The sequence below is a fragment of the Staphylococcus sp. HMSC06C11 genome (genome assembly GCF_001808345.1).
GTDB classification, from domain to species: Bacteria; Bacillota; Bacilli; order Staphylococcales; family Staphylococcaceae; genus Staphylococcus; species Staphylococcus capitis.
This window is the reverse complement of record NZ_KV793046.1, coordinates 1-57,671: the sequence shown is the minus strand read 5'-3', so window position 1 is coordinate 57,671 and position 57,671 is coordinate 1. Positions and strand designations below refer to the sequence as shown.

General features: G+C 34.1%; 49 protein-coding genes and 2 pseudogenes (1 of these 51 running past the window's edge). 34 read left to right on the top strand and 17 right to left on the bottom strand.

The window, feature by feature from the left end; all coding sequences use genetic code 11:
- The 4 genes from secA2 to HMPREF3154_RS08350 all read left to right on the top strand — a co-directional run.
- A protein-coding gene (secA2, locus tag HMPREF3154_RS08365) for an accessory Sec system translocase SecA2 (RefSeq protein ID WP_070474636.1) crosses the window boundary here: on the top strand, window positions 1–2,150 show its 3' portion. 259 nt of this gene lie to the left of the window's left edge; 2,150 of the gene's 2,409 nt are visible here — the last part of the coding sequence; its start codon lies off the left edge, out of view; the stop codon is at window positions 2,148–2,150.
- A gap of 18 nt (window positions 2,151–2,168) precedes the next feature.
- Window positions 2,169–3,677 carry an accessory Sec system glycosyltransferase GtfA gene (gene gtfA / locus HMPREF3154_RS08360; protein WP_030062699.1) on the top strand — a complete coding sequence of 503 codons (1,509 nt, stop codon included), beginning with the start codon at window positions 2,169–2,171 and terminating at the stop codon, window positions 3,675–3,677.
- A complete protein-coding gene (gene gtfB / locus HMPREF3154_RS08355; protein WP_037550693.1) occupies window positions 3,670–5,007 on the top strand; it encodes an accessory Sec system glycosylation chaperone GtfB in 1,338 nt (445 codons plus the stop codon). The genes gtfA and gtfB overlap by 8 nt, the downstream gene beginning before the upstream one ends.
- Before the next feature lie 103 nt (window positions 5,008–5,110).
- A complete protein-coding gene (locus HMPREF3154_RS08350; protein WP_002436374.1) occupies window positions 5,111–5,470 on the top strand; it encodes a hypothetical protein in 360 nt (119 codons plus the stop codon).
- Window positions 5,471–5,577: 107 nt separating this feature from the next.
- Here HMPREF3154_RS08350 and HMPREF3154_RS08345 read toward each other — a convergent pair whose 3' ends face one another.
- A complete protein-coding gene (locus tag HMPREF3154_RS08345) occupies window positions 5,578–5,865 on the bottom strand; it encodes an LPXTG cell wall anchor domain-containing protein (RefSeq protein WP_227959528.1) in 288 nt (95 codons plus the stop codon).
- A 476-nt stretch (window positions 5,866–6,341) separates the two neighbouring features.
- Here HMPREF3154_RS08345 and HMPREF3154_RS08340 point away from each other — a divergent pair, with 476 nt between their 5' ends.
- Both HMPREF3154_RS08340 and HMPREF3154_RS08335 read left to right on the top strand, forming a co-directional pair.
- A complete protein-coding gene (locus tag HMPREF3154_RS08340) occupies window positions 6,342–6,689 on the top strand; it encodes a DUF4064 domain-containing protein (RefSeq protein WP_002454198.1) in 348 nt (115 codons plus the stop codon).
- A gap of 288 nt (window positions 6,690–6,977) precedes the next feature.
- Window positions 6,978–7,457, top strand: coding sequence for a peptide-methionine (S)-S-oxide reductase (locus HMPREF3154_RS08335; RefSeq protein ID WP_023350966.1), 480 nt, complete (start codon window positions 6,978–6,980; stop codon window positions 7,455–7,457).
- Window positions 7,458–7,570: 113 nt separating this feature from the next.
- On the opposite strand, the gene HMPREF3154_RS08330 is transcribed toward HMPREF3154_RS08335, so the two are convergent.
- On the bottom strand, window positions 7,571–7,927 hold the full coding sequence (locus HMPREF3154_RS08330) for a hypothetical protein (RefSeq protein WP_002436380.1): 357 nt from the start codon (window positions 7,925–7,927) through the stop codon (window positions 7,571–7,573).
- A 13-nt stretch (window positions 7,928–7,940) separates the two neighbouring features.
- Window positions 7,941–8,993 (bottom strand): LLM class flavin-dependent oxidoreductase, encoded by a 1,053-nt coding sequence (locus HMPREF3154_RS08325; RefSeq protein WP_070474633.1) that lies wholly within the window; start codon window positions 8,991–8,993, stop codon window positions 7,941–7,943.
- A gap of 244 nt (window positions 8,994–9,237) precedes the next feature.
- On the opposite strand from HMPREF3154_RS08325, the gene HMPREF3154_RS08320 reads away from it, so the two are divergent.
- From HMPREF3154_RS08320 to HMPREF3154_RS08305, 4 genes are all read left to right on the top strand, one after another.
- Window positions 9,238–10,413 carry an MFS transporter gene (locus HMPREF3154_RS08320; protein ID WP_030062695.1) on the top strand — a complete coding sequence of 392 codons (1,176 nt, stop codon included), beginning with the start codon at window positions 9,238–9,240 and terminating at the stop codon, window positions 10,411–10,413.
- Window positions 10,414–10,575: 162 nt separating this feature from the next.
- Window positions 10,576–11,262, top strand: a complete 687-nt coding sequence (locus HMPREF3154_RS08315) for a flavin reductase family protein (protein WP_002436367.1) — start codon at window positions 10,576–10,578, stop codon at window positions 11,260–11,262.
- A gap of 156 nt (window positions 11,263–11,418) precedes the next feature.
- Window positions 11,419–12,435, top strand: coding sequence for an NADP-dependent oxidoreductase (locus HMPREF3154_RS08310; protein WP_037550690.1), 1,017 nt, complete (start codon window positions 11,419–11,421; stop codon window positions 12,433–12,435).
- Between the two features lie 14 nt (window positions 12,436–12,449).
- Window positions 12,450–13,142, top strand: a complete 693-nt coding sequence (locus tag HMPREF3154_RS08305) for a type 1 glutamine amidotransferase domain-containing protein (protein WP_002454192.1) — start codon at window positions 12,450–12,452, stop codon at window positions 13,140–13,142.
- A gap of 72 nt (window positions 13,143–13,214) precedes the next feature.
- Here HMPREF3154_RS08305 and HMPREF3154_RS08300 read toward each other — a convergent pair whose 3' ends face one another.
- From HMPREF3154_RS08300 to HMPREF3154_RS11550, 4 genes are all read right to left on the bottom strand, one after another.
- Window positions 13,215–13,790: a TetR/AcrR family transcriptional regulator gene (locus HMPREF3154_RS08300; protein WP_049326528.1), complete on the bottom strand. Its 576-nt coding sequence runs from the start codon at window positions 13,788–13,790 to the stop codon at window positions 13,215–13,217.
- A 188-nt stretch (window positions 13,791–13,978) separates the two neighbouring features.
- Window positions 13,979–14,953, bottom strand: coding sequence for a glycine betaine ABC transporter substrate-binding protein (locus HMPREF3154_RS08295; RefSeq protein WP_002454190.1), 975 nt, complete (start codon window positions 14,951–14,953; stop codon window positions 13,979–13,981).
- Between the two features lie 23 nt (window positions 14,954–14,976).
- Window positions 14,977–17,826 (bottom strand): MMPL family transporter, encoded by a 2,850-nt coding sequence (locus HMPREF3154_RS08290; RefSeq protein ID WP_070474629.1) that lies wholly within the window; start codon window positions 17,824–17,826, stop codon window positions 14,977–14,979.
- A 225-nt stretch (window positions 17,827–18,051) separates the two neighbouring features.
- Window positions 18,052–18,228 (bottom strand): hypothetical protein, encoded by a 177-nt coding sequence (locus tag HMPREF3154_RS11550; protein ID WP_162837220.1) that lies wholly within the window; start codon window positions 18,226–18,228, stop codon window positions 18,052–18,054.
- Window positions 18,229–18,500: 272 nt separating this feature from the next.
- Here HMPREF3154_RS11550 and HMPREF3154_RS08285 point away from each other — a divergent pair, with 272 nt between their 5' ends.
- Complete coding sequence (locus tag HMPREF3154_RS08285) at window positions 18,501–19,298, top strand: hypothetical protein (RefSeq protein WP_030062691.1); 798 nt, start codon at window positions 18,501–18,503, stop codon at window positions 19,296–19,298.
- Window positions 19,299–19,403: 105 nt separating this feature from the next.
- Here the strand turns inward: HMPREF3154_RS08285 and HMPREF3154_RS08280 are convergent, their stop codons facing one another.
- The gene (locus HMPREF3154_RS08280) at window positions 19,404–20,303 is read right to left on the bottom strand and encodes a LysR family transcriptional regulator (RefSeq protein WP_002436383.1); all 900 of its coding nucleotides are present in this window, start codon (window positions 20,301–20,303) and stop codon (window positions 19,404–19,406) included.
- Between the two features lie 137 nt (window positions 20,304–20,440).
- Between HMPREF3154_RS08280 and HMPREF3154_RS08275 the strand changes: the two genes are divergently transcribed.
- The 4 genes from HMPREF3154_RS08275 to HMPREF3154_RS08260 are packed head-to-tail and all read left to right on the top strand — an operon-like array spanning window position 20,441 to window position 24,833.
- Window positions 20,441–21,505: an ABC transporter ATP-binding protein gene (locus tag HMPREF3154_RS08275; RefSeq protein ID WP_030062690.1), complete on the top strand. Its 1,065-nt coding sequence runs from the start codon at window positions 20,441–20,443 to the stop codon at window positions 21,503–21,505.
- On the top strand, window positions 21,489–22,529 hold the full coding sequence (locus tag HMPREF3154_RS08270) for an ABC transporter substrate-binding protein (protein ID WP_030062689.1): 1,041 nt from the start codon (window positions 21,489–21,491) through the stop codon (window positions 22,527–22,529). Before HMPREF3154_RS08275 ends, HMPREF3154_RS08270 begins: the two co-directional genes overlap by 17 nt.
- A gap of 1 nt (window position 22,530) precedes the next feature.
- On the top strand, window positions 22,531–24,180 hold the full coding sequence (locus HMPREF3154_RS08265) for an ABC transporter permease (protein WP_030062688.1): 1,650 nt from the start codon (window positions 22,531–22,533) through the stop codon (window positions 24,178–24,180).
- A 35-nt stretch (window positions 24,181–24,215) separates the two neighbouring features.
- Window positions 24,216–24,833: a metallophosphoesterase gene (locus tag HMPREF3154_RS08260; protein WP_030062687.1), complete on the top strand. Its 618-nt coding sequence runs from the start codon at window positions 24,216–24,218 to the stop codon at window positions 24,831–24,833.
- A gap of 98 nt (window positions 24,834–24,931) precedes the next feature.
- Here the strand turns inward: HMPREF3154_RS08260 and HMPREF3154_RS08255 are convergent, their stop codons facing one another.
- Window positions 24,932–25,360, bottom strand: coding sequence for an organic hydroperoxide resistance protein (locus HMPREF3154_RS08255; protein WP_030062686.1), 429 nt, complete (start codon window positions 25,358–25,360; stop codon window positions 24,932–24,934).
- Between the two features lie 251 nt (window positions 25,361–25,611).
- Between HMPREF3154_RS08255 and HMPREF3154_RS08250 the strand changes: the two genes are divergently transcribed.
- Together HMPREF3154_RS08250 and HMPREF3154_RS08245 are read left to right on the top strand one after the other, a co-directional pair.
- On the top strand, window positions 25,612–27,576 hold the full coding sequence (locus HMPREF3154_RS08250; RefSeq protein WP_030062685.1) for a Rad2 family DNA repair protein: 1,965 nt from the start codon (window positions 25,612–25,614) through the stop codon (window positions 27,574–27,576).
- Window positions 27,577–27,727: 151 nt separating this feature from the next.
- Window positions 27,728–28,288, top strand: a complete 561-nt coding sequence (locus tag HMPREF3154_RS08245; RefSeq protein ID WP_030062684.1) for a cysteine hydrolase family protein — start codon at window positions 27,728–27,730, stop codon at window positions 28,286–28,288.
- 165 nt (window positions 28,289–28,453) lie between these two features.
- On the opposite strand, the gene HMPREF3154_RS08240 is transcribed toward HMPREF3154_RS08245, so the two are convergent.
- Window positions 28,454–30,550 (bottom strand): amidase domain-containing protein, encoded by a 2,097-nt coding sequence (locus HMPREF3154_RS08240; RefSeq protein ID WP_030062683.1) that lies wholly within the window; start codon window positions 30,548–30,550, stop codon window positions 28,454–28,456.
- Between the two features lie 292 nt (window positions 30,551–30,842).
- Between HMPREF3154_RS08240 and HMPREF3154_RS08235 the strand changes: the two genes are divergently transcribed.
- Window positions 30,843–33,695 (top strand): YhgE/Pip domain-containing protein, encoded by a 2,853-nt coding sequence (locus tag HMPREF3154_RS08235; RefSeq protein ID WP_070474624.1) that lies wholly within the window; start codon window positions 30,843–30,845, stop codon window positions 33,693–33,695.
- 67 nt (window positions 33,696–33,762) lie between these two features.
- On the opposite strand, the gene manA is transcribed toward HMPREF3154_RS08235, so the two are convergent.
- The 3 genes from manA to HMPREF3154_RS08220 all read right to left on the bottom strand — a co-directional run bounded on the left by manA (window position 33,763) and on the right by HMPREF3154_RS08220 (window position 38,645).
- Entirely contained in the window at window positions 33,763–34,698 is a 936-nt protein-coding gene (gene manA, locus HMPREF3154_RS08230; protein ID WP_030062681.1) for a mannose-6-phosphate isomerase, class I, read from the bottom strand.
- 13 nt (window positions 34,699–34,711) lie between these two features.
- A complete protein-coding gene (locus tag HMPREF3154_RS08225; protein WP_070474621.1) occupies window positions 34,712–36,688 on the bottom strand; it encodes a fructose-specific PTS transporter subunit EIIC in 1,977 nt (658 codons plus the stop codon).
- Window positions 36,689–36,767: 79 nt separating this feature from the next.
- On the bottom strand, window positions 36,768–38,645 hold the full coding sequence (locus HMPREF3154_RS08220; protein WP_030062679.1) for a BglG family transcription antiterminator: 1,878 nt from the start codon (window positions 38,643–38,645) through the stop codon (window positions 36,768–36,770).
- A 348-nt stretch (window positions 38,646–38,993) separates the two neighbouring features.
- Here HMPREF3154_RS08220 and HMPREF3154_RS08215 point away from each other — a divergent pair.
- Window positions 38,994–39,713: pseudogene (locus HMPREF3154_RS08215) on the top strand (MFS transporter); the annotation flags it as partial.
- Window positions 39,714–39,755: 42 nt separating this feature from the next.
- Here the strand turns inward: HMPREF3154_RS08215 and HMPREF3154_RS11675 are convergent.
- The 3 genes and pseudogenes from HMPREF3154_RS11675 to HMPREF3154_RS08210 form a co-directional block, all read right to left on the bottom strand.
- Window positions 39,756–39,842: pseudogene (locus HMPREF3154_RS11675) on the bottom strand (recombinase family protein); the annotation flags it as partial.
- Window positions 39,843–39,957: 115 nt separating this feature from the next.
- Entirely contained in the window at window positions 39,958–40,056 is a 99-nt protein-coding gene (locus HMPREF3154_RS11435) for a type I toxin-antitoxin system Fst family toxin (protein ID WP_121909925.1), read from the bottom strand.
- Window positions 40,057–40,218: 162 nt separating this feature from the next.
- Window positions 40,219–40,578 carry a hypothetical protein gene (locus HMPREF3154_RS08210; protein ID WP_030062677.1) on the bottom strand — a complete coding sequence of 120 codons (360 nt, stop codon included), beginning with the start codon at window positions 40,576–40,578 and terminating at the stop codon, window positions 40,219–40,221.
- 167 nt (window positions 40,579–40,745) lie between these two features.
- Between HMPREF3154_RS08210 and HMPREF3154_RS08205 the strand changes: the two genes are divergently transcribed.
- Complete coding sequence (locus HMPREF3154_RS08205; protein ID WP_030062676.1) at window positions 40,746–41,525, top strand: (S)-acetoin forming diacetyl reductase; 780 nt, start codon at window positions 40,746–40,748, stop codon at window positions 41,523–41,525.
- Window positions 41,526–41,576: 51 nt separating this feature from the next.
- Here the strand turns inward: HMPREF3154_RS08205 and HMPREF3154_RS08200 are convergent, their stop codons facing one another.
- Complete coding sequence (locus tag HMPREF3154_RS08200; protein ID WP_030062675.1) at window positions 41,577–42,137, bottom strand: hypothetical protein; 561 nt, start codon at window positions 42,135–42,137, stop codon at window positions 41,577–41,579.
- Window positions 42,138–42,404: 267 nt separating this feature from the next.
- Here HMPREF3154_RS08200 and HMPREF3154_RS08195 point away from each other — a divergent pair, with 267 nt between their 5' ends.
- The 14 genes from HMPREF3154_RS08195 to HMPREF3154_RS08120 all read left to right on the top strand — a co-directional run.
- Window positions 42,405–42,947, top strand: a complete 543-nt coding sequence (locus HMPREF3154_RS08195; protein ID WP_023351002.1) for an immunodominant staphylococcal antigen IsaB family protein — start codon at window positions 42,405–42,407, stop codon at window positions 42,945–42,947.
- 62 nt (window positions 42,948–43,009) lie between these two features.
- The gene (locus HMPREF3154_RS08190) at window positions 43,010–43,531 is read left to right on the top strand and encodes an immunodominant staphylococcal antigen IsaB family protein (protein WP_002436274.1); all 522 of its coding nucleotides are present in this window, start codon (window positions 43,010–43,012) and stop codon (window positions 43,529–43,531) included.
- A gap of 443 nt (window positions 43,532–43,974) precedes the next feature.
- On the top strand, window positions 43,975–45,213 hold the full coding sequence (locus tag HMPREF3154_RS08185; protein ID WP_030062674.1) for an ArgE/DapE family deacylase: 1,239 nt from the start codon (window positions 43,975–43,977) through the stop codon (window positions 45,211–45,213).
- A 204-nt stretch (window positions 45,214–45,417) separates the two neighbouring features.
- Window positions 45,418–46,257 carry a M23 family metallopeptidase gene (locus HMPREF3154_RS08180; protein WP_037550672.1) on the top strand — a complete coding sequence of 280 codons (840 nt, stop codon included), beginning with the start codon at window positions 45,418–45,420 and terminating at the stop codon, window positions 46,255–46,257.
- A gap of 332 nt (window positions 46,258–46,589) precedes the next feature.
- Window positions 46,590–48,110 carry a M4 family metallopeptidase gene (locus tag HMPREF3154_RS08175; protein ID WP_030062672.1) on the top strand — a complete coding sequence of 507 codons (1,521 nt, stop codon included), beginning with the start codon at window positions 46,590–46,592 and terminating at the stop codon, window positions 48,108–48,110.
- A 745-nt stretch (window positions 48,111–48,855) separates the two neighbouring features.
- Window positions 48,856–49,059, top strand: a complete 204-nt coding sequence (locus HMPREF3154_RS08160) for a hypothetical protein (RefSeq protein WP_030062669.1) — start codon at window positions 48,856–48,858, stop codon at window positions 49,057–49,059.
- A 26-nt stretch (window positions 49,060–49,085) separates the two neighbouring features.
- Entirely contained in the window at window positions 49,086–49,301 is a 216-nt protein-coding gene (locus tag HMPREF3154_RS08155) for a hypothetical protein (protein ID WP_070474618.1), read from the top strand.
- A 186-nt stretch (window positions 49,302–49,487) separates the two neighbouring features.
- Entirely contained in the window at window positions 49,488–49,949 is a 462-nt protein-coding gene (locus HMPREF3154_RS08150; RefSeq protein ID WP_002436164.1) for an arginine repressor, read from the top strand.
- A 337-nt stretch (window positions 49,950–50,286) separates the two neighbouring features.
- A complete protein-coding gene (arcA, locus tag HMPREF3154_RS08145; RefSeq protein ID WP_037550668.1) occupies window positions 50,287–51,522 on the top strand; it encodes an arginine deiminase in 1,236 nt (411 codons plus the stop codon).
- Window positions 51,523–51,646: 124 nt separating this feature from the next.
- A complete protein-coding gene (gene argF, locus HMPREF3154_RS08140; RefSeq protein WP_030059225.1) occupies window positions 51,647–52,654 on the top strand; it encodes an ornithine carbamoyltransferase in 1,008 nt (335 codons plus the stop codon).
- A gap of 375 nt (window positions 52,655–53,029) precedes the next feature.
- On the top strand, window positions 53,030–54,460 hold the full coding sequence (arcD, locus tag HMPREF3154_RS08135) for an arginine-ornithine antiporter (protein ID WP_023351012.1): 1,431 nt from the start codon (window positions 53,030–53,032) through the stop codon (window positions 54,458–54,460).
- 18 nt (window positions 54,461–54,478) lie between these two features.
- Window positions 54,479–55,423 carry a carbamate kinase gene (arcC, locus tag HMPREF3154_RS08130; protein WP_037550664.1) on the top strand — a complete coding sequence of 315 codons (945 nt, stop codon included), beginning with the start codon at window positions 54,479–54,481 and terminating at the stop codon, window positions 55,421–55,423.
- Window positions 55,424–55,584: 161 nt separating this feature from the next.
- The gene (locus HMPREF3154_RS08125; protein ID WP_023351014.1) at window positions 55,585–56,271 is read left to right on the top strand and encodes a Crp/Fnr family transcriptional regulator; all 687 of its coding nucleotides are present in this window, start codon (window positions 55,585–55,587) and stop codon (window positions 56,269–56,271) included.
- Window positions 56,272–56,575: 304 nt separating this feature from the next.
- On the top strand, window positions 56,576–57,671 hold a 1,096-nt coding region (locus HMPREF3154_RS08120; protein ID WP_141741646.1), incomplete at its 3' end, for a YSIRK-type signal peptide-containing protein.

Below are 57,671 nucleotides of genomic sequence, written 5' to 3'. Positions count from 1 at the left end.
AGGATGTTCAAGTACTTGGAGCAATTGTCATGCACCAAGGTAATATTGCTGAGATGCAAACGGGTGAAGGTAAAACTTTAACGGCTACGATGCCACTGTATTTAAACGGGCTCGCAGGAAAAGGTGCCTACCTTATTACTACTAATGAATATCTTGCGAAACGTGATTATCAAGAGATGAAACCATTATATGAATGGCTTGGCCTTAGCGCATCTCTTGGCTTCGTCGATATACCAAACTATGAATATGAAGAAAATGAGAAGTATCATCTATATCATCATGATATCGTCTATACGACGAACGGTCGTCTTGGCTTCGACTATTTAATTGATAATTTGGCTGACGATATACAAGCTAAATTTCTACCAGACTTAAATTTTGCAATTATTGATGAGGTCGACTCAATTATTTTAGATGCAGCTCAAACACCACTCGTTATTTCAGGTGCACCACGTGTACAATCTAATTTATTTCATATTGTTAAATCATTTGTAGAAACACTTGAAGAGGATGTTCATTTTCAAGTGAAATTTAATAAAAAGGAAGTTTGGTTAACTGAAGAAGGGATAGAAGCGGCGAATCATTACTTTAAAGTAAATAATATGTACGAGAATCAACATTTTGATTTAGTCAGAATTATCAACTTATCGCTTCGTGCAAAGTATTTATTTAAGTATAATTTGGATTATTTTATCTTTGATGGTGAAATCGTGTTAATTGATAGGATAACAGGGCGCATGTTGCAGGGTACTAAACTGCAGTCAGGTTTACATCAAGCGATTGAAGCGATTGAAGATGTTGAGATTTCTAGGGATATGAGTGTGATGGCGACGATTACATTCCAAAACTTGTTTAAACAATTTAATCAATTTTCCGGAATGACAGGGACCGGTAAACTAGGGGAAAAAGAATTCTTCGATTTATATTCCAAAATAGTGGTAGAAATCCCAACTAATAGTCCAATTAAACGTGACGATCGTCCAGATAGAGTCTTTGCGAATGGAAATATTAAGAATGAAGCGATTTTAAAAAGTGTCGTTGATATTCATCGCACACAGCAACCAGTACTTCTTATTACTAGAACAGCTGAAGCTGCAGAATATTTCTCACAGCAATTATTCAAAAAAGACATACCTAACAACTTGCTTATCGCACAAAATGTTGCGAAAGAAGCACAAATGATAGCAGAAGCTGGGCAATTATCAGCGGTAACAGTGGCGACAAGTATGGCTGGACGAGGTACTGATATTAAATTAGCTAAAGATGTCTTCGAAATTGGTGGATTAGCAGTCATAATTAATGAGCACATGGAAAATAGCCGAGTAGACCGTCAATTGAGAGGGCGTTCAGGACGTCAAGGAGACCCAGGGTATTCTCAAATTTTCGTATCATTAGATGATTATTTAGTAAAACGTTGGAGTAATTCTAATTTAGTGGGAAATGAAAAACTACTATCGTTGGAATCTTCAAAATTAGAAAATAGTACACTATTCCAAAGACGAGTGAAGTCAATCGTTAATAAAGCGCAACGGGTTTCTGAAGAAACTGCCATGGTTAATAGAGAAATGGCTAATGAATTTGAAAAAAGTATTAGTATTCAGCGAGAAAAAATTTATGACTTAAGAGATCAAATTCTTGAGAGAGAACACTTTGAGGACTTTAACTTTGAACAATTAGCGCGAGACGTCTTTGCGAATGATATTAAATACAAAAAGTTAATCAACGAAGAAGCACTGATTAATTACATTTATAAAAATTTAAGTTTTGTTTTTAATGAAACTGTTTCAAATATAGACATTAAAAATCGTGAAGAGGTTATACAGTTTTTAATAAAACAGTTTAAGCAACAACTTAATCATAATCTGAAAGAAGTATCTGACCCATACTTAAAACGCCGTTTTTTACAAAAGTCCTTTATAAAAGCAATTGATAGTGAGTGGATAGAACAAGTGGATAACTTGCAACAACTTAAAGCAAGTGTCAATAATCGACAAAATGGTCAACGAAACATCATTTATGAATATCACAAAGTTGCTTTAGAAACGTATGAATTAATGGCGAAGGACATCAAAAGAAAAATCATTCGAAATTTATGCTTAAGTATTCTAACATTCGATAAATCTGATGATATGGTCATCCATTTTCCATAAATAAAGAGGTGTAAAGGCATGACGATTTATAATATAAATTTTGGTATTGGGTGGGCAAGTAGTGGGGTTGAATATGCGCAAGCTTATCGAGCTCAACTGCTTCGTCAACTCAACTATCCAATCAAGTTTGTGTTTTTAGATTTTATTCAATCTGAAAATATTCAAACTCTAACGAGTAATATTGGGTTCAAAGATGATGAAATTATCTGGTTATATCAATACTTCACAGATATTAATATCGCTCCCACTACATATACAGTTAATGATTTAATATCTGAACTTGGTAACGAGGTCTCAAGTTATGAGCGAAATGGGAAAGTATTGAGACTGTATTTAGACAATAATGAGACTTTCGTTACATGCTATTTAAAAAATCCTGAAGAAAACTATGTCGATCGTGCAGAATTTGTAGTGAATGGCATGTTAATTCGTAAAGATTTTTATAGTTATGTGCGTACATTTTCTGAGTATTATGCGCCGTATGATAAGAGAGCTAAACTATATATGCGTCAATTCTATAATGAGGACGGATCAATTGTTTATAAAGAATACATAGATGATGATGCACATGTATATGTATTTGATGATGCACGTTTATATAGTAAAGAAGAATTTATCGCGTATTTTATTCGCAAACTTCACTTAGAAAGCGACGATATTGTCATTATTGATCGCGCTACAGATGTAGGTCAGGCTATTTTACAAAATAAGGGCGACAGCAAAGTGGGTGTAGTTGTCCATGCCGAGCATTATAGTATGAACTCAACTGATGATACACATATTTTATGGAATAATTATTATGAATATCAATTTGAGAATGCAAAATACATTGATTTCTTTATTACAGCAACAGATTTACAAAATAAAATATTAAACGAACAGTTTAAAAATTATACGCATGATTCTCCTAGAATCAGAACGATACCAGTGGGGAGTCTACATCAATTAAGTTATCCGCAAGAACCTAGAATGCCTTTCTCTATAATCACTGCTTCGCGCTTAGCTAGTGAAAAACATGTGGATTGGATAGCTCTAGCGGTAATTAAAGCGAGAAAAGCGCTACCTGAATTAACATTTGATATTTACGGCCATGGTCCTGAACAAGAAAGAATCGAGAAGATAATCCAAGAACATCATGCCCAAGACTATATTCGGTTAAAAGGGCACGTGAACCTTCAAGATGTCTATCGTCATTATCAACTATTTGTTGCTGCTTCTCAAAGCGAAGGCTTCGGTTTGACACTGATGGAAGCAGTAGGTTCAGGGCTAGGCATGATAGGATTTGATGTCAATTATGGTAGTCCGACATTTATTAAAGATGCTCGTAATGGTTACCTTATTCCTATTAACTTGGATAGAGAATCCATCAACGACGTCACAGATCATATGGCGACTAAGATCATCCAATATTTTGAAAATGGCCCCTCACACCCGCACGATGTATCATACGAAATTGCTGAGGAGTTTAAGACAACTCATATAGTTGAAAAATGGGAACAATTAATTAAAGAGGTGCTACATGATTAATTTATTCGAGAATTATGATAGTAATACCCGTGAGTTACATGAATCACTTAAAATAGCTGGCTATCATCCTTTTACAATTGTATTAAATGATGATGGTTTCTTACCAGATGAAGTGACTTCACCTTATCAATACTTTGCAAATTATCAAATCTATGATGATGACAAACCAGCATTTTTTAATGATGTAACTACACCGCCCTTTTGGGAAATAAAAGGAAACGGTACGATGGCTCAAGTCATAGACATGGGCGAGTTGCGAGGTAAAATATTCTATAAAGAATATTATAAAACGAGAGTCGTAAGTTATGTAGAATGGTTAGATAAACACCAACGACTTCGTTCGGTCGATTACTACACAAAAGAAGGATTCAAATACGCTGAAAAGGTCTATGATTTGTCCGGTACACCCATATTAAAAAAATATATGGATAGAAATGGTAAAGAAGTTATATACGAAAACTATGTGACTCAAAATATAGTTTTGGATTACAGAGGGAAGTCTTATTTCTTTGAAACGACGAAAGAATTTATAGCATTTTATTTAAATGAACTAAATATTGATTATAAACAAGTCGTTATTAATTCCCTTTCAACACCGTTTATTACGCTTTATCATCAATCTATTGCACAACAAGTCGTGTTATTTTGGCAAGAACAGTCTCAAGGGCATGTCCCGGGAAATATGAAATTAATGTTTGAGCCAAATAATTTCAGCCAGTTTTCAGTAATTATTCCTGAAAGAGAAGAGTATCAAATGATTACTAATCAACTGAATTCAACTGAAAATCAATTCGTATATCCCTCTGGGTACTTATATAGTAAAAAGAAAGAAAATCAATTATCAAAAAATATTTTAATTCTAACTAATTCCGATCAAATTCCGCATTTAGAGGCATTAATACAACGTCATGATGATTTTAACTTTCACATTGGTGCAGTGACAGAAATGTCTACTGTACTTACAAGCCTAGAACATTATCCGAATGCGAAACTTTATCCGACAATTAAAAGAGATATGGTAGAGGAACTTTATCAACGATGCGATATTTATCTAGATATTAATGAAGGTGGGGAAATATTGAATGCTGTTAGAACAGCATTTGATTATAATTTACTCATACTTGGGTATAAAGAGACTGCACACCATTTAACTATAACTTCACCATCACACTTATTTTCAGCTGAAAATGTTGCAGAATTGAGCCGAGTACTTACTGAGGTAGGTTCTAATAAAGATATATTTAAAGATAAACTTGATCAACAGTCGTCTCACGCGAATGAAATCTCGGTTTCAACATTTAAGACGGCACTCAATCAAGCATTGAATTAAAAATGCTAAGTATTACGTTGTTAAACTTACAGAGTTGTAATTTTAAGCATTATATCTTAAATTGTGTGCAATGATATGTTTAGATATAACTGAGGTGAAAAAAATGAACAATTTTGATGAAAGATATGATGAAAGACATAATGAAAAAGCTAATAATGTATTAGGCGCTTTAAGTTATCTTAGTGTGTTTTTTGCACCTGTGTTATTCCCACTCGTTGTATGGATTATAGCGAAACCCCCAGGTTCTACTCATTCTAGAAATGCTTTATTTAATCATATTTTCACTTGGGTATTTGTAGCTATTGGATTGTTAAGCCTTATGATTATTCCAGCGTTATTTGATAGCGCGCATTCTGGAATAGGAATAACAATTGCATTTATCGTTGCAGCAATTTTCTTTATATGGGCAATTGTCCTATTCTTTACAAATATAATTAGAGGTATTAAATTACTCATTATTTAATGTATGTAAGAAGAGTTGGAGCGTTTAGTTCCAACTCTTTTTTTATGTAATTTAAAAGAGCTTGTCGATGATCAATCGAAAAGCCCATTTTTTAAATAAAATAGTTATTATTTTCTAGCAGAAATCTTTTTATGAATCAAAATAACTAACCCCAAAACGAGCGCTATAATTCCTGCCATAACAGGAGAATGAGATATAGATTTACCTGTTTCAGGAAGTGTGGATTTTGATGTCGTTTGATAAATAGGATGTTTATGTTCTACTGCGTTGGATTTAAAAAAATATGGCTCTGAACTGGCATCTTTTGAATCATCTTTTAATGAATGTAGTTGTAATTGATTCATTGTTTGATTCTCATTAGGAGTTGCAGCAGATACTGGTTGATTGCATACCACAAGAAAAGCGAGAGTAATTAAGACACTACCAATAGTGCAAGCGACAAATTTTTGAGTCAAAATAATCTCTCCTTTAAAATTTAAAATCTATACATTAGAGAAATATAATAAAAGTCTCCCAAGAAGCATTGTTTAAAGTACAACAAATTTACAAATCATTCACGTTCTCTATGTATAATAAATAAGATATCACAAGCTATTTATGAACTCCTGTGTATGAGATATCAAATCTATGACAAAATTGTCACTTTGATATTTATAGTAATATTTAAGATTTTTGAAATTATACAAAATATACAAAAATGTAGATTAGAAGAAAACAATATTGATTTTACAAGATAATATAATAAAATAAAAAGGTGGGCATACTTTAATGTATTGCAACGCATATGTTAATAAGTATCGCATAAAGAATTTAGTCTTATATATAATCCTTATTAACTATTTTTAATTTAATTAATAAAGGAGGGAAAATTATGAATGAAATGCAAAAAGTTAAACCTACAAATCGAGTTGCTGAAATGGTGTTAGGGATCATGGGTAGTATATTTGGTATATTAGGTGGTTTGTTCGCTATTATGCTCCAAGGTGTTAGTTCTCAACTTGATACTGATGGTGGCAATGTAGGTGGATTAGGCGTAGCTGTAATTATTACTTGCATTATAACTCTTATTTTAAGTTGTATTATTAACAAAAAAAGAGTTTTAATTGGTGTGCTTTTAATCATTGGTGGGATCCTAAACTTTATTTTTATTAGTTTTTTTGGAATTCTTTCAGGAATCTTGATTTTAGTAGCAGGTATACTAGCGTTGGTAAGAAAATAAATCGGTTAATAAAAATTGACTTTAATTTCTTAATAACATAACAAGTGCATTATTTTACAAGGATTCGCGATATAAATTTGTGAGTAATTGAAATAATGATAATTAAATTTTACTAAATAATAACCTCTATATTGTTAACAACGATATGGAGGTTTATTTTATTTATATATTAATATAGCAATGGCAAGTCACTTTGGAGTATGCAGTCAATCAAATGGCAACACATTTTTTTATATCATTTGTTATTTAATCTTAGTTAAATGCTACAATGTATACGAGGTGATAGAGTTGGACATCGTATATCTTGCAGGCGGATGTTTATGGGGTACAGAAGCCTTTTTTAAAACGATACCTGGCGTGATTAATACTGAGGCAGGAAGAGTTAATGGAACTACAAATAACTTAGATGGCCCGTACGACGGGTATGCAGAATGTGTAAAAGTTGAATTTAACTCAAATCAAGTAACCATTAAAGAGTTAATGAGTTATCTCTTTGAAATGATAGATCCATATAGCTTGAATAAACAAGGACAAGATGTAGGTGAAAAATATCGTACCGGTATATATAGTGATGATTCTAATCACTTAAATGAAGCTCGCGATTTTATTGATAGTAGATCAGACGCACAACGAATTATGGTGGAAGTTAAACCATTATTAAACTATGTGAAAAGTGCTGAAGAACATCAAGATCATCTTGATAGGCATCCTGAAGATCAATATCTTTGTCATGTTCCTGAATCACTTTTAAATAAATATAAAAAGTAAATTTATTAACTAAAGTATCAAGAAGATACGTAAAATGCATTTAGAGTTATGAAGAAGTATTTAAATAATAAATAAGACTCCCCGCCGATGCGGAGAGTCTTAATTTTTAACTCTTATCTTTTAGAAGTGAAAGTATCTAATAAGCTTAAAGTAGCTAAACCTAGTAAATCAAGGGCATGTTGAGCACCTTTTTTACCGTGGCCAGCTTCAAAGTGTTTATAAGTTGCAACACCTAATACTGAAATAGTAGCAAGTGAACCTAGACGTGAGATGTTTTTGTTTAAGAAACTTGCAGCGAATAATGCAGCTGCAGTAGCTTCAACACCACCCGCTACTTTAACTGAACTAGCTGGTAAACCGAATGTGTTAGTGAAAGTATCTACCATACCTTGGTCACCTTGTAATTTTGGTTTGCTTGCATTGTATAATTCTTTAGCAAGTTTTAAATTTGTAGCATAACGTAAAATCATAAAATATTTCCTCCTATTTATCTTCAAAATATTTATCTACTATAGGTTTAACCCTTTCCCCAAAAAGACGAATTGAATTCATCACATACTCATGTGGCATAGAACCTACAGGCGTATGAATCATAAAGCGATTAATACCTAGAGTTTCAATTGTATCAATAATCTTTTGTGCAACTGTTTCAGGGCTACCTAAGTAGATAGCACCATGACTGCCTATTTCTCTTTCGAATGCATTCTCATCGAAAGCTGGCCAACCTCTTTCTTTACCTATAATATCTTGATGTGCTTTAAGTGAAGGGAAGAATTCTCGTTTAGCTTGCTCATCTGTTTCAGCTACATAACCCCATGAGTGTACACCAATAGGTAATTTTGAAGGATCATGTCCGTAAGATAACGCAATTGATTTGTATATTTCAATATTACGTGCAAATCGTCTAGGATTTCCCCCAATGATAGCATACGTAATAGGTAAGCCAAACGCACCAGCTCTGAGTGATGATTCAGGCGTACCACCTGTAGCAATCCATATAGGTAATTCGCCATTTTCTACTCGTGGGTAAATGCCAGTGTATTCTAAACTTGGTCTTAATTTACCTTCCCAACTTATGATTTCATGTTTGTTGATTTTAAGCAACATTTGAAGTTTTTCATTAAATAGATCTTCATAGTCATTTAAATTATAACCGAATAGAGGGAAAGATTCGATAAATGAACCTCGACCAATCATGATTTCAGCTCGGCCATTAGATACAGCATCTAAAGTCGAAAATCTCTCATATACTCTAACCGGATCATCAGAAGATAAGACCGTAACAGCAGATGATAATTTAATGTGCTGTGTTCTTGCAGCTGCAGCGCCTAAAACTGTTACGGGATCAGAAACTGCATAGTCTTTTCTGTGATGTTCGCCTAAACCATAGATATCTAAACCAAGTTGATCGGCGAGTTCAATTTCTTCGACAATATTTCGAATTCGTTGTGCATGACTAATAGATTCATGCTTGCCATCAGGCATAACAATATCGCTAATCTCAGCAAAAGATGTTAATCCCAATTCTATTTTCATCACTCACACCTCCTAGTATATTTTTTATACTAGGTATATATTAAGCTTACACTTTTACTATGTCAATATAAAAGTTTCCTTATTATAAAAAATAATATTGAGCATCATATGCATCATTATAGACTTCAGCTAATTTATCTTTAATATAGGTAATATTCACCAATTAAATCTCCCCTTTAGAATTTAAAATCAAACTGGCATAATAGTAACGTTGACTAAAAATTTGAAAGGAGTATGAAGATGAATGGAAGACAGTAGAAACTATAATCTCATCACGACAATTATGTTTATTTCAGGAATTATCGTGATGGGTAGTTTATACACAGCATTGCCTTTAACCGCAGCTTTTGCAGAAGACTTTCATGTTCCTCAATCAGTAGCAACATTGAATGGTGTTGTTTTCTCACTCACTTATTCAATAAGTTGTCTTTTCTACGGCACCATCTCTGAAAAGTTCGGCAGAATAAAAACGATACTGATGGGTATTAGCGCGCTAGTCATCATTTGCTTAATCATAGGATTCGTACATTCATTTATGCTTTTACTTATCATGCGCGCATTGCAAGGTATCTTCGCTGCAGCATTCTCTCCAGTAGCGATTACGTACACAACTGAAACATATCCTCCAGTCAAACGAATTACAGCAATCAGCTTTATTAGTACAAGTTTTATGTTATCAGGTGTACTCGGTCAAAATATGAGTGAAATAGTAGTCAGTTATCTCAATTGGCATTGGGTTTATTTTATCTTAACGATATTATATTTAACACTGACATTTATTATTTATAAACATGTGCCAGAAAGCCCTAATAAAAAGCCAGATCTAAAACTACTTAATTTCTTCAATAACTTTAAAGACTTTGGTCAAAATCTTAAAGTATTGTATTGCTTATTTATTTCTCTTACGCTACTCATTATGTTTATTAGTATGTATAGTATCTTGAATTCATATATAACCTCTAATAAAGTTGGTGGGGATATGTCAGTTGCATCAGTCGTAAAATTATTTGGTGTGATAGGAATGTTTTTATCATTATTAGCAGGACGTTTGAGTGGTCGATTAGGTACGAAACGTGTCCTAACTTTAGCGCTCTCTACATGCGTGGTATCACTTATACTCATGGGAACTTTCACGAACATTGTACTCATCACTATTTTTAGTGTGACATTTGTAGCAGGTATTGCATTTGCTATACCTACAGTGATTTCTAAAGTGGGGGTTGTGGTGAACAGTAATCAAGGTTTCTTTTTATCAGTTAATACAGTGATTTTATTCTTAGGAACGGCTATTGCACCAATTTTAATGATTTATGTTAAGCAAATTCCTAATTTCTTCTTAGAGTTTGTAACTATTGCAATAATAGGTGTTCTAGCAGTTATCGTTTCTATATTTATGCCGAATGACCATTATGTGAATTAATTTTGTAGGAAAATGACTCAACATTTCATAGTTATAGAGTATAAGAAAATGATTTGTTTATAGTATGAAGCTATAGATAAATCATTTTTTAATATTAGACGTTAAGCGACAATGTCATGTAGTCTGAATATAACAACATTAAAACAATTGGGGTGGAGTCAATTGAATTATTCTCCAAAGCAAGGCACGAGAAGTCACGGGTTACCGCATGACCCATTTAAAAGTAGTACCGTACCAAGACCTATCGGTTGGATTTCGACAGTATCTAAAGATGGTGAAGATAATTTAGCACCTTATAGTCAATATCAAAATTTAACATGGGATCCACCGATGGTTATGTTCGCAGCTAATCAATCTGTATTAGGTAATCATGAACGGAAAGATACAGTAAAGAACGCTGAAGAAACAGGTTGGTTTGTATGGAATATGGCTACATATGACTTACGTGAAGCGGTTAATCTTTCTTCGAAGGCTTTACCACCTGAAGAAGATGAATTTGAATTCGCCGGAGTTACAAAAGAAGAATGTATTGAAGCGCCTGGATATAGAGTTAAAGAATCACCAATACACTTTGAATGTGAATATGTTCAGACAGTACGTATACCAACAGGTGATCCTGTATCAACTGTGGATATTGTTATAGGACGTGTGGCACAAGTCCATATCGATGACAAAGTCATTCTCGATAATGGTAAATTAGACATTCAATCCATTCGACCTATCGCACGTTTAGGATATTATGACTATACAGTAGTGGACGAAATCTTTGAGATGAAAGCACCAGCTGCTACTAAAGAAGAATTAGCTGGATTAGAAGGCCGAAATTTTGATAATAAAACGGAAGAGTAAATTTAAAATATTAGGATGCATGACGCTCTCAGGAGTGGCATGCATTTTTCTTGTAATGAATACAAATGCACTTTACACTTGATGAAACTTAAATTTATCAGACGCACAATCTTTTAGGAATTAAATGAAATTTACATTTAAAGAGGGGCGAAAAAGATGAAAACAGATATGCAAGCAATGGTCATCCATCATTATGGTAAAGGACCTGTATCACTTGAAAGAATGCCATTACCAAGTATGAGTCCTTACGAAGTTCGTGTAAAAATTAAAGCAGCAAGCATTAATCCCATCGATTTTAAAATTCGTGATGGTGGGCTTAAAATGTTATTAACATATCAATTTCCACTCATTTTAGGCAATGACTTTGCTGGTGAAGTGTATGAAGTAGGAGACAAAGTCACTCAATTTAAGGTAGGGGACAAAGTTTATGGTCGTCCACGAAAATCTAAAATTGGTACATTTGCTGAATATATTTCAGTTAATGCAGAAGAAATCGCGCCAATGCCTAAAGGATTATCGTATGAAGAAGCGGCGAGTATACCTTTAGTGGGCTTAACAGCGTATCAGGCAATCAATGAAGTTATTCAAGCGCAACCAGGGGACAAAGTACTTATTCAAGCTGGATCTGGCGGTGTTGGAAGTTTTGCAATCCAATACGCGAAAGCTAAAGGACTCTATGTTGCAACAACGGGAAGCGATAGTGGTAAAGAACTCATTGAGTCACTCAATCCAGATGAATTTATTAATTATAAAGAACAAGACTTCTCAGAGGTACTCAAAGACTTCGACGGTGTATTTGATACGCTTGGAGGAGAGAACCTCGAGAAATCGTTCCAAATTCTTAAGCCACAAGGCATCATCGCGTCCATTTCAGGACTGCCAACTGAACGTAATGCACGAAAATTAGATAAAAGTATCTTTAAACGTGGCATACTCAAAGCAGCTTCATATAAATATCAACGTTTAGCTAAAAAATACGATGTTCAATATGAATTCCTGTTTATGCATCCAAGTGGTCAACAATTAAGAGAAATCACAGAACTCATTGAAGTTGGAAAAATTAAACCTATTATTGGTAAAGTATATGACTTTAAAGAAACACAAAAAGCTTTAGAATACTCTGAGAGCGGCAGAGCTAAAGGTAAAATTATTGTGAAGATGGAAGATGAATAAAAGAGGTGAAACAAATGAAGAAAATAATGATTGTTAATACAAGTACAGAGTACTTCGGTAATACGGAAACGCCCACGGGTCTTTGGCTAAGTGAACTTGTTCATTTCTATGATGCTTTCAAAGATACGAATGTAGATATTGATTTATTCAACATCACAGGAGGCAATACACCTATTGACCCAGTGAGCCTTAGTCCATTTATGTTAGACAATACTACAAAGGCATATTATAACAATGAGCATTTCATGGATATGTTGAAATATTCTCAACCTATCAGCGAAGCTCAACCTGATAAATATGATGCTGTATATTTCACTGGGGGTCACGGTGTCATGTATGATTTCCCGGAAAATAAATTTATACAAAGTGCAGTGAACACGATATATGAGCAAGGTGGTATTGTGTCAGCAGTCTGTCATGGTGTTGCTGCGTTGCTAAACGTTAAAGATGCAGGAGGCACATTTCTCCTACAGAATAAAAATGTGACTGGTTTTTCAAATGTTGAAGAAGTACTAGCTAAACGAGATACAATGATTCCATTTCATTTACAAAATGAAATCAAACACCGTGGTGCCAGCTATCATTTCGGACGTGTGCCTTTTACATCTACACTTGAAGTCGACGATCGAATCATTACAGGACAAAACCCTCAGTCTCCATCACAAGTTGCTGAAGCAGTTAAAAAAACAACTCTTATCCTAAATTAAATCAAAAGCACGTATCTTTTACTTTTGTGAGCAGGTAAGTAGGAGATACGTGCTTTTTTAAAATTTATTCATTTATGAATTTTTACAACCGTTTAGAGAACTTTCTAGTGTTGCATTTAATGTTTCAAAGATTTCATCAACAGAATAATTGTAATCATTTTCAACCCAGCGTCTTAAAACTTCTATGACGCCACTACTATAGAAGTCAGCTAAAATTTCAGGGTGCTTACTTTCTCGAATTTTAAGTGCTAGTGGATCGTTGTGATTATTTTTTGAACCATACAACATCATTTCGCGACTTGCATGTGTCAGACTTCTAAATACATCTACTTGCCTTGAAGATACGAGCAAGTGTTTGAAAACAGTTTTATGTTGTTCTATATAATAAATAAACGCTTTAAATGACTCAGCGGTATCAATAGAGTGCTCTGTATTTGGATCACCCATGATTTCGCCTGTCATATACGGAGGTAATGAATAGAGTAGGTCATATTTATCTTGAAAATAACGATAAAAGGTACTGCGATTAATTTCAGCTACTTCACATATCTTTTGTACAGTAATTTCATCAAAGTGATAATCATATAACAGTTCAAAAAAAGTTTTATTGATATGTCGAATCATACGTTTTTGCGTTGATGTAGGCATACACATTTCTCCTCTATATTTCTTCTCAAAGGATACTTCATGACTTAGAATATACGTTAATTTATCATAAGTAGCGTGTTTTTACCAAATATAACTCCTGATGATTATCATTTTAAGATAAGTGAACAAAGAAAAACCCCTTCACTGTCATTCAATGTGAAGGGGTTAATGATACTATCGATTTTTAGTTAGTGATCAATACCTTTTAACCATTTATCGACTTTAGTATCATGATTATCTACATAATCTTTAGCAACGTCTTCAGGGTTTTTATTATCTTTGAAGATTTTTTTCGCTAATTTTTCTTCATCATCTTTGCTCCAATTATCGGAAATACGTGTTGCAATCGTATATGCAGCAGGATGATCATCTTTGAAATTTTTATTAAACACTAGGTTAATATGTTCATCATCTTTACCGTAAATCTTCTCAGGATCTTTCAACATTTTAATATCAAGTTCCTTAGAGAACCAACTTGGTTCCATAGCAGTAAAGACGATAGGTTTTTGTTGTTTATAAGCTTTTTGAATCGTTTTAAATTGATCTTGGTCAGATGACTCTTTAAGACTATATTTGTCTAATTGACCATCATCTAATTCACTTTTAGTTTGTTTCATAACACCATTTCTAGCATCTGTACCTTGTATTGTCCAATCGACAGATTTACCAAAGCTGTTACTACTATTGCCAGTATTACTACTAGTAGTAGATTTCTTGCTATTTAAGTCTGAAATTGAATCAATATCCTGTTCATACTTAGGAACAGCTAAGCCAACTTTAACATTATCAACTAAATTCTTCTTATCATAAACAGTTAAATTACTTTTAAATTTATTGTAAAAGCTTTTATCTGTTGAAGGGAAGATACCTGATGCGTGGAATGAGTCAGAGTCTTGAGATACTGACGCATATAATGGACCACTCGCTTGTACTGGCGTAGTAGTAACATTGTATCCAGCTTTTTTAAGGACTTCCGCAATAACTAATGAACGTGGTGTAGAATTATCGCTTGCAATATAAGGGATATTAACATCTTTCTTACCTAGTGACGTATTTCCGCCACTCGATGATCCATTGCCACCATTACCACACGCACTTAGCACAATTGCTAAGGCGAGTGTGGCAAGTAGTCCTAAAACTTTGAAACTACTTTTCTTGAACATTCGGCGTTTCCTCCTTTGTGATTTTACTCTCTCTCATCTTCATTATCATGTCTGCGAGGTGCACGACGCGCATAGTCATCATATAAATCTTTGTTATTTTCACGTGCATATAACATTAATGCGTTAAATAACATATCTTGATCGTTAGTTTCGCGAGACAATTGTTTAAATAAATCAGTTGTACGAGACTCACTATCAGAACGTTGCGCATGATCTCTATAATGACGTTCTTCGTATCGGCCATCCTCGTATCGAGATTGAGGGTCATCATATCTTTCCTCACGATGAGGTTGACGTTTATATCTGTTTCTTTCGCCTTCACTACGGTAATGATTACCTTGTTGTGTGTAGAGAGATTCATAATCTACATGCTCACGTCGTTGACGAGATGGTTCATCTACATTTGATTCTCTCTCATCTTGTCTATATTGTGATCTACGATATTGTGAGTCATTTTCCGGAAAATGATCTTCCCCATAGCCACGACGGTCATCATCTAGACGAACGTAGCGAGGATAGTCCTCTTTATCATTATTGCCATAGCGATCACGATTGAAATAGCGCTCGCGGTCATCATAACGTCTATGTCTCTCATCATGTGCATCACGTTTGTCATAAGCCTGACCATGACGACGTGTATATTCTTGGTCATCATAATAAATGTCTTCATCACGATTACGACGGTTATAGCGATGTGCTTCATTCGTAGAAGTATTCGTGTTTGAATGACCTTCTTCTAAAGCTTTACCTTCGATATCAATCTTAGGTAAGATACCGCCTAACCATTTAGGGATATACCAAGAACCTTTACCAAATAATTTAGTAAGTGCTGGAATTAAAGTCATGCGTACAACGAATGCATCGAAAAGAACGCCGAATGCGAGTGAAATACCCATGGATTTAATCGCTGAATCTTCTTGGAAGACAAAGGCGATAAACACACTGAACATAATGAGTGCTGCTGCAACGATGACTGGACCACTTTCTTTGATACCTACACGGATAGAATGATCGTTGTCACCCGTTTTACTATACTCTTCATGTACACGTGTCATTAAGAAGAGTTCATAGTCAATGGCAAGTCCGAAGAGTAAGCCAATGGTGATGACTGGTAGGAATGCTAATAAAGGACCCGTATTTTCTACACCGAATAGGCTACCTAAGAAGCCATCTTGCATCACGAGTGTCGTAAATCCAAGTGTTGCTAGTAGTGATAATACGAAGCCGAGTACAGCTTTTAATGGTACTAGGATTGAACGGAATACAAATACTAGTAGCACAAATGCTAAGAGTACAATAACGCCAGCAAATACTGGGATAGCTTCATTAAGTTTTTCTGACATATCAATGTTAATTACACTTTGTCCTGAAATCTCTGTATTAAAGTCATATTTCTCTTTAGCAGTTTTATTATAATCACGTAAATCATAAACTAAATTATTTGTAGACTGTGCATTTGGACCATCTTCAGGAATGATAGAAATCAATGCATAGTGATTATTATCATTCAATTGTGGTGATGCCACTTTATCTACATTATCCATATCCTTAATATCATCTCTAATATTATTTAGATCTTGTTGAATATCTTTCTTGCTTCCGCCGTCTTTCGTGTTTACTAACATAACGATTTGACCATTATAACCGGCACCAAAGTTATCAGTAATTAAGTTATAAGCTTTGTGTGCTGATGTATTGTTAGCTTTAAGACTATCGTCAGGGATACCTAAACGCATACCACTCACTGGAAGGGCAGCTGCAATTAAGATAAGTAAACTAATAATAATAGCAATAATTGGTTTACCTACAACAAATTTAGCCCATGGATGATTTTTAGGATCTTTATTCTTTTCAGGTTTATCTTTAATCTTAATACGTTTATGGAACACGCTAATAAGTGCAGGTAAGAGTGTTAACGCAGCAAGGACAGCGAATAATACACTAATTGCTGATGCGAATCCCATAATAGCTAAGAAATCAATGCCAACTAGTGATAAACCACAAACTGCAATCATTACGGTCACACCGGCGAAGATAACGGCACTACCTGCAGTACCAACTGCTGTCGCAATAGCTTCGACAGGCTCTAGACCGCGTTTACGAACTTCCTTATATCTAAAGAGTATAAATAGAGAGTAGTCTATTCCAACGGCTAAACCTATCATTACAGCTAGAGTCAGTGTGAAGTTTGGAATATCGAATATAAATGTTAATAGAGCGATGATTCCAACACTGGAGCCTAGTCCGATGAGTGCACTGACAATTGGCATACCAGCTGCAATTAATGAGCCGAATGTAATCAGTAGAATGATGAAGGCAGTGACAATACCTACAAGTTCTGAAGAACCACCTACTTCAGAATTCATTGAGCCACCTTGAGTTTGCTCAATTTTAAGATTATGATCTGCTTTTACATCATCTAATTCTCTATCGATAATTTTCTTAGAAGAATCTTGCAACGCTGTTTGGTTAACGACATAGTTAACTGTTGCGATTGCAGTATCTTTATCATCATTAACTTGATGAGAATCATAAGGGTTACTTACGTTTTGTACGTAATCATCATCTTGTTTGATATTATCAAGTGCTTTTTCAATATCTTTCTTAGTATCTTTGTCTGTAATACCATTCTTCTTATCGGAATGGAAGACAATCTTCATCGAGGCTTTTTGACTATCCTGATGAAATTCTTTAGTGATTTTATCATTTGTATCTAATGATTTTAGACCATTCATTGTGATGTCATCATCAAACTTAGGTGAGTTAATCATTAGCGGGGTGATAATAACGCCTAGAACGATTAACCATGCAAGGATACTCACCCATTTGTTCTTAGCAATGAATTTGCCCAATTTGTATAAAAGTTTTGCCAAGACATTTCCTCCTATTTGTATATTATTTTGCAACAGAGCATGGAATTCTTAATAATTTTAACGCGATTTGGAGGCATTAAAATTAAGGTGCTTGTAAGTTACATATACTAATTTAACAATTTCCCAACGCTCTAAACACCACTAATTTGAGTAAGACGTTGAAAAATGCAACAGATAGTCAGAATTGTTGTTACTTTTTTAGAAAATGATTAAGCAATAAGATATTTAGAGTGAAGCATTAACAAAATGCCCAATTAAACAAAGCGTTCCTATTAAGAGTAAGCACAAACCTGGTACATAAATTTTCTCTCTTAAATCAAATGATTCAGCTTTAGACACGATTCTACTCACTAAAATAAGTAATAGACCAATTATCATAAAAATAATGGAAGTTGTTAACATACATCGTCCTCCTACAGTATCTCGTTGTCGCCTAGTTCCGGATATATATAATGAAGAAATAGATTATGAAGTTACTTTCATATTCCCTTTTAATCTTGAAATATCTAATGTGATAGGAGAATATTTTTAACAAACTGTGAAATATAGTAGTGAGAATATAAACTTTATAAAAGTATATATTCAAAAACTTTATAAAAATTTATTATCTATTTATTTTAATGTCATGTTTGCTACATAAACATCGTTTACGTTGAAAGTGGAGGTGGGAGCGAATGACAAGTTCATTAATTAAAGTTGGAATGGTTACAACAGCAATTTTACTTGGTAGCGGAGTAACGCATAATGCGCAAGCTGAGACAAATCAACCAGATCAATATGAAGTTAAAGTATATGCAGATAGTCATAAAATAGTAAAAGACAATCGTCATATTAAGCACAGTGTCTTAGAAGATTTAGGTTCAGAAGACAAAGATGAAGACTTTCAAGTTCAATATTTAGATGATGCCAACCGTACGAATTATCAAAACAACGTCACTTATCGTATACGCAAATCTGAAGATGATAGTAAACATAAACTGCAGTATAAAAAGAGATATGCTATTTCTAATCATGATGTGTCTAGCGCCATTCAACAAGCAAAAGCAGATGGCTATAATGGAGATGAGTACGAAGTAGAATATGGTGAAGGTAAAGAAACATTAAGCGTGACAAAAGAAGCAAAAGAAAAACTAGGTTCAGGAAGTTTAGCTATGCCTAATGCTCAAGATAGTTTAAAGATTTTAAAGACTCATGCTGAACAACCTTATAGTGATGCATTAGATAAAATCAAACAACCTCATTTAATTGGACCGGTCCATTTTGAACGACATAAAGGTCATATTGATGGTAATGAAGTGAAGATCGAAAACTGGGATATTAAAGATCAAAATGTTGTAGAAATCTCCTCTAAAGTTACCAATGAAGCGGAAGCGAAAAAAGTTCAAAGTGCTATCATTAAGAGGTTAGATCAATTAGGAATTCATGAGAAGAAAGATCAACTTAAAACCAATCTGATATTTGAAAATTACTAAGAATTAAATGTTACTTCCATGAAAGTAGGGAAGTGAGTTGAGACAAAGTTAGGTTCAATTTCTACTTTGTGTTTCAAACACTTCCTGCTTTTTATTTTACGTTATCTACGTACGTTGATTTGGAGCTTCCCCGAAATTTACATTGTATATGAGTGAGATAAAATTCTGTATAACTGGAGTTAAATACATATCATCACGGTAAACTATTGATATGTATCGAGGTCTGGGTCCATTAGGTAGCTTTTTACTTACGATGTCTTGACGATGTTGAATTGCACTATGACTAATTAAACTTAAATAATGAGAATGTTTAATCGTTTCTAAAATACTACTCAAACTATTCGATTGCATACGTGCACGAAGTTGTACTAAATTATCACGACGCCACTCATCAATACTTTCTCTGGTAGATCCTCCACTATGTATAACAAAATCATAGTATTCTAAATCCTTCATAGTTAACGCTTCTTTATGAGCTAGTGGATGTTCTTTGTCCATAGCTATCATTAATTCATTTTCCATAAAACGTTTTACCTTTAAATCATTCTCGTAAAAGGCATTTTCAGAAATGACAGCTAACTCAATTTCTCTACTTCTCAATTTATCAATGATATGAGGCGCTGTATCTACTGTTAAATCAATTTGTATATTTGGATGATTATTCATATAACTTTTAAAGGCTTCTGGCAAAATGTGGTAAACAGGCGCATGGCTTGCACCAATTTTTAAAGTTCCTCGCTTAGAAGCTTTGAAGTCTGACATGACATCATTTGTTTCCTGCATTAAATTTAATAATTTAGTTGTATTTCGATATAACAATTCCCCAGCTTCAGTTAATTTAAAATGCTTTCCTTTTTTGTAATATAAAGGAATACCATAATATTTATTTAAATTTTTTAAATGAAATGTCACGGTCGGTTGAGTAATATTCATTGATTCAGCTACCGCATTTTCATTTTGAAATTCAACAAACTGCTTAAATATCATCATCTGCTTTGTATTCAAAGCATGTCACCTCCCAAATATAAATTTTCTCTATACATTTATACATATTACATATAATTTTTTGAGTTAGCGTTAACATTCTGTTTAATAATTATTAACAATCTTTTTCTATAGTAGTAATTGAAAGAGGTGAGGATGTGGTTTTAGAACTTAAAAATATTAAAAAATCATTTGGTTCAAGGACTGTGATTCAAGATATTAATTTAACGATTGAGAGTGGTAAATTTGTATCGCTCCTAGGGGCCTCAGGATGTGGTAAGACCACGTTGTTACGATTAATTGCCGGTTTAGAAACACCAGATTCTGGAAGTATAAATCATGATGAGCGCACTTATTATGATTCTAACCAACATACATATGTATCACCGGCTGAGAGAGACTTAGGGATGGTCTTTCAAGATTTCGCACTATGGCCACACATGACTGTTTTCCAAAATGTTGCGTATCCATTGAAGGTAAATAAAGATACGAAAGATTTAAAAACACGTGTGATGCAAGCACTGAAAGAGGTACACTTGGAAGAACACTATGATAAAGCGATTCATCAACTTTCAGGTGGCCAACAACAACGTGTGTCATTAGCCAGAGCAATTATTTCACAATCCAAACTGATATTGATGGACGAACCATTATCGGCTTTAGATGCAAGTTTAAGGGAAGATATGCAGTTATTAATTCAAAGATTAATTAAAACATATGACATGACCGCTATATTCGTCACACACGATCAATATGAAGCTATGAGTATGTCAGATTATATTGCAGTCATGTCGAATGGAAGTATCGTTCAATATGGAACGCCTGAAACATTGTATCAACATCCTAAGAACAAGGAAGTTGCCACATTTATTGGGAAGGGGACATTTTTAGAAGGCGTGAGTCATAATCAAGTTTTAAGCACGAATGAAGGTTTTCAACTTAATCATTCTATCCAAACTAAAGAGGGGAAATATGGCGTATTAATTCGCCCAGAACACGTACATATAGAAGAAGCAACTCATTCGAAAGCGACACCCGCTGTCATTGAGACAGTGAGCTTCACAGGTGAACGTTATCAATATACAGCATCATCGCATGGTGTCTCGATTATGTTTTACGATAGTAACTATTTTCAAGAGAATGAGACGGTCAATTTAACCTTTGATATTCCTGAAAATTACTTTATAAAAATGGGGGAAACTAAACATGAAGCAGTTCACTAAATATATCGTAATCTTAATTGCAACGGTAGTTTTATTAGCAGCATGTCAAAATAAACCAGAGAATGGCGACAAAGGGAGTAATAGTTCTAAATCGAGTTCAAATGACGGAAATAGTAAAGATAAACTCGTTTTATATGCAGCAGGACCAGATAATTTAGTTAATGATATGGTCAAACAATTCGAAAAACAAACAGGTAAAAAAGTACAAGTTTTCCAAGGAACTACTGGAGAAATTCTTGGTCGCTTAGAAGCTGAAAAAGATAATCCTAAAGCAGATGTAGTTCAACTCGCATCACTACCTGCAGCATTAGATTATAAGAAGAAAGGGTTAATTGAACCTTATAAAGTTAAAAATCATAAAAAATTATATAAAGATTGGATAGATAAAGACGGATACTATTATGGATTTAGTGGCAGTGCATTAGGTTTATCTTACAATACTAAAAACGTTAAAAATCCACCTAAAGACGTCAAAGACTTAACTCAATCTAAATTTAAAAATAAAATTGCCATTCCTGATCCTTCAGAATCTGGTACGGCATTAGATTTATTATCTATTAAAGTGAATAACGAAGGAAGTAAAGCTTGGGATGAATATAAAGCATTGAAGCAAAATGGCATGAAACTTGCTGGTGCGAATAAACCTGCATTAGAATCAGTGATTAAAGGTGACAATGATGTTGTATATGGTGGTGTAGACTACATGGTATATGCAGCGAAAGCAAAAGGTGAACCGGTAGACATCAAATATCCTAAATCAGGGACAGCGATTTCACCGCGTCCAGCATTTATTCTAAAATCATCAAAACATAAAGAGTTAGCTAAAAAATATATGAACTATGTCACTAGTTCTAAAGGCCAAAAGCAAGTGGATGATCACTATTTAATTCCAGCAGACAAAACAGCAGAGAAGAAAAAAGGTAAAGCTAAACTTAAAGATATCAAAGAGTATAAATATGATTGGAATCATTTAAGTGATAAGAGTGAAAAAGTATTGAAAAAGTTCACGGAATTGATGAGATAATATGCGACATCATTCTTCATTCTATCGTGTGAACCAAGTACTAGCAGTCATTGTGTTGTTCCTCCTCATCATCTTGCCCTTATGTTTAATACTTTTTAAAGGGTTTGTGTCTAGTGAGGATGGCACATTTGGGGAACACATCCAACAACTAGGTCAACCTTACCACCTTAAAATATTATGGAACTCAGTTATTTTAGGTATTTCAGTCGTCATATTATGCACAATCATTGCACTACCACTGAGCTATATTATGACAAAGACGTCACTTTCTAAACATCAATGGTTAGATCTTGTTATTATGATTCCATTTATGACACCACCTTATATCGGATCAATGGGATGGATGCTAACAATGCAGAGAAATGGGCTGTTGGAACAACTCAGCCCCATTTTCTCACGTGTGACACCATATTTCTTTAGCTTTTTTGGGATGGTGTTGATCATGAGTTGCCACTTGACACCATTTTTATATATTATTTTGAAAAATGCACTCATGACAATTCATCAATCACAAGAAGAAGTAGCTGAAATTTACGGAGGTACATTCTTTTATCGTTTTCGTAAAATTATAGCGCCACTTTTTGCATCAGGATATAGTATGGGAGCATTGCTTATTTTCGTTAAAACAATCGGAGAATTTGGTACACCAGTCACAATGGGAAACAGAATAGGCTTTCAGGTATTAACCTCAGAAATTCATCATAGTGCTTCTATATGGCCGATTGATTTTCAAAGAGCAGCGTTATTATCTACTTTATTATTAGCTGTGAGTATGACAGTATGGGCATTTCAACAATGGTTTCAATCGCGAAATCACTTAAGTTCTAATGCTGGAAAAGGACATAAAGTGAAAGTTCATTCTCGCAGTAAGTGGAATATATTATGTTATGTATTTATTATTTGTGAAATTATCGTTACTATCGTTTTACCTTATGCAAGTATCTTTATGAATGCCTTTATGAAACAGTTATCGTCAGGATTTCATCTAAGTAACTTTACTTTGCAAAACTTTGTTAATGTATTATCGGGTAATGGTGGCATAGCTTTATTTAATAGCATCATGTTAGCTACTATTTCGGCTACGTTAGCAAGTTTAATTGGTCTATGGGTTGTATTAATCACACGAAGACGTAATTCTTTAGGTCGGGTGATTGACTTTTCAAGTTTATTACCAAACACAGTACCTGGTATTATTGTGGTTATTGGGCTAATCCTTTTCTGGAATAATAAACATAATCCCTTACCGGTTTATAATACAATCGGAATATTAGTCGTTGCTTACACAGTGCTTTATATTCCATACGCTGTTCAAAACATAAGAACGGTTGATCAACGTTTAAGTAAAAATCTTATTGAAGCAGCTCAGATTTCAGGTAGTAAAGGATGGACATTGTTCAGAACAATTACATTTCCTTTGTTAAGACCAGGCATTATTTCTGGATGGATACTTATATTTTGCATATCTATGAGAGAATTAGTTGCTTCGTTAATGTTGAGACCACCTAATACGGATACATCTTCAACGTTTATTTACCGTCAATTTGAGCAAGGAGATTCTGCCCAAGGTATGGCAATGGCAATAATGTCTATAGGTATTACTTCAATCATTTTATTCATATTAGAAACGTATCAAAGAAAGAAAAAGCTTTAAGAGTTCAGTAGTAGTGAGAGGAGCGTGATGCACAGATGCCTAAAAGATTATTAGCAGTATCGGACATTCATGGGCATGGTAAGTCTCTAGCGCGATTGCTGAAAGCAGCTCACTATGATGCAAAAGATGACCAACTAGTACTTATCGGAGACTATGTCAATAATGGTCCAGATTCAGTGGGGACATTAAAATTTGTAAAACAATTAGTAAACGACGGGGCTATCGCGTTAGTGGGGAATCATGAATTAAGATGGCTCGAACGTAAAGACAAACCAGCGATACAGTGGCATCAATTTATCAACGAACTTCCATATTATAAAGTCATTGGTCAATATATTTTTGTACATGCAGGAATTGATACAAGTAAGTCGATGCGCAAACAATCAAGAGCAGTTGTTACAGGCCATGCTCCAGAAAATTTAAACCACTTCTTACCTAAAAATAAAGTTATTGTTCACGGTCATGTGCCGAATTATAGATTAGGATATAAGAAAGATCACATTCATATTGAACCTCGTGTCATAGATATTGATACTGGCGCAGGTCATAATCAATACTTAACATTACTAGATTTAACATCGCAGAAACAATATTCTGTGAAGGTTTCTGATGATGATGCTAAAATTCAAGAGCGTCGCGTTAAATTAAAGTAGGATAAACAAAGAATCCCCTTACTACTGGTGATAGTAAGGGGATTTTTTAATGGCTTGGCTTTACCGTATTTTTTAATGGCTTGGCTTTACCGTATTTTTTATTGTGCTGTTACTTCTAATTGCACGTCGATGTTACCTCGTGTTGCTTTAGAATAAGGACAGAATTGATGAGCTTGTTCTACATATTTTTCAGCGTCTTCTTGTGAGATATTTTCAAGTGTTACTTTGATATCTGCCGCAAGTTTAAAGCCATTGTCAGTGTCATCTTTAATTAATTCAATAGTGATTTCTACTTCTGGGTTAGCATCGTTTACTTTGTTTTGAGATAAAATTAATGATAAAGCACTGTTAAAGCATGCACTATATCCAGCAGCAAATAATTGTTCAGGGTTCGTGTCATTACCACCTTGACCACCCATTTCTTTAGGTGTGGCTAGATTTTGAACGAATGTATTATCAGGGCTAAATACGCGACCATCACGGCCACCATTTGAAATCATTGTCGTAGTATATAAAGGTTTTGCCATTTTGAGAACTCCTTACCTTATTTGATTACGCTTGATTAGATATTTTGTTTAACTAATCAAGGTTATAACGAAGTATAATACCATTTAAGTCAAACTTACAAGAAATGTGATTTTATATTTAATATTATTTTTAAATAATCTACAGAAATCTAAAAGAGTGTAATAAAAATGATAAGTGTATCTTTATGTAAAATGGTATATAATGGCATTGAATTGAGTAATTGGAAAATCTATAGAAGGAGAGTAAATATATGAAGAGAACACGTGTACACCAACTTAGCGGATATTTAAAAATCTCATGTACAGCACTACTTGTCAGCGGGACAATCATTGGTTATGGATTTACCCACAATACACACGCAGATTCTACAGAGACATCTCGTACGATGACACAATCGCAAGATCAAAATCATTCTTTAAGTAAACACATTAAAGAAGCTAAAGATAAATTAAATCACTTAAAAGACTTATCAAAAGAAGATATCAAAGATTATCAAACTCGTATAGATCGTGCCAAAGATGACTCTAAAATAGATGCTATTATTGAAGATGCGAGACAACATAATGAAAAGTTAGTAAATTCAACGGTCTCTAATGATAGTAACAACAATTCAAAAGCGTCTAAGGAGTTAGATCAATTTTTAGAAGATTTGGATGCCATTTCTAATAATGTTGATAACTATCAACAAAACAATGGTGTAAATGAAGACCATCCCAATAAAGACGCTATTCATAAAGAAGATACACAGAATACAGAAGCTAAAGACAATGATACTAAAGCACAGGCGAATGATACGACCATTTTCAAGAAATTAGACTCTATCAAAGATGATGTGGATTCTCTCCGCTCAAATGAAAGTTCTAGTACGAGTCAAAGTGATAAAAAGACTTCAAATCAATCTGATAACAAAGAGCGTCAAAATCAAATTGAGCATGATATAGCAACACTAAAATCAGAAGCTAATCAAAATAGGGATAATGCTGAGGATACGATTGGAAAAATCACTAAGGACTTACAAGGTAGTGATAAAATCACACATGCGCTTGCACAGAGACAATCACGACAAAATGATAATAATGAGAACTATCTAAGTCGTAAATTGAATGATTTAGGTGCTTTAGAAAGCAAAGTTAAGGAAGATAACCATTTATCCGACGATAATAAGCAAAAATTAAAACGTGAAATTGATCGAGCGCATCAAAAACTTGATGGACAACAAAACGCGATATTAAATCAACTTAAAAATGATAAAGATAAAGCTAAGACCACTGAAAATATACTTCATAGCATCATGAGTAACAATGAAGCTCAACGTGCATTGAAAAACATTAAAATTAAAGGTCAATCTGATAAAGACATTGCTAATCAAATCGCGAAGCAGATTGATGGCGTTGCCACTACTTCAAGTGATGATATTCTTAAATCAATGTTGGATCAATCACATAATAAAGAAAAATTGATTAAAGAACTATTATCTACGCGACTAGGAAACAATGAAGCTTCTCAAATAGCAAAGAAATTAGCCAATGGTCACTTTAGTCAATCTCAAATTGTTGATCAATTAAAACACTATTTTGATAAAAATGGTCACGCAACAGCAGATGATATTTTAAATGGCGTATTAAATAATGCTAAAAATAAAAAAGAAGCAATCGAAACGATATTAGCGACACGATTGAATCAAGATAAAGCGAAAATTTTAGCAAGTGTCATTACACGTATTCAAAATGATAAAACAGATGCGTTACAACTGATACAATCCGCTTTAAATGGTAAAGCAAATGACTTATTGCAACTTCAAAATCGTGTTAAACGAGCTAAAGGTGATTTAAATTATATTTTATCACCAATAAAAGATCGCCCATCATTACTTGATAGAATCCATGGTAATCATCACAACAGTAGTCAACTCGCTGATATATTAAACCAACTCGCAGGTTTAACAAATGGATCAGGTATATTAGATAATTTAAACTCTAAAGATTCTATACTAGATGGTATTGGTAATATGGATACACCATCCCCAGAGAACAATTTATCATTAGGTTCAGGTGATGGCTTATTGAGTGGAATATTAAATGACGACGGCAATATCTCTTTACCAGCTGCAGGTAAAGTTCTTAAATTGAGTGTTTTACCATTTGCAATCATTGCTTTAGTGATTGGAAGCACGTTGATTTGGGTAAGTCGCCGTAAGAAACATCATGCATCATAATTAATAAATTTAGTCACCCGGACGTCTTAAAATTGTTAAAATGTTTGGGTGACTTTTCAATGGAAATAAATATAAATAATTGGAGAATGAGTATCTCATATCGTTATAATGTAGAAACTGTTCATGAAAAAAGAGTTAAAGGAGTATGACTATGACAAATCAAACAGCTCTATTAGTGATGGATATGCAAAAAGGTATCGCAAATAATGTGCCACAAATTAATAGTTTAATTAAAGCAAATCAACGTGCAATAGAAGCAGCACGCGCACACCAAATTCCGGTAGTCTTTATGCGTGTTGCATTAGAGAAAAACTTTGCAGACGTTTCACCTCATAATCGTGTGTTCTCAAGTTTTAAACAACGCGGTATATCCATGACAGAGGATGATGCGTTTGCACAAATTCTTGAGGAATTAGAACCTGCAGAGGATGAACCAATCATGACTAAACGACGTTTTAGTGCGTTTACAGGTAGTGGTTTAGAGGTCTTCTTGAATGCGAATCAAATTAATCACCTTGTTTTAACAGGTATTTCGACAAGTGGAGTGGTGCTAAGTACCGCACTTGAAGCTGCAGATAAAGATTATCAAATCACAGTTTTAGAAGATGCTGTGGGAGATCGTTCAGATGATAAGCATGATTTCATAATAGAACAAATTTTAAATCGTTCATGCGAAATAGAATCAGTCGAATCATGGAGAAACCATTTATAGTAAAGTAACATCCTTATATAACGATGAAATACAAATTGAGCAATCCCTCCGTAAACATTGTTTATGGAGGGATTATTTTAAATACACATCAAACTCAACTATTTCCTGGAAAATAAAAAAGATAGCAAGCTCTATGAAGAGACATGCTATCTTGAGTAACTCTTATTATTTTCCTTGAATATAATCTAAATCATTGGCATCTTCTGCATCAATGGTTCTGTATGAAATAACGCCAAGACCTTTAACATTAGATTCTGAAATCACAATTGAACCATCGTCGTTGACTTTTTCAACGAAACCAACATGACCATATTGTGTATCTGCACCAAGTTGGCCAGCTTCGAAGACAACAGCAGTATGGTTTTTAGGTGACTGTGTTACAGTGTAACCTTCTCTTTCAGCGTGATTGTTCCAATTGTGTGCATCACCTAAATCACCAGAAATAGATGAGTCATATTGTTGCATACGTTGATAAACATACCACGTACATTGTCCTTGTGGATATGGAGAAGATCCACTAGCTTCAACAAATGGTTTGAAATCACTTCCTGAAGTTTCTGTTCCAATTGATTGAGTATATTTTTTCAGATTTGGCATACGTTTTTTATCAAATGCAGTTAAATTGTAATGTTTAATGATACTATTTAACTTTTTAGCATAATTCGGATCTGTCGCATAAGAATGTGATAAGTGTGACGTTGCCTCTTTATATGTTAATGCTTCGCTCTTCCAAGTAGGTTTATAAATTGTAGGATTGCCTTCAATACCATTTTTAATTAAGTCAGCATAATCTTGGAGTGAAGATTTCAAATTAGGATATTTACGGAATCCAGCGTTTATACTAAACATTTGGTTATCGCTACCAGCCTCTAGTGTATTGAAGTTCACAGATTCCCCATTATAACTGCCTTTAACACCGAATAAATTATAGTTAGGTGATTGAGCTAGACTACTTTTACCTGAGTCAGATTCCAAGATAGCTTGAGCCATCATAACAGAGGCATAAATCTTTTCTTTTTGGCCAATTTTATGTGCATCTTTAGCAATCGATTTAATAAATTTACGAGTATCTTGGCTGTCTACCACATTAAAGTTATCGTCTGACACTTTGCCATCTTCAATTTGTGGTACTTGTTGGAATAAACTTGTTGAACGCGTATTAGATTTTTTAATATCATTCTCAAACGATTGAACCGGTTTAGATTTATGTTTCAATTCATTCTCTGTAGGTAGTTGCGGATTATTATTTTGAGAAGACTGCGATGTGTTCTTCTGATGTTTAGATTTCTGCTCATAATTAGATTGGGTCTTCTTAGCATCTTCACTGTATTCATCAAGAATGGTATCTAGTGCTGAATCAGATACGCTTGAGTGGTTGTTGTCACTTGATGAATGTGATGTTGTTTGATTAGAAGATGATTGATGCGTTTGATTTGATGACTGTTTAGATTCATCTTGTTGAGACGATTGACCTTGTGACTGGGAAGTATTTTTATCATCGTCTTGTTCCCATTGAGATAATGCGTCACTCACCTTTGAATCATCTGTTTCTGCTTTAGAAGATGATGTACTACTTTGATGTGATTGATCTTCAGAATGAGAGGAATGACTTCCTTCAGAAGGAATGTCTGAATTAGTATTTTTATTCGATGTTACCTCTTTAGAATCATTGTTATCACTATCAGTAGAATCATCTCTATTTGAAGTGGAAGGTGATTGACTTGTATGATCGTCTGACTGTTCATAATTTGAAATATTAGAATCAAAGTTAAAAAGATTTTGAATTAATGTAGTTAAACTAAAGCTATCATCATATTTATCAGGTTTTAACAGGTCGTTCATATGAGACTGACTTTGAGCAACGTTATGGTAAAATTGGTCAACTAAATTTGTATTTTTTTGCTTATTTTGATCAGTAACTGCTGTTGTAGTTTGATGCGGCTGGTTAGAATTCTGATCTGACTGATTGGATGCTTTGTTTTTATCCGCTTTAACATCATTATCTTTTTTATGCGTTTTAGAAGATTTACCGTTCTCTTTAGAAGGAGATTTCTCAGAAGAAGCTTTTTCAGCTTGGTGCGCACGTTGATTGCTATCAGTTTGCTCTTGTTTATCTTCTTTCGACTGTGAACTTTTATGAGTTACCTTTGTTTGTTGATTCATGTCATCTGTATTATCTTTCGCAACGGCCGTAGGGGTAGTGAATGTTGGAAATACCAACGTAGTTGATAGTAAATAAATTAACAATTTGTTTTTCGACATCACATTTTTTCTCCCTCGAAAAGTTTAATTTTGGTGTGATAATAATTGAGAATTTGGTATAATTTAACTTATGACTTATATTGTTGATATCTATCAACGAAACGTAATGCGCCTTAATACATTTATTATACAAATCTTACTTGTAAAAATAAATTACTTTCCTAGAAATTTTATAAAATAATAGAAGTATCTCCTCAATGATCAAGTAATGATGGGGGAGTCATTTTCAAAAATAAAAATAGAGTTATTATAAAGAATGAATATTAAAGACCTTCTCAATAGGAGTGTGAATATGAAGAACGCACTAAAACTCTTTATCACGGATTTGAAGAGGGTAGCGAAAACGCCGGGTGTTTGGGTGATCTTAGCAGGTCTAGCTATTCTACCTTCGTTCTATGCATGGTTCAATTTATGGGCGATGTGGGATCCGTATGGTAATACAGGCCATATTAAAGTAGCAGTAGTAAATGAAGACAGTGGTGACAAAGTTCGAGGTAAAAAAATTAACGTCGGCGATACAATGGTCAAATCGTTAAAGAACAATGACAGTTTCGATTGGCAATTTGTTAGCAGAGAAAAAGCAGACCATGAAATTAAGATGGGTAAGTACTATGCCGGTATATACATACCAAGTAAGTTTACACATCAAGTTACTGGCACCTTAAGAAAGCATCCGCAAAAAGCAGACGTTAATTTCAAAGTGAACCAAAAAATTAATGCCGTAGCAGCGAAACTGACAGATACAGGTTCATCGCTCGTTGTAGAGAAAGCCAATGAGCAATTTAATAAAACAGTTACGAAAGCATTGTTAACTGAAGCAAATAAAGTCGGTCTAACATTAGAAGACAATGTGCCGACAATCAATAAGATTAAAAATGCGGTATATCAAGCGAATGATGCATTACCTAAGATAAACGACTTCGCTGACAAAGTTATTTATCTTAACAATCATCAAGACGAGTTAGATCAATATGCGAATAAATTTAGTGATTTAGGTAAATATAAGGCTAATATTACTGATGCTCAAGATAAACTCAATGCAGTCAATTCCGCTGTTCCCGCTTTAAATGAGAAGGCGAAACTCATCCTAGCACTTAATGATTATATGCCGAATATCGAACGACTACTCAATGTAGCTTCGAATGATGTGCCAGCACAATTTCCTAAGATTAATAAAGGTGTAGACATTGCTAGTGAAGGCATTGATGCAGCAAGTAGTCAATTAAACGACGCACAAGGATATTTAACTCAAGCGAAGCAGCGTGTGAAAGACTATCAAGAAGCTGCCGGTAGAGCACAAGAAGTGAATGGTGCTGTGAATAAAGATTTAAACAATCAGACAACGACACAGCAACAAAGTGCTACCCAAAGCCATAAAGATTTAGGGCATAGTTACTCTAATATAAAGACCAGTCAAATGAGTACGATGGGTGATTCATCTAACAATGATTCAGATTTAACACAAAACGACATTAAATCAATGAACACCGCCTTAGCAGAATCGTTATTATCATTATCAAATCAGACAGACAAACAAGCTCAAGCCACTCAACAAGATATTAAAGCGTTGAAGAACATGGCATATGGTATTATCGCATCAGATAAACCTACACAATTTAAAGAACCACTTGAGAATATTAAATCTCGATTGGAAAATGCTACTAAATATAATCAACAAATGATCGATATTCTTTCAGAACTAGAGAAAAGTGAAGATGTAGATTTATCATCAGAAATTAAACATATTAAAAAGGCGAATAACCAAATTAATGATAGTTTACGAACAACTAATCAATTAATTGATGCTTTATCAAATGGTAGTTCAGGCCAGTCTGAAGCAGTAAAAGTACTTCGTGGACTGCCAAAACTGAGTGATAATCTTGATAACTTCCGTTCATATATTAAAAATGAACTAAACAAAAATTTATTAGCTGTTTCAAACGAAATTACAGATCAATTAAATAAAGGTCAGAATACTTTATCTACAATTCAATCGAAATTGAACTCAATCAACCAAGTGATTAATGCAGGTCAAGATATCTTAAGTGATGGTAAAGAACGTATTGATACAATACAAAGCACTTTACCTGGTATTGAACAAACTTACATCAATGCCATGAAAACTGCTCAAGCTTACTTCCCAACTGTGAAGAAAGATGTTGCACAAGCCGCTAGTTTCGTGCGCAATGACTTACCACAATTGGAACAAGAATTAGCCAATGTCACTCAATCAGTAAACCAAAATTTACCGGCATTATTTAATCGATATGACAACGCTGTTAATTTATTAAATGAGAATCAACCACGCGCGAAAGAAGGTTTAGCTTCACTAGCTGACTTCGCACAGAATAAATTGCCAGACGTTGAGAAGGATCTTAAAAAAGCAGATAAAGTCTTCAAGAAACTAGACAAAGATGATGCTATCGATAAACTTATAGACACATTAAAGAATGATTTGAAAAAGCAAGCAGACACGATTGCAAATCCAATTAATAAAAAGACTACGGATGTCTTCCCAGTGAAAGATTATGGTTCAGGAATGACACCATTCTATACAGCGTTATCAATATGGGTAGGTGGCTTATTAATGGTAAGTTTACTTTCAGTAGATAACAAACATGAACATTTGCGACCTATATTAACAGCACGACAAATCTATATGGGTAAAGCTGGTTTCTTCTTCCTCTTAGGTATCATTCAAGCACTTATCGTGTCGATAGGTGACCTAGTGATACTTAAAGCGGCGGTGGAATCACCAGTCTTATTCGTAACCATCGCTGTATTTAGTTCACTCGTATTTAACTCAATCATCTATACATGCGTGTCCATGTTAGGTAATCCAGGTAAAGCTGTAGCGATTATCTTGCTCGTATTACAAATCGCAGGGGGTGGAGGAACATTCCCAATTCAAACGACACCACAGTTCTTCCAAACCATTTCACCATATCTGCCTTTCACTTATGCCATTGACGCCTTACGTGAAACTGTAGGTGGTATTGTACCTGAAATATTAATTACTAAAGTTGTCGTACTCACATTGTTCGGCCTCGGATTTATTATATTCGGTATATGTATGAAACCTGTGATGGATCCAATTATGCGTAAAATTGCTAAACGTGCAGCAGAAAGTAAAGTAACTGAATAATATACTAAAATCCCTCGAATTGTAAGATTCAATTCGAGGGATTATTTTAGTTATAAGCAATGCTTATTTAAGGATGGCTTATAATTAGATCCATGTGTCCATTAAACTGAATTGCTTTATCTTCTGTTGTTAAAATAAAATGCGTACCTTTTTGAACAGTGAATGTTTCGTCATCAACTGTTAATTGACCATCACCTTCAATGACTGATACTAAACAATACGGATGAGGTTTCGTTAAAGTTAGATGTTCAGAAACATCCCATTTCTCTACTGTGAAGAACGTATTCGACACAAATTGCGTATAAGTGTTACCATCAATCTCTTTAGTATGTGGAGAAGTATTCGGCTGTCGATTAGAAATATCGATAACCTCTTTACTTTGTTCTAAATGTAATTCACGTGTGTTGCCATTTTTATCTTTTCTATCGTAATCATAAATACGATATGTGGTATCAGAAGATTGCTGTGTCTCTAAGATGAGGATGCCTGAACCTATCGCATGTACTGTACCAGCAGGAACATAATAGAAGTCGCCAGGTTGAACTGGAACATGAGTAAATAAATGGTCGAAGTCTTTATTATCAATGAGTTGTTCTAATTCTTCTTTTGTTTGTGCTTCTACACCATAGATGATTTCTGAGCCAGGTTCTGCATCAAGAATATACCAACACTCTGTCTTACCATATTCACCTTCATGTTTAAGTGCATAGTCATCATTAGGATGAACCTGTACTGAAAGTTGATCATGAGCGTCTAGAATTTTAGTTAGAAGCGGGAAGTGTGTTCTAGAATCGTTATCGAATAACGCACGATCTTCTTCCCATACCTCATCTAACGTCTTACCTTGATGTTTGCCATTTTCAATGACATTAGGTCCGTTCTGATGTGCTGAAATAGCCCAACATTCGCCAGTTTGATCACTTGGAATATCGTAACCAAACTGAGTTAAAGCATTGCCACCCCAAATGCGCTCTTGAAATACAGGCTTAAGAAACAATACCATATCTTACACTCCTTTATATCTCTTTTAAAATGTTGTAAATTTCATTTTTATCTTGAGCATGCACGAGGTTGTCTCTTGTATCATCATGCATTAAAGCTTTTGATAAGCGTTGCAATAATCTTAAATGCGTATCATTACTGTCATTTGGCACAGCGATAAGGAAGACCAATTGCGGTAATGAACCATCAAGGCTTTCCCACTGAATGCCTTTTCTATTTTGCATAACAGCTACGGCAGGTTGATTGACTGCACTTGATTTCGCATGAGGAATCGCCACATTCATACCAATGGCAGTAGTTGACTCTGCTTCTCGCTTATGAATAGCTTCTTTAACTTCTTCAACATTAGAGATATAGTGATGTTCATTTAATTTAGAAATAAGAGTATCAATCGCATTGTCACGCGTAAGTTCAGTATTTGATATTTCAATAATATTCTCGGCAAATACTTCATGTTCTTTACTTTCATTTGTAGGCTCACTTTGTGGAGCAGTCGTTGCTACATTACTTTGTGTTGTTGTATCGTTTGCTGATGTAGAATCATTTTCAAGGGTAGGGTCAGTCTCGTGTGAATTCACTTCATTCACAGGTGTATGTCTCTTGAAAATTAAAACCGTCATCATTGTGACTAAACTACCGATAATGACAGCGATAAAGAACCAAAGGACCTTATCAATACCGCCAAGTACTGCTACAACTGGACCACCGTGGGCAACTCTATCTCCAACACCTCCCAGCGCGGCGATGACAGATGCTACCATAGCACCAATCATATTAGCTGGAATCGTTCTAAGTGGGTCTTGGGCAGCGAAAGGTATCGCACCTTCAGTGATACCGAAGAGACCCATTGTAAATGAGGCTTTACCCATTTCTTGTTCAGCTTTATTAAACTTATGTTTTTGAATAAATGTGGCTAAGCCTAAACCGATTGGAGGCGTACATACTGCTACAGCAACCATTCCCATCACTGCATAGTTACCTTCAGCAATTAATGCAGAACCGAAGAGAAAGGCAACTTTGTTAATCGGACCACCCATATCGAAGGCAATCATAGCGCCGATAATCAACGCTAGAATAATAATGTTTGCGCCTTGCATACCTTTTAACCATGTCGTCAATGCAGCAAAGATACTTGAAATCGGAGCACCGATGACAAAGATAAATATCAGTCCTACGATAAGTGAAGAAATAATAGGTATGATAATAATTGGCATAATCGGTGCCATCGCTTTAGGAACTTTAATTTGCTTAATCCATTTAGCGATATAACCAGCTAAGAAACCGGCAACAATACCACCTAAGAAACCAGCACCTGCAGTACTGCCATAGAGACTTCCGTCAGCAGCGATAGCTCCACCAATCATACCTGGAACAAGTCCGGGTTTATCAGCAATACTTACGGCAATATAACCGGCTAGAATTGGAACCATAAATTTAAAAGATAAGCTTCCAATATTTTCAATTGATTTCCAGAATGAATGCTCTGGAATGACGAGGCCTTTAGAAGTCGCTTCGCCACCTATAGTTAAAGCAATGGCCATCAGCAATCCACCTACAACGATGAATGGCACCATGAAAGAGACACCATTCATTAAGTGTTGATAGACCATTTGCATGCCACTTTTATGTTCATTATCTTCTTCAGAATTGTGGCTGTGAGTTTCTGAATCATTTCCATGATAGATACGGGCGTCTTGATCAATGATACGTTGAATTAATTGTTTTGGATGATGGATACCTTCACGCACGTTCTCATTAATGAGGCGTTTACCATTAAAACGTGAAAGATCAACTTGTCTATCAGCAGCGATAATGATGCCGTCTGCTTCTTTAATTTCTTTGGCAGTTAAAATGTTTTCAGCACCTACACCGCCTTGTGTTTCTACTTTGATATCTACGCCCATTTCTTTAGCAGCTTGTTCTAACTTTTCTTGAGCCATATATGTATGAGCGATACCGTTCGGACATGATGTTATAGCAAGTATTTTCATCGCTTTCACTCTCCTTTATTTAAAGTGTAAGCGTATTCAATGCTATATAAAAAAGAATAATTGCCGTTATTTGTGGCAATTATTCTCGAATTTGAGCGATTAACTTATTTTTAAAGTCATGGTTCTCCATCATACACCACTGATCAACCGTATGTTCATCAAGTTGGGCTAGTGACTGAATCATATTTTTCATCATTTGCGCATCCTTCTTCGCAATCGCTAGGAAGAATACTAACTTCACATCATGTTGTTTCCAAGGAATGGGGTGCTTGAATTTATAGACAATCACATGAGATTTCAGCACCTTCTCAGGATTACCGTGAGGAATCGCCATACCATTGCCTATGAAAGTTGAAGACTGACGTTCGCGTTCCATCGCAGATTCAATGTAACCGTCTAAAGTCGTTTGATGTTCTTCTAGAATCTCTTGAGTTCTCTTAAAGATTGAGAGTGCAATGGAAGGTTCATCTTGTTCGATGTCGGACTCAACCACAAATTCTATTGGTGACAGGGCATCTCTTTGTAACGTTGGGTTTTTAAACGTTTTAATTACATGTTCAACTTGGCGTTCATCATCTTTCGAAAATAATGGCGACACCTGAATCACTTTCGGAAGGTGTGATGAACGTTTGTGACTTAAGTCGATATCATGCGTTGTGATGAGTAAATCCACTTGCGCAAAGTCATATGTCTCAACATCTTCAAGTTTCAATGTATCAACAATTGATATTGAAGGACTTAATTTCTTAATTCTTTCAGCTAATAAAGTTGAAACCCCTAAGCCGTAATAGCACACAATGACGACGTTAATGGTCGAGTGCATTTGTCGTTCAATTGATGATTGAAAATGAATCGTCAAAAAGGCAATTTCATCTTCGCTAAGTTGTATGTCAGTGTCTTTAGATAACTGATGAATTACATCGTAAAGCGTGTTAAAGATAAAAGGATAGAGTTGTTTGATTTCAGATGTCAGCGGATTGTTGAGGTAAACATTGCGCATTAATCGTAAGTAGGTACGACTAAAGTGCGTATAAATATTTTCTTTTAGAATTGAATCTTTAGAAAAAGGAATATCTACATTCGTTTCCATCAATTGTATTAACCGTTGAATATAACTTTGAATAAAGAGTTGTTGGAAGCTTAAATCAAATTGATTGAAATGATAACTAATGAAGAAAGAAAACAATTGACTCGTTTCATCAGTTAGCTGGTAACCTAGTTGTTGATTAATATCTTTAATACACTGTCGTGCTATGGCTAGAGAAGTTGGATTCGACTCCCAATCTAACTCCTCAGAGTTAGAGCGCTTAATAATTAAGATTAAATGCACAAGTAATTGTCGCACTTGATTATCTGACGTTTGAAGCTCGGAAGCTTGAATATGTTTCTTAATAATATGATGAATACGCTGAATATGTCCCTGTGGTAATTCTTGCAGAATCAAATCTTCCACTTTAATTTCATTCGAAGAGAGTTGATTCAGATGAAGAACCGCATTACTTAAATCCGAACCACTAGCATCGATAATGATGCCTTGTTTCCTTTTCAAAGTGATGGTGACATCAAATTTTTCACACCAAGTTTGGATACGTGTGACACAATCGAGTACATCTGCCTTTGATAGATGAAAATGTGATGCAAGCTCACTCAAAGTATATGTATGATGATCCATCAATAATTTATAAGCAATCGTAATTAATAACTTTCTCTCTTTAAGAATACTGTCATTTAATTGTCCCTCAATAAAACTAATAGAATATGCATCTAAATTTAATTGATAGCCTCTAGATTTAACACTCACTATAAGATTATCAATGAATGTAGAATTAATAACTTTAATATCATTCCTAACTGTGCGATTAGACACATTTAAATAAGCCGAAACTTCATTCCCGCTAATGTACGTTTGAGCGTTATTGATTAAGAGTTGAATGAGTTTAATCTGTCTGTTTATCATAGTCCATCTCACTTCTCCCACAAAGTTTGATTAGGAAAACGCTTACTCCACAATCAAAGTTTACTTGTTAGCGAGGAGATAGGCAAGTAGGTATGATAATCAACTTTGAAGAATTAAGTACGAAATTATCGATCATTGTAATCAAACAATTAATAGACTCCAAGTCTCCGATATTCAAGACAACGAACTTCCAAATTTAAATCATTACATTAGAACAATTGACTCAACAACTACTCCCATCAAACATTAATTTTAATTGACTTGCTCAAATAACAGTTTCTTCATTATATTGTTAAGCAAAATGTTATATGGGTATGAGTAAATTAGTTAGATGAGGAGGTATTATAGTTGAACATTTCTTCTAAATATTTTGATTATTTAGTTGTTTTTACCGCAGGCATAGGAATGTTTTTATCTACCTTAGATAGTGGGATTATTAACGTTGCATTACCTACTTTATCGAAATCATTTAATGTTGATACATCATTGATAACATGGAGTGTCACTTTATATACTTTATTATTGACGGGAACGATTATCATATTTGGAAGATTGAGTGACAAATTTAGTCGAATAAATATCTATAGTATCGGGCTTATTGTGTTTTTAATAGCTTCAATTTTATGTGGTTTTTCAAGTAATATTATCCAATTGATCACATTTCGAGGTTTGCAAGGCATCGGAGCAGCAATGTTGCAAGGCACTGCCACTGCTATTATTACAACTAGTATTCCTGAAGATAGACAAGGATCGGCCCTAGGAACGCTAAGTATACTTTTAGGAATAGGACCAGTTTTAGGACCTAGTGTAGGAGGGAGTTTACTCTCTTTAGGAAGTTGGAGATGGATATTTTGGATGAATATTCCCTTTATCGTAGTAGGGTTAGTTGGCTGTTTAATATTGAAGAGAAATATTAAAGAAAATAGAAGTACATCTATTCACCTAGATTTGCGAGGAAATATATTGTTATTTCTATCTATATTTTGTTTATTAATCAGTCTAACTGCATGGTCTCATAATTCTATTAAAAGTTTACTCGTTTATGGGAATTTAATAACTTTTATCATACTATTTAGTTTGTTTGTAGTATGGGAATTAAAAAATAGTCTTCTCTACAACTCTATGATAGACAATACGTTTTTGAGGATTTTTCGCATTAGGTGAGTATAATATAGGACGTCCTTTATACACACTTTTTGCATTTCTTCACTCACCAGTGTTATAATTTAGGTAACGAAAATAAGTATTCACTTATACACCAATCCCCCACTATTGCGAGTAGTGAGGGGATTTTTGTTGGTGTGGCTATATGTCACCTATTTTTATTGCGTTTACTTAGCCAATGAGTAAAAAACGCAATGGCACAGCCACTGATGACTGGTGCTATGATGTGAACGAAAATAAGCATCACTCTATACACCTCCTCTCTACGTCAAATTGACGCCTGAGGGATAGGCGACCTATATATTATATCATCCCCGAATATACGATGAGAGTTAACTTCCGATAAGTCATTTATGTTAACTAAAAAGACTCTAGTACAATTTGATATGTATTAGAGTCTTTTTGTTAGTTAGTCATTTAATTCTACTGATTTTATTTTTGGTTTTTCTGGTAGTAATGCATACTTAATTTTAACAGTTAGAGTAGCTAGTTTGTCATTAATATTCACTTGATAATAACCTATATGACCGCTACCTTGATTATCTGATTGTCCATTAATAGAAACTTTATCTTGGCTTTTTAGAAATTGATAAGTTTTATTATCTTTAGCAATTTCTTTTAAGTTTTTAGTATCTTTATTTTTAATAGAGGTATTTAATTGTTTTTCACTGGAATACATAACCCATTTATCAAAAAATAAGAAATTTAGAATCATATAACAAATGGCTACTACTATAATTACAAGAGCGATATAAATTAACTTTTTCAACGTTAAACACCTTTTTAAAATTATTTATAATTTATGATAACTCATAAGTATATGTAATTGCCAAATAAGATATAAAATTTAAATAAGTATTCACAATCTCTACAAATCATTCTTATATCTTAGTGATAATATAATAATTGAATATATTATCTATAGGAGTGATTTGGATGAGTAATTCTAAAAAAGTAGCTGTTGTTACTGGAGCGGCTCAAGGTATTGGTTTGAAAATTGCTGAACGTTTATTTAAAGATGGATTTAATTTAGCCATAGTTGATTACAATGAAGAAGGTGCTAAAAATGCTGCGTCATCTTTAACTACAAATGAACAAGAGGCAATTGCCTTTAAAGCTGATGTCTCAAATCGTGATGAAGTCTTTTCAGTATTAAGAAAAGTGGTCGAGCACTTTGGAGAGTTTAATGTATTAGTTAACAATGCAGGTTTAGGTCCAATGACGCCAATTGATACAGTGACACCTGAACAATTTGATCAAGTTATTGGAGTCAATCTAGGTGGCGTATTCTGGGGAATACAAGCTGCATTAGAACAATTTAATAAGTTAGGTCATGGCGGTAAAATTATTAATGCTACTTCTCAAGCTGGTGTAGAGGGTAATGCGGGATTATCTTTATATAGTAGTACTAAATTTGCTGTTAGAGGTTTAACACAAGTTGCTGCTCGTGATTTAGCTGATAAAGGTATTACAGTTAATGCGTATGCACCTGGTATTGTTGAAACACCAATGATGGAAGGTATTGCAATAAAATTAGCTAAAGAGAACAATCAACCCGAAGAGTGGGGTTGGAAACAGTTCACTGATCAAATCACTTTAAAACGTCTTTCAAAACCGGAAGATGTGGCTAACGTTGTCAGCTTCTTAGCAAGTAGTGATTCAGACTATATTACAGGACAAACTATCATTGTTGATGGTGGTATGAGATTCCATTAATAAAAAATAAAAACGTTTATGCATACATCTGTTTGCATAAACGTTTTTTTATTACTCGTGTTTATTTTGTGTGCTGTTGTTATTGTTTTGTTGGTTACTTGGTTTGTTTTCAGAGTTTTGTGAGCTAGATTGCTGGTTGTTAGGTTTCTCTGATGTTGATGGTTGTGTAGAGTTCTGACTATTTTGTTGTGAATGGTTATTGTAGTTATTATTGCTCGTGTTATTTTGCGTGCTTGGTTTGTAGTTGTTCTTAGATGGTTTATCTTTAGTTTCGTTTGTTTTGGTTTGTTGTTTATCGTTTTGATACTGATTATTGCTAGGTTGCTTAGTTGTGTTGTTGGAATGATTGATATTAGAGTTTCCGTTATATGTGCCAGATGCTGGTTCTGATTGCGCATTTTCTTGGCTTTGGTTAGCGTTATTATTTCCATTATATTGATCGCTGTCTTGATTAGATTTATTTTTCTTCTTATGTTTCTCTTCAGTTTTTTGATTGTCTTTATTTGAGTCTGTATTAGAAGATTTGCTTTCATGCGTCATTGCTGCATAAATTGAGAAGCTTAATGCAGCGACAAGAAGGATCACTACGATGCTTGCTAATATCTTTTTCAAATGGTTGTCCTCCGTCCTTATTAAATTTTTCTGTATTCTATTATAATCGTTTTCGGGTCATAAGTAGAACTATTTTGAAATAATAAGTTACATATATCATACCAATTATTTTTGAAAATATAAAAAATTACAAGAATGTAATAAAAAACATTAAAGAAAAATTTGCACTTTATGTAATCGCATTGTAATATTGTAATTGAATCGTAATATCCCGTCTTTGTTGTACATAAATAGCGATTCCAATAAAAACAGAGGAGAGATCCATTTATGAACAGAACTACAAAAGTAATCTTATCGTCAATGTTAGCAGCCGGAACAGTATTTGGAGTTGGCCTTTCAACAGATACGCCACCAGTGAATCAAGCCCATGCAGCAACAGCACCTTACTACTCATTTACAGGATATGCTGGTAATCATGCCTCATTTGTTTTAAACCAACTATTTATTAATTCGTTAAAGTATGACACTTTTAGAATGAATGGAATTAAAATTCCTTACACAACTGGTAAAAATCATGTGAACAAATATAAAGGCACGGTTAAGAAATATGACCAAAGCTTTAGTGGAGTTAATACTAAGAAAACGAGAGCAGGTAGCGTAGAGTTTAAAGTTACAAGTCATCTATCTGTGAAACAACTTAAAGAAGCTTATGGTAAAGGTTTGAGAGCTTTACCTAACAAGCACAAAGGCACTAAAACGTATGCTTATAGCCCAGGAAATAAACACTATGGTATATCATTTACTACTAAGAATAATAAAGTAACTAAAATTACAATCGGAACACTAGGTGTGACTGGAGAAAAATTCTAGCTAATCATTTATTAATACGTAATGAACAAGCAACATTAAATTTAGAAAAGAGATAGCTTATCATGAGAAAACTAACTAAAGTATTTGTAGCATCAACTATCGCAATGGGAACATTAGTAGGAGTGGGTGTTTCTACGGCTTCACCAGTTAATGGCATTGCTCAAGCTACAAACTCACATTACTATACGTATCAAGGTTACGTTAAAGGAAATGGATCATTCTTAATTAAAGAGCAATTTATTAAAGCCGTTAAGAGTAATAATGTGACATTTAATGGAATTAAATTGACACATTCGACTGGTACTAAAATGGTCGATAAGTATGATCAACATTTCGAAGGTGTCGCAAATGATGGGATTAAGGCTAAACAAGTCCAATTTACTGTGACTAAAGATTTAACCTTAAATCAGCTGAAAAAAGCTTATGGCAAAGATTTAATTAAGAAAAGTCATAATAAAAACAAGGATGGCGGTATTTTTTGTTATACACCTTCAGGTAAAGGTTTAGGTGTATTGTTTGTAGTAGATAATAGTCGTGTCGTAGCAGTGACGATTGGCTACTCACTTTCTACACCAAGTAAATAAGATTTATAGGTGGAGGCTGTAACATAGATAATTGTCTCAACCTTAATTAACATATTGGCAGTAGATATCTGAATTGAAAGTGCACTTATGCTAAGCTTCTTTCAATCTTAGTCATCCTTGCCGGAGTGGTACAAAGAAATTAATTTTGACAAATTATATTTCTGTGCCACTCTTTTTTATTTAGTGGAGAAATATTTATTCAAATCTATAAAATTAGAGTAGGGAAAACTGATATGATGAATAGAGAGACACTGATAAAGGTCAATGATGATGATATCCTCCCCCTTATTAAAGTGCACCAGCGCTTAAGAATTTTAATTTTCCTTATACGTAATTTAAGTTGTATCAATGAAATATTAAAATTTGATAAAGTTCACTTTCTGTCGGAAAATTAATTTTCAAAGTGAGTGGGTATAGAAGTCATGGAAAGGTGGTAATCATTCATGAGTGTATTAACAAATGAAGAGAGAGTCAAAATTCTATCGGATATCGTCGCAATCAAAACAGTGAACGACAATGAATTGGAAGTAGCGAAATACTTACAAAAGTGGTTCGACAAGTATGGAATTGAATCAGAATTAGATGAAGTTTCAGAAGGACGTGCCAATTTAATTGCCACTGTTGGTTCAGGTCAACCTGTCATCGGTATTTCAGGTCACATGGACGTGGTCGCTGAAGGAAATCATGATGACTGGACTTACGATCCATTTGAATTGACTGAAGATAATGGTTACTTGTATGGACGCGGTGCTGCTGATATGAAATCAGGTTTAGCAGCATTAGCCATTGCGTTAATCGAAATTAAAGAAAGTAACCAGTTAAATAAAGGTACAATTAAATTTATGGCGACTGTTGGTGAAGAAATGGAACAAGCAGGTTCTTCACAATTATATGAAAAAGGCTATGCAGACGATTTAGACGCGTTACTTATCGCTGAACCGTCTTATCCAAGTTTAGTCTATGCGCATAAAGGTTCTATGGATTTCCGAATCACTTCTAAAGGTAGATCTTCACATAGTTCAATGCCATTCTTAGGTGAAAATGCGATTAAACCACTACTCGAATTTATTCAAAATATTGATAAAGAATATGAAGAACTTACGCAAACTGTTAAAGGTGAGTCTTTAGACTACAGTAATATGGTGAATAAGTTAGCAGGTCAATTACCTGAAAATGTCACTAAAGAACAGGCTAAAGATTTAATTGAAGGTTTAGTCATGACAAATAGTATCTTTAACGGTGGTTCACAAGTCAATTCTGTACCGGATAGTGCGACTGCTGAATTTAACGTGCGTACTATACCAGAATATAATAATGACAAAGTTAAAGAATTATTTAATAAATATTTAAAACAAGCTAACGAAAATGGTTCAAGTTTATCTCAAGAAATCTATCTTGATTTAGCGCCTGTTGTAACAACTGGTAAAAATAGATTGGTAGAACTTGGCCATGAGAAAGCACAAGCACATTTCCCTAATGAGGAAGGTTTAATTATTACGCCGACTGTTGCGGTTACAGATGCGTCTAACTTACTTCGTGGTAAGGATGAGCACTTCCCATTCTTAATGTTCGGCCCTGGTATTAGACCTCATCAAGTTGACGAATGTGTTGAAAAACAAAATTATCTTGATTTTGTTGATTATTATATCGATTTCTTAACGTCATTTACTGATGAATTTTAAGTATTAATTGATAAGGTGAAAGCCCATCTCGCTAGAAAAAGTGAGGTGGGCTTTTTTGTGCATTTTTGATTGAATGGATATTTTTAGTGAATTCATAGGCTTTTATTTGTAAGGGTCTAATTTTTATATATAAAGATGAAATATGATAATTATATATAAATTAGGGAATATATATTAATGTATAGGACATCTGGGGGGATGAAAATGGACTTAAATAAATTAATTACTCTAATCGAAAATAAAAAGCACAATGAGTTATATAGGATGTTTTCTAAAAGTTTTAAGCGCTCTATTAGTAAACGCATGTTAAAGGAAACATTAGATCTATATATGAAATATGCGAAGAAACATACTTTGTATGTTGATATAGGTAATGAAAAGAGTGGCGAAAAAATCTGGCTAGATGAATACCAAAATTATGGTATTTTCGTGTTATTGGAAAATGATGTTATTTATAGTTTAATACTGAAACCCCTCTATTATTTTAAAGATAAATGGACGAAACAGACTTATGATCTTCCTATTAAAGATGAATGGCTAATATATTGGGGTGGAGATAACGAATTATTTAATTACCACTATAACTATGAAACGCAACGCTATGCATATGATTTAGTGAAACTAGTCAATGGTAAAACGATGTATGATGGTGGTCAATTTTGTTCAAATTATTATAGTTTTGGGGCGAATGTGGTTGCACCGATTTATGGAGAGGTTGTCAAAGTTGTGAACCATATTAATGATAATACGCCTGGAAACACAAATGAGAGTGAGCCATATGGAAATTATGTAATGATGAAGCATGGCGATCATGAGTATAGTGTTCTTGCCCATTTAAAGAAGCATTCGATTACTGTACATGAAGGGGATTTAATTTATGCGCAAGAAGTGATTGGCCAGTGTGGCAATTCAGGAAACTCTACCGAACCTCATTTACACTTTCAAGTTATGAATGCCCCTGATTTGGAAAATGGTCAATCATTGAAGATTCAATTTAAAGATTATAATAATCCTATTAAAGGTGAAATATTAAAAAATGATTGATGGAAATTACTCGATTGAATGTCGAGTAATTTTTTTATGTTTCAAAACCCTTGATATCAAAGGTATTACGCACAATACACTTTCGCTTAATTTCATTATGCATAATATAATTATTAATTTTATTGCAGTTTAATTAATAAAAATAAATAAATACAGTTTATCAAAGTTTAAATACTAACATAAGTTTTTGACATAATGAACATATTATTTATACAAATAATTTATAAATGAAAAGTATGTGAATAAAATGCAGTTTCCATTTACTTAACAGAAAATTAAAATTACGATGGCACCGTAAGTTGCTTTTTCAAAAATTTATAGGAGGTTACGAGATGAAAAATTTTTCAAAATATGCACTTACAAGTATCGCAGCACTTACGGTCGCAAGCCCCTTTGTCACTATGGATGGCCATGCTAAAGACAAGTCAGTAAAACAAGACATTGATGCGAAGGTTACTCAACAGACTGACGCACCAAAAGCACTTAAAGCATTGCCTGGTTCAGAAAACGTTAAGAACCATTATAAAGACTATGTTGTCACTGATGTAAAAAAAGACAACAAAGGATTTACGCACTACACTTTACAACCTAAGGTAGGTAACGTCTTTGCTCCTGATGAGGAGGTTAAAGTACATGTGAATACTGAAGGCAAAGTTGTATTAATTAACGGTGACACTGATGCGAAGAAGGTGAAACCAACTAATGAGGTGTCGATCAACAAAGAACAAGCATCTAAAAAAGCGTTTGAAGCGGTTAACCTTAATCCTAAAAAAGCGAAAAATATGAAAGAAGACGCCGTCAAAACAAATAAAGTAGAAATCGATGGTAAAACAAATAAGTATGTTTACAATGTAGAATTGATTACCACAATACCTAAAATTTCACATTGGAATATCAAAGTTGATGCAGAAACAGGCCAAGTTGTCGATAAACTAAATCTCATCAAAGAAGCAGCGACGACAGGTACCGGTAAAGGTGTGCTTGGTGATACGAAACAAATTAATATCAATAGTGTAAATGGAGGATATGCGTTACAAGATTTAACGCATCAAGGACAATTAGCAGCTTACAATTATAGTGATAACACTGGCCAACATTCGCTCATCAAAGATAACGATAAAAACTTCACAGATGATAATCAACGTGCTGGTGTTGACGCTAATTACTACGCTAAACAAGTGTATGACTACTATAAAGATACTTTCGGTCGTGAATCATATGATGATAGAGGAAGTTCAATTATCTCTCTAGCCCACGTAAACAAATTCCAAGGTTCTGATAATAGAAATAATGCCGCATGGATTGGCGATAAGATGATATATGGGGATGGAGACGGACGAACATTTACAGCACTATCTGGTGCAAATGACGTTGTAGCTCATGAAATCACACATGGTGTAACCCAAGAAACAGCGAATCTTAATTATCGTAATCAATCAGGTGCTTTAAATGAAAGTTTCTCGGATGTCTTCGGTTACTTTGTCGATGATGAAGATTTCTTAATGGGTGAGGATGTGTATACACCAGGACAAAATGGAGATGCACTAAGAAGTATGTCCAATCCCGAACGATTTGGACAACCATCTCACATGGATGATTATGTAAATACACAATCAGATAATGGTGGTGTACACACTAACTCTGGAATTCCTAATAAAGCAGCTTACAATACAATACGTAGTATTGGAAAGGGTAAAGCACAACAAATTTACTACAGAGCGCTCACAGAATATTTAAGTTCAAATTCAAACTTTAGTGATGCTAAAGAAGCGCTGTATCAATCAGCTTTAGATTTATATGATAAAAACACAGCTAACCAAGTAGCAGATGCATGGGACGACGTTGGTGTATAAATAATTGAAACTTTAAATCGTTTAAATCAGCCATAAACAATCTATCAACGAACATAATCAACGCCTTAATAAACAAGAATTAATGTTAAACACTTACAAATATTAAACGCCTTAATAAATGATGATCAAACAATGTTTGGCTTCATGTGGCCCTTACTCTAACAGTAGAGTAGGGGCTTTAAAATATTCTTAGGGAGGAGACTGCGGGTTGTCTAGCCGAAGTGAGACGGCAGTCTATTGATTGAAACTATTAATAGATATTCTTAACTCTACCTAACCTTTTTATTCTATCTTATAAATGTTATAAAGAGTGAAAGAGACAATACAAATGAGGGGTTATAAACACGAATGATCCAATGAAAGATTTTAATTTAAGAGACGTTATAGGAATATTGATTATGGGATTCGTTAGTTTTTTTAAGTTGCCTTTACTAAATGTCGTATTATTAGCATTGCTTATGATTATTGTGACATCTTTTATAAATGAAAAATTATGCTCTAAAAGCAATATTACTAGGAGAGAAGAGGATGAAAAAGATAAAACAACTTGAAGTTATTGATATTCTGTTAATCATTATTAGTTTATTAGCCGTTTTAATTGGAGTTTTGCAGATATTTAATTTAATACACGTATCGCCAATCATTACGTTAATACTTCTTATAATCATTGTCGTCCTTAATCTGTTTAAGTCATTGGATGAACATAAACATTCCAAATAGAAAATAAAGTGTTAGGAGATAAGAAGTGCGTAAATTATTAAAGAAGTTAACTAAAAAAGATTTCGTATTGATTGTCATTTTATTTATAGTTGCAGTGATGTGCTTCTTAAATACCTTTGACATAGTAAAGTTGTCAGAAAGCCAATCTAATTATGTTGCCACTATTTATACCATTATCGTTTTTATTAGTTTGATTCGAATAAATAAGAAAGATAAACACGATCAATGATAGAAAGGTTTAGGAGTTGATTGGGGTTGAATAAATCTGAGCAAGGTCTGAATATTATAGATTTCATTTTATTTACAACACTAATCATTCTTTTCTTCATTAATATTTTAATATTCACTCATTTGATTCACGTATCTGCATTTTATTCTAACTTATTATCAATCATTAATTCGGCTTTATTAATGATTGGATGGATTAGAATGATTTATAAAGATAAGACATCTTATACATTGTACAAATGATTGTTCAATGTCAGTTATACATTAAAGTGATGTATAGTACTACCTGTGTTACTCAATATTTGTCACAAAATTTTACATACTTTCTCATATATTTTTAACATTAGAATGATAAATTATTATTAAATAAAAAGAATTATTAAAGTTTAAATGAATTTAAATTAGATTTAGTGAGGAGTTTATCATTTAATGAAAAAGAGTAAACGTCAGGATTTAGTAACCATGATTGTTAAACAAAATCACATCTATAAAAAAGCAGATATCATTGATTATATTGATGATCACTTTGGCATTCGTTATAGTATGACAACCATTGCGAGAGACTTGAGAGAACTTAATATTTTTCGTCTGCCAGCTGAGAGCAAACAATTTGAATACAAAATTTTAAATAATCAATCGCAAATCGACGCTAAAATTAAGCTAGATGATTATCTAGAAACAGAAATCATTAGTACCGTGATTAAAGAATCATATATACTTATAAAGACGTCACCAGGATTTGCGCAAAGTATCAATTATTATATTGACCAATTACAACTTAAAGAGATTGTTGGTACTATAAGTGGCAACGACACTATTATGATACTTACTCATTCTAAAGCAATGGCTGAATATGTGTATTACAAAATATTCAATCATAATTATTCATAATCTCTCATATCTGAATAATGAATCGAAAGGCCTGGTAAACGTATTGCATGCGTTTGCTAGGTCTTTTATATTACTAAAGTTATTAATTCACATATTGACTAACTATTCATTTAAGTGAATAAAAAACTTTTTATCGAAACATTCATTATTTCATATTAGCTGAATATTCATTTTCCATACGAAATAACAATACAAAAATGTATAAACAATCATATAAATGTATTGAATAACCAAATTGTACAAAACTTTCTACATTGAACTTGTGAATATAATCACATAAATATATGTGAAATCACTATATACTCATGTTGAAGTTACAGAAAAGGAGGAAATGAATATGGCAGATGGACCCATTCAAGTAAACAGTGAAATTGGTAAACTTAAAACCGTTTTACTTAAACGTCCAGGTAAAGAGTTAGAAAATTTAGTTCCAGATTATTTAGGTGGTTTACTATTTGACGATATTCCTTATTTGGAGGTTGCTCAACAAGAGCACGATCGGTTCGCCAAAGTGTTACAAGATGAAGGAGTAGAAGTACTATACTTAGAGAAACTTGCTGCAGAAAGCATTGAAGATTCAGATATTAGAGAACAATTCATCAATGATGTGTTAGCAGAATCTCGTAAAACAATTCTTGGTCATGAGAAAGAAATAAAAAAATTATTCTCAACATTATCTAATCAAGAGTTGATTGATAAAGTTATGGCTGGTGTGCGTAAAGAAGAGATAAAATTAGAATCTACGCATTTAGTTGAGTATATGGATGACAAGTATCCATTCTATTTAGACCCAATGCCTAACTTATACTTCACTCGTGACCCACAAGCATCAATAGGTCGAGGTATTACAGTGAATCGTATGTTTTGGAGAGCTAGACGTAGAGAATCAATCTTCATTTCATACATTTTAAAACACCATCCTCGATTCAAAGATGCGGATGTTCCGGTATGGTTAGACCGTGATTGTCCTTTCAACATTGAAGGTGGGGACGAACTTGTACTTTCTAAAGAAGTACTAGCAATTGGAATATCAGAACGTACGTCAGCTCAAGCTATCGAACGCTTAGCACGACGTATATTTAAAGATCCGTTATCCACTTTTAAAAAGGTAGTAGCAATTGAGATTCCAACTAGCCGTACATTTATGCACTTAGATACAGTTTGTACAATGATTGATTATGATAAGTTCACAACGCACTCTGCAATCCTTAAAGCTGAAGGTAATATGAACATTTTCATTATTGAAAATGATGAAGCTAGTGATGACATTAAAATCACTCATTCAAGTCACCTTAAACGAACATTGGAGGAAGTACTTGGTGTTGATAATATCGAGTTAATCCCAACTGGTAATGGTGATGTGATTGATGGTGCACGTGAACAATGGAATGATGGTTCAAACACATTATGTATCCGTCCAGGTGTAGTAGTCACATATGATCGTAACTATGTATCAAATGATTTGTTAAGAAAACGCGGTATTAAAGTAATTGAAATTCCTGGAAGCGAACTAGTTCGCGGACGTGGTGGCCCAAGATGTATGAGTCAACCATTATTCAGAGAAGATTTATAGAATAGTATTCAAACACCTGTTATAGTGTAGTTGAAATCGCTTTCAATTTTAAGACTAATCATATTAAGTTTTGAAGGCGCTGATGATTTACACTGCGACTAATTAGATGAAAGGGGCGTATATTATGGAAAAAATCCGGAAACCATTTGACTTAAAAGGAAGATCACTACTTAAAGAATGTGATTTTACCAAAGAAGAATTTGAAGGTTTAATAGATTTTGCCATGACGTTAAAAACGTATAAACAACAAGGCACACCGCATCGTTATTTAGAAGGTAAAAACATTGCATTACTTTTTGAAAAAACGTCTACACGTACGCGTGCTGCATTCACAGTCGCATCTATTGATTTAGGTGCACATCCTGAATTTTTAGGAAAAAATGATATACAATTAGGAAAAAAAGAATCTGTTGAAGACACTGCGAAAGTATTAGGCAGAATGTTTGATGGTATAGAGTTTAGAGGTTTCTCACAAGAGAAAGTAGAACAACTTGCAGAATTCTCTGGTGTACCAGTTTGGAACGGATTAACAGATGATTGGCATCCAACACAAATGTTGGCAGACTTTATGACAGTAAAAGAAAACTTCGGACATCTTGAAGGCATTAATTTGACTTATGTCGGTGATGGACGTAATAACATGGCACATTCATTAATGGTAGCTGGTGCGATGCTTGGTGTAAATATTAGAATTTGTACACCACAAGCACTAAGTCCTAAAGATGCTTATGTAGAAATTGCTAGAGATTGTGGCTCTAAATATGGTGGTTCCGTGTTAGTCACTGATAAGATCGAAGAAGCAGTTAAAGATGCCGATGTTATTTATACAGATGTATGGGTATCTATGGGCGAAGAAAGTGAGTTTGAAGAACGCATTAATTTATTGAAGGACTATCAGGTCAATAAAGCGATGTTCGAATTAACTGGTAAAGACAGTACAATCTTCTTACATTGTTTACCAGCATTTCACGATACACAAACAGAATACGGTCAAGATATATATGATAAATATGGCCTCAGTGAAATGGAAGTTACTGATGAAATCTTTAGAAGTGAGCACTCTAAAGTATTTGATCAAGCCGAAAATCGCATGCACACAATTAAAGCTGTTATGGCTGCTACACTAGGCTAGATTAAATCTACACAACATCATGAGGAACTATAGACTTACAACATACAAAACAAATTGAGCCACTCCAAGTGTATGAAGTCAAATGAGTGATTGTGTTTATCATATTCGAGCAGTGATGAATCAAGATTAAACGTTCATCATCATTAAGTCGTTACGAATTGACCGTTATCAATCCGTCCGTAGTCACATGTTTACTAACCCGTTTAATGTAACGGTCGTAACTATCTTTCACACCTTTCCACAACACCCACTCTCGCATACTGACTTAATGACAGGATATGAATGAAAGAAAATACACTATTAGTTTCAGCACAATGATAACAATTAAAGGGAAAAGTAAGTCTATAGATTCCTACTTCTAAAGGAGAAATGAATATGAGCGAACAAGGAGAAAATAAGTTAAGTCGATCATCATTGATAGGTCTTGTAATAGGATCAATGATAGGTGGCGGTGCATTCAATCTCATGTCTGATATGGGAGGACAAGCTGGTGGTTTAGCCATTATTATAGGATGGGTTATCACAGCCATAGGCATGATTTCATTAGCATTCGTTTTCCAAAACCTTACAAATGAACGACCGGATCTTGATGGCGGTATATACAGTTATGCCCAAGCTGGTTTTGGCGATTTTATCGGCTTTGCAAGTGCATGGGGATATTGGTTCTCTGCATTTTTAGGGAACGTCGCGTACGCAACATTACTAATGTCTTCCGTCGGTAACTTTTTCCCAATTTTTAAAGGTGGTAACACATTCCCAAGTATACTCGTTGCTTCAATTTTATTATGGGGTGTTCACTTTTTAATACTTAAAGGGGTAGAAACTGCGGCGTTTATTAATAGTATTGTTACGGTTGCCAAGTTAATACCTATATTATTAGTCATTATATGCATGTTAGTTGCCTTTAATTTTGAAACTTTTAAAGAAGGATTCTTCGGAATGAATGCACATGGTGCACTACCATTTAACTTTGGAGACACAATGTCTCAAGTGAAAAGTACAATGCTCGTCACTGTATGGGTATTTATCGGTATAGAAGGTGCTGTCGTCTTTTCAAGTCGTGCCAAACGTAAGAAAGATGTAGGTACTGCAACAGTAATAGGATTAATTTCAGTGTTACTCATCTATTTCTTATTAACTGTATTAGCACAAGGTGTTATCATTCAAAACCATATCTCTCAATTAAACGCACCATCTATGGCACATGTCCTTGCTTACATCGTAGGTGATTGGGGTTCAACACTTGTAAACATCGGACTAATTATCTCAGTTTTAGGTGCATGGTTAGGTTGGACACTACTTGCCGGAGAGTTGCCTTTTATCGTTGCGAAAGATGGATTATTCCCGAAATGGTTTGCTAAGGAAAATGAAAACGGCGCACCAGTCAATGCATTATTAATCACTAACATATTAGTTCAAATTTTCTTGATTAGTATGTTGTTCACTGACAGCGCGTACCAATTTGCATTTTCATTAGCATCTAGTGCCATTTTATACCCATATATGTTCAGTGCCTTTTACCAAGTTAAGTACACTATTGAACATAAACAACACGCGACACCTAAACAATGGACAATAGGTATACTCGCCTCATTATACGCAGTATGGCTAGTCTATGCTGCAGGATTTGATTATTTATTATTAACAATGTTGCTTTACATTCCTGGTCTTATCGTTTATTCAATCGTTCAAAAAAATAACCAAACACGCTTAACACGCATTGACTATATCTTCTTCGCTATCATTATCATTCTATCTATTGTCGGACTTATACGACTATGTAGTGGCGCGATTAACGTGTTCTAGAAAAAGGAGCGAACTGTTATGGATAAAAAAATTGTCATCGCATTAGGTGGTAATGCGATTCAGACGTCTGAAGGTTCAGCAGAAGCACAACGACGGGCTATTCGCATGACCATGCAAACACTTAAACCACTATTTCAATCCGATAATGATATTGTCATTTCGCATGGTAATGGTCCTCAAATAGGTAATTTATTGATTCAACAATCTCAATCTGATAGTGAACAAACGCCCGCTATGCCACTTGATGTATGTGGGTCTATGACACAAGGTATGATAGGCTACTGGTTAGAAACAGAAATTAACCGTGTACTATCTGAGATTGGCAGTGACAGAGCTGTCGGTACTATTATTACTCGTGTAGAAGTCGATAAAGATGATCCGAGATTTGATCGACCAACTAAACCGATTGGTCCATTTTATACTGAAGAAGAGATGCAAGAATTGAAAGAAGCGCAACCTGAGGCTATCTATAAAGCAGACTCAGCTGGTCGTGGTTATAGAAAGGTTGTCGCATCACCTTTACCAATTTCAATACTTGAACATAAATTGATAAGTACACTTGTTGAACAAAAAAATATCATCATTGCATGTGGTGGTGGCGGTGTACCTGTTATTAAGAAAGATAATACTTATGAAGGTGTTGACGCCGTCATTGATAAAGACTTCGCTAGCGAGAAGTTAGCTGCCTTAATTGATGCGGATACGCTAATGATTTTAACCAATGTAGAGCACGTGTATATTAATTTTAAAGAACCTAATGAAGAAAAGTTAACAGATATTGATGTTGAAACTTTGAAACGTTACGCGAAAGAGGGTAAATTCGCTGAAGGATCAATGCTACCTAAGATAGAAGCGGCGATTGATTTCGTTGAAAGTGGGGAGCATAAAGAAGCGATCATCACTAATTTGGAAAATGCTTATCAAGCGTTCGACAAGCAAGCAGGTACACATATTCATAAATAATGAATGATTATGCTATTGGAGATTTAAGAACGATGGCCCCCTAATCAAAAAATATAACATCTTTGAAGCGGTTCTTCTTTGACACTTACCCCGTTAACAACTTGTAAAAGATGTTTGGTTGTTCCTCTATCCAATAGCTTAGGTAGTAAGGAGTTTATGTTATGGCTGGAAATCAAATGTTTTGTAGAGAAAATGAACTTGATGAAAGTTTTAAACAATTAGCGTCATATATTCATATACCTGTAGGTGTCTTACTTCCATTTAAAAGCCAATGCTTTGTGAGACATTATAGTAAGGGTCAGGTAATTTACTTTTCGTCAGATGAAACGACGCATATCTATTTATTAATAGAAGGGAATATAATGAGAGAAAACTTTAATCTTAATGGTGATGTGTATCGTTATTTAAATAGAGAAAAAGTGTTATTTCCCTTAAACAATTTATTTCAAGATAAGGCGCCAAATGAAATGTGCACCGCATTGACGAATTGCGAAGTGATTGGCATACCTAAAGATTTAATTGAATATCTTTGTAAAAATCATGAGGATATCTTTGTAAGGTTATTTGAATTATTGAGTGCAACACAATGCCAACACATTGAATATAATATGGCGTTAACCAGCAAGCTTGCGAAAGAACGCGTAACAAAGATATTACGCTATCTTTGCCAAACAGTTGGTTATGATAATGATGAATTTTATGAAATTAAGCAATTCATGACGATACAACTGTTGAGCGATATGGCCGGTATATCTAGAGAAACCACAGGTCATATCATTAATGAACTTCGAGAGGATAAAGTTCTATTCAAAAGTAATAAAAACTGGTTAATCAGCAAAGATTTATAATGACACTTAAAAAATTTAATATTTCATAATTACTTTAGAGCGTTAGTTAAATGATATTCATATGAATTATTTAACTAACGCTTTTTGTTTTCTTAAAAAATTTACTAATATAAAAATAATACGTTGAAACGCTAAATATTCTGAAATAAAATTGAAATTCAAAAAATAACACCAAAAACAAATTTCATATATTTTGTGAATTATTAATAACATTTTAATTAACTCTTTTATATAAAAAGAAATTGTAGTATTATATTCTGTGTGATTATATAAATCACAAAATTTTTTTAGGGAGAGAAGTAATTTGAGAAAAAGAATGGATTTCGTGCCTAACAGGCACAATAAGTATGCCATTAGAAGATTTACAGTAGGAACGGCATCAATATTAGTTGGTGCAACATTAATATTCGGAGTGAATCATGAAGCTAAAGCGGCTGAGACTTCAACTGAATTAACTCAGGCACAAGTGGATGAAGATTGTTCGGGTATTACTGATCAAGGCCAGCAAGAAGAAATGTTAACAGAAACTCAAAACACACAAAACGACTATAACGAGCAACAACCAACTCAGCAAATAGACAACGATTGTATTATTGATGAAGTTCCTATGAACGAAGTTGAATATAGTGATGATGCATCATCCAAAGCCCAAGAAGAAGATGCTACATCATTAGAAAATGTTTCAACAGATATTAACACACGTAATACGGAGAATGAATCAGTTGACGCCCAATCAACTGATAACTGCATTGCAAATGAACAAACTTTTGACAACGAATCAGTGCAAGAACAAACAGATAACCAAGTGAACAACGACAATAATATAGATGAATTACAAAAAGCCCAAGAATATGAAACTCAAGAAGAAAATAATGATGCTAATCAATCATTGTCAGAATCAGCAGACTGTGAAAATGGTATTCAAGCAGGTTCTAACAATTACGATATAGAAGCAATAAGTGGTGTTTCCGAAAATAATAATGATGATTTAGATAATTCATCTGATGTCTCAGCTAATGGAGACGTTGCTGAAAATGTTTCAGCTTTAGATAGCAACTCAGATTGCGATTTATACGCGGATCGTAGCTTAGACTATGACACTGACTCAACAAGCAATGATTACAACACAGATAGTGATTACAATACAGATTGTGACTACGGCTCGGATCGTAGCTTAGACTATGATACTGATTCAACAAGTTATGATTACAACACAGATAGTGGTTACGACACAAACAGTGAATATAATACTGATTGTGATTACAACACAGATAGTGATTACAACTCAGACTGTGATTATAGCTCAGATAGTGATTCAGGCTTAGATTATGATTCAGATTCAAGCTATGATTCAGACGCAAGCTATGATTCAGACACAGACTGTGATTACAACTCAGACT

What these genes read in the sequence shown, in the direction of transcription:
- HMPREF3154_RS08250 (WP_030062685.1), top strand. Translation starts at nt 25,612, where the DNA reads ATGAAGAGAACACGTGTACACCAACTTAGCGGATATTTAAAAATCTCA.
- HMPREF3154_RS08260 (WP_030062687.1), top strand. Translation starts at nt 24,216, where the DNA reads ATGCCTAAAAGATTATTAGCAGTATCGGACATTCATGGGCATGGTAAG.
- HMPREF3154_RS08255 (WP_030062686.1), bottom strand. Translation starts at nt 25,360, where the DNA reads ATGGCAAAACCTTTATATACTACGACAATGATTTCAAATGGTGGCCGT.
- gtfB (WP_037550693.1), top strand. Translation starts at nt 3,670, where the DNA reads ATGATTAATTTATTCGAGAATTATGATAGTAATACCCGTGAGTTACAT.
- HMPREF3154_RS08295 (WP_002454190.1), bottom strand. Translation starts at nt 14,953, where the DNA reads ATGTTCAAGAAAAGTAGTTTCAAAGTTTTAGGACTACTTGCCACACTC.
- HMPREF3154_RS08320 (WP_030062695.1), top strand. Translation starts at nt 9,238, where the DNA reads ATGGAAGACAGTAGAAACTATAATCTCATCACGACAATTATGTTTATT.
- HMPREF3154_RS08265 (WP_030062688.1), top strand. Translation starts at nt 22,531, where the DNA reads ATGCGACATCATTCTTCATTCTATCGTGTGAACCAAGTACTAGCAGTC.
- HMPREF3154_RS08285 (WP_030062691.1), top strand. Translation starts at nt 18,501, where the DNA reads ATGACAAGTTCATTAATTAAAGTTGGAATGGTTACAACAGCAATTTTA.
- HMPREF3154_RS08185 (WP_030062674.1), top strand. Translation starts at nt 43,975, where the DNA reads ATGAGTGTATTAACAAATGAAGAGAGAGTCAAAATTCTATCGGATATC.
- HMPREF3154_RS08150 (WP_002436164.1), top strand. Translation starts at nt 49,488, where the DNA reads ATGAAAAAGAGTAAACGTCAGGATTTAGTAACCATGATTGTTAAACAA.
- HMPREF3154_RS08350 (WP_002436374.1), top strand. Translation starts at nt 5,111, where the DNA reads ATGAACAATTTTGATGAAAGATATGATGAAAGACATAATGAAAAAGCT.
- HMPREF3154_RS08330 (WP_002436380.1), bottom strand. Translation starts at nt 7,927, where the DNA reads ATGATTTTACGTTATGCTACAAATTTAAAACTTGCTAAAGAATTATAC.
- gtfA (WP_030062699.1), top strand. Translation starts at nt 2,169, where the DNA reads ATGACGATTTATAATATAAATTTTGGTATTGGGTGGGCAAGTAGTGGG.
- HMPREF3154_RS08240 (WP_030062683.1), bottom strand. Translation starts at nt 30,550, where the DNA reads ATGTCGAAAAACAAATTGTTAATTTATTTACTATCAACTACGTTGGTA.
- HMPREF3154_RS08125 (WP_023351014.1), top strand. Translation starts at nt 55,585, where the DNA reads ATGGCTGGAAATCAAATGTTTTGTAGAGAAAATGAACTTGATGAAAGT.
- HMPREF3154_RS08205 (WP_030062676.1), top strand. Translation starts at nt 40,746, where the DNA reads ATGAGTAATTCTAAAAAAGTAGCTGTTGTTACTGGAGCGGCTCAAGGT.
- HMPREF3154_RS08310 (WP_037550690.1), top strand. Translation starts at nt 11,419, where the DNA reads ATGAAAACAGATATGCAAGCAATGGTCATCCATCATTATGGTAAAGGA.
- HMPREF3154_RS08325 (WP_070474633.1), bottom strand. Translation starts at nt 8,993, where the DNA reads ATGAAAATAGAATTGGGATTAACATCTTTTGCTGAGATTAGCGATATT.
- HMPREF3154_RS08190 (WP_002436274.1), top strand. Translation starts at nt 43,010, where the DNA reads ATGAGAAAACTAACTAAAGTATTTGTAGCATCAACTATCGCAATGGGA.
- HMPREF3154_RS08270 (WP_030062689.1), top strand. Translation starts at nt 21,489, where the DNA reads ATGAAGCAGTTCACTAAATATATCGTAATCTTAATTGCAACGGTAGTT.
- arcC (WP_037550664.1), top strand. Translation starts at nt 54,479, where the DNA reads ATGGATAAAAAAATTGTCATCGCATTAGGTGGTAATGCGATTCAGACG.
- HMPREF3154_RS08235 (WP_070474624.1), top strand. Translation starts at nt 30,843, where the DNA reads ATGAAGAACGCACTAAAACTCTTTATCACGGATTTGAAGAGGGTAGCG.
- HMPREF3154_RS08175 (WP_030062672.1), top strand. Translation starts at nt 46,590, where the DNA reads ATGAAAAATTTTTCAAAATATGCACTTACAAGTATCGCAGCACTTACG.
- HMPREF3154_RS08300 (WP_049326528.1), bottom strand. Translation starts at nt 13,790, where the DNA reads ATGCCTACATCAACGCAAAAACGTATGATTCGACATATCAATAAAACT.
- HMPREF3154_RS08245 (WP_030062684.1), top strand. Translation starts at nt 27,728, where the DNA reads ATGACAAATCAAACAGCTCTATTAGTGATGGATATGCAAAAAGGTATC.
- arcD (WP_023351012.1), top strand. Translation starts at nt 53,030, where the DNA reads ATGAGCGAACAAGGAGAAAATAAGTTAAGTCGATCATCATTGATAGGT.
- HMPREF3154_RS08220 (WP_030062679.1), bottom strand. Translation starts at nt 38,645, where the DNA reads ATGATAAACAGACAGATTAAACTCATTCAACTCTTAATCAATAACGCT.
- HMPREF3154_RS08195 (WP_023351002.1), top strand. Translation starts at nt 42,405, where the DNA reads ATGAACAGAACTACAAAAGTAATCTTATCGTCAATGTTAGCAGCCGGA.
- HMPREF3154_RS11550 (WP_162837220.1), bottom strand. Translation starts at nt 18,228, where the DNA reads ATGTTAACAACTTCCATTATTTTTATGATAATTGGTCTATTACTTATT.
- argF (WP_030059225.1), top strand. Translation starts at nt 51,647, where the DNA reads ATGGAAAAAATCCGGAAACCATTTGACTTAAAAGGAAGATCACTACTT.
- manA (WP_030062681.1), bottom strand. Translation starts at nt 34,698, where the DNA reads ATGGTATTGTTTCTTAAGCCTGTATTTCAAGAGCGCATTTGGGGTGGC.
- HMPREF3154_RS08305 (WP_002454192.1), top strand. Translation starts at nt 12,450, where the DNA reads ATGAAGAAAATAATGATTGTTAATACAAGTACAGAGTACTTCGGTAAT.
- HMPREF3154_RS08180 (WP_037550672.1), top strand. Translation starts at nt 45,418, where the DNA reads ATGGACTTAAATAAATTAATTACTCTAATCGAAAATAAAAAGCACAAT.
- arcA (WP_037550668.1), top strand. Translation starts at nt 50,287, where the DNA reads ATGGCAGATGGACCCATTCAAGTAAACAGTGAAATTGGTAAACTTAAA.
- HMPREF3154_RS08225 (WP_070474621.1), bottom strand. Translation starts at nt 36,688, where the DNA reads ATGAAAATACTTGCTATAACATCATGTCCGAACGGTATCGCTCATACA.
- HMPREF3154_RS08340 (WP_002454198.1), top strand. Translation starts at nt 6,342, where the DNA reads ATGAATGAAATGCAAAAAGTTAAACCTACAAATCGAGTTGCTGAAATG.